Origin of the sequence: Streptomyces sp. NPDC015125, assembly GCF_043080045.1 — a bacterium.
Taxonomy (GTDB): Bacteria; Actinomycetota; Actinomycetes; order Streptomycetales; family Streptomycetaceae; genus Streptomyces.
Genome location: NZ_JBIBVF010000004.1, coordinates 402280 through 459950, shown reverse-complemented (window position 1 = coordinate 459950; position 57671 = coordinate 402280). Strand labels below are relative to the sequence as shown.

General features: G+C 70.9%; 47 protein-coding genes and 2 pseudogenes (1 of these 49 running past the window's edge). 30 read left to right on the top strand and 19 right to left on the bottom strand.

The window, feature by feature from the left end:
- Nucleotides 1–1082 precede the first annotated feature (1082 nt).
- Nucleotides 1083–1718, bottom strand: a complete 636-nt coding sequence (locus ACF088_RS14120; RefSeq protein ID WP_392375968.1) for a TetR/AcrR family transcriptional regulator — start codon at nt 1716–1718, stop codon at nt 1083–1085.
- Nucleotides 1719–1846: 128 nt separating this feature from the next.
- On the opposite strand from ACF088_RS14120, the gene ACF088_RS14115 reads away from it, so the two are divergent.
- Entirely contained in the window at nt 1847–2797 is a 951-nt protein-coding gene (locus tag ACF088_RS14115) for an alpha/beta fold hydrolase (RefSeq protein ID WP_392375967.1), read from the top strand.
- An 82-nt stretch (nt 2798–2879) separates the two neighbouring features.
- Here the strand turns inward: ACF088_RS14115 and ACF088_RS14110 are convergent.
- Together ACF088_RS14110 and ACF088_RS14105 are read right to left on the bottom strand one after the other, a co-directional pair.
- Nucleotides 2880–3356, bottom strand: a pseudogene (locus ACF088_RS14110) (transposase); the annotation flags it as partial.
- A 56-nt stretch (nt 3357–3412) separates the two neighbouring features.
- Complete coding sequence (locus ACF088_RS14105; protein WP_392375966.1) at nt 3413–3835, bottom strand: secondary thiamine-phosphate synthase enzyme YjbQ; 423 nt, start codon at nt 3833–3835, stop codon at nt 3413–3415.
- 166 nt (nt 3836–4001) lie between these two features.
- On the opposite strand from ACF088_RS14105, the gene ACF088_RS14100 reads away from it, so the two are divergent.
- From ACF088_RS14100 to ACF088_RS14075, 6 genes are all read left to right on the top strand, one after another.
- Nucleotides 4002–4091, top strand: a complete 90-nt coding sequence (locus ACF088_RS14100) for a putative leader peptide (RefSeq protein WP_355780374.1) — start codon at nt 4002–4004, stop codon at nt 4089–4091.
- 350 nt (nt 4092–4441) lie between these two features.
- Nucleotides 4442–5365: an ABC transporter permease gene (locus ACF088_RS14095; protein ID WP_392375965.1), complete on the top strand. Its 924-nt coding sequence runs from the start codon at nt 4442–4444 to the stop codon at nt 5363–5365.
- Nucleotides 5338–6261 (top strand): ABC transporter ATP-binding protein, encoded by a 924-nt coding sequence (locus tag ACF088_RS14090; RefSeq protein WP_392375964.1) that lies wholly within the window; start codon nt 5338–5340, stop codon nt 6259–6261. The genes ACF088_RS14095 and ACF088_RS14090 overlap by 28 nt, the downstream gene beginning before the upstream one ends.
- A gap of 194 nt (nt 6262–6455) precedes the next feature.
- A complete protein-coding gene (locus ACF088_RS14085; protein WP_392375963.1) occupies nt 6456–7505 on the top strand; it encodes an ABC transporter substrate-binding protein in 1050 nt (349 codons plus the stop codon).
- A gap of 1 nt (nt 7506) precedes the next feature.
- Complete coding sequence (locus ACF088_RS14080; RefSeq protein WP_392375962.1) at nt 7507–8712, top strand: LLM class flavin-dependent oxidoreductase; 1206 nt, start codon at nt 7507–7509, stop codon at nt 8710–8712.
- Between the two features lie 255 nt (nt 8713–8967).
- Complete coding sequence (locus ACF088_RS14075; protein WP_392375961.1) at nt 8968–10143, top strand: NAD(P)-binding domain-containing protein; 1176 nt, start codon at nt 8968–8970, stop codon at nt 10141–10143.
- 558 nt (nt 10144–10701) lie between these two features.
- Here ACF088_RS14075 and ACF088_RS14070 read toward each other — a convergent pair.
- A complete protein-coding gene (locus ACF088_RS14070; protein WP_392376028.1) occupies nt 10702–12006 on the bottom strand; it encodes an MFS transporter in 1305 nt (434 codons plus the stop codon).
- Nucleotides 12007–12139: 133 nt separating this feature from the next.
- Here ACF088_RS14070 and ACF088_RS14065 point away from each other — a divergent pair, with 133 nt between their 5' ends.
- From ACF088_RS14065 to ACF088_RS14045, 5 genes are all read left to right on the top strand, one after another.
- Nucleotides 12140–12892: a (Fe-S)-binding protein gene (locus ACF088_RS14065; RefSeq protein ID WP_392375960.1), complete on the top strand. Its 753-nt coding sequence runs from the start codon at nt 12140–12142 to the stop codon at nt 12890–12892.
- Complete coding sequence (locus ACF088_RS14060; RefSeq protein WP_392375959.1) at nt 12889–14541, top strand: lactate utilization protein B; 1653 nt, start codon at nt 12889–12891, stop codon at nt 14539–14541. Before ACF088_RS14065 ends, ACF088_RS14060 begins: the two co-directional genes overlap by 4 nt.
- Nucleotides 14538–15197 carry a lactate utilization protein C gene (locus ACF088_RS14055; RefSeq protein WP_392375958.1) on the top strand — a complete coding sequence of 220 codons (660 nt, stop codon included), beginning with the start codon at nt 14538–14540 and terminating at the stop codon, nt 15195–15197. The genes ACF088_RS14060 and ACF088_RS14055 overlap by 4 nt, the downstream gene beginning before the upstream one ends.
- Nucleotides 15198–15522: 325 nt before the next feature.
- Nucleotides 15523–16764, top strand: coding sequence for a hypothetical protein (locus tag ACF088_RS14050; RefSeq protein WP_392375957.1), 1242 nt, complete (start codon nt 15523–15525; stop codon nt 16762–16764).
- A 251-nt stretch (nt 16765–17015) separates the two neighbouring features.
- Complete coding sequence (locus tag ACF088_RS14045; protein ID WP_392375956.1) at nt 17016–17855, top strand: hypothetical protein; 840 nt, start codon at nt 17016–17018, stop codon at nt 17853–17855.
- Here the strand turns inward: ACF088_RS14045 and ACF088_RS14040 are convergent.
- The 4 genes from ACF088_RS14040 to ACF088_RS14025 all read right to left on the bottom strand — a co-directional run bounded on the left by ACF088_RS14040 (nt 17737) and on the right by ACF088_RS14025 (nt 21410).
- Nucleotides 17737–18333, bottom strand: coding sequence for an NUDIX domain-containing protein (locus ACF088_RS14040; RefSeq protein WP_392375954.1), 597 nt, complete (start codon nt 18331–18333; stop codon nt 17737–17739). The two genes, ACF088_RS14045 and ACF088_RS14040, sit on opposite strands and share 119 nt — an antisense overlap.
- Before the next feature lie 153 nt (nt 18334–18486).
- Nucleotides 18487–19029 carry an ASCH domain-containing protein gene (locus ACF088_RS14035; protein ID WP_392375953.1) on the bottom strand — a complete coding sequence of 181 codons (543 nt, stop codon included), beginning with the start codon at nt 19027–19029 and terminating at the stop codon, nt 18487–18489.
- A 17-nt stretch (nt 19030–19046) separates the two neighbouring features.
- Nucleotides 19047–19442 carry a hypothetical protein gene (locus ACF088_RS14030; protein ID WP_392375952.1) on the bottom strand — a complete coding sequence of 132 codons (396 nt, stop codon included), beginning with the start codon at nt 19440–19442 and terminating at the stop codon, nt 19047–19049.
- Nucleotides 19443–19592: 150 nt separating this feature from the next.
- A complete protein-coding gene (locus ACF088_RS14025) occupies nt 19593–21410 on the bottom strand; it encodes an ABC transporter ATP-binding protein (RefSeq protein WP_392375951.1) in 1818 nt (605 codons plus the stop codon).
- A gap of 184 nt (nt 21411–21594) precedes the next feature.
- Between ACF088_RS14025 and ACF088_RS14020 the strand changes: the two genes are divergently transcribed.
- Nucleotides 21595–22071, top strand: a complete 477-nt coding sequence (locus ACF088_RS14020) for a MarR family winged helix-turn-helix transcriptional regulator (protein WP_392375950.1) — start codon at nt 21595–21597, stop codon at nt 22069–22071.
- A 68-nt stretch (nt 22072–22139) separates the two neighbouring features.
- On the top strand, nt 22140–25103 hold the full coding sequence (locus ACF088_RS14015; RefSeq protein ID WP_392375948.1) for an FAD-binding and (Fe-S)-binding domain-containing protein: 2964 nt from the start codon (nt 22140–22142) through the stop codon (nt 25101–25103).
- Here the strand turns inward: ACF088_RS14015 and ACF088_RS14010 are convergent.
- Nucleotides 25093–26463, bottom strand: a complete 1371-nt coding sequence (locus tag ACF088_RS14010; RefSeq protein ID WP_392375947.1) for an alpha-amylase family protein — start codon at nt 26461–26463, stop codon at nt 25093–25095. The genes ACF088_RS14015 and ACF088_RS14010 overlap by 11 nt on opposite strands.
- A 332-nt stretch (nt 26464–26795) precedes the next feature.
- Here ACF088_RS14010 and ACF088_RS14005 point away from each other — a divergent pair, with 332 nt between their 5' ends.
- Nucleotides 26796–28262, top strand: coding sequence for a Gfo/Idh/MocA family protein (locus ACF088_RS14005; RefSeq protein ID WP_392375946.1), 1467 nt, complete (start codon nt 26796–26798; stop codon nt 28260–28262).
- Between the two features lie 62 nt (nt 28263–28324).
- On the opposite strand, the gene ACF088_RS14000 is transcribed toward ACF088_RS14005, so the two are convergent.
- Entirely contained in the window at nt 28325–29746 is a 1422-nt protein-coding gene (locus ACF088_RS14000) for a cation:dicarboxylate symporter family transporter (RefSeq protein ID WP_392375945.1), read from the bottom strand.
- A 274-nt stretch (nt 29747–30020) separates the two neighbouring features.
- Nucleotides 30021–30779, bottom strand: coding sequence for a hypothetical protein (locus ACF088_RS13995; protein ID WP_392375944.1), 759 nt, complete (start codon nt 30777–30779; stop codon nt 30021–30023).
- 286 nt (nt 30780–31065) lie between these two features.
- Between ACF088_RS13995 and ACF088_RS13990 the strand changes: the two genes are divergently transcribed.
- Together ACF088_RS13990 and ACF088_RS13985 are read left to right on the top strand one after the other, a co-directional pair.
- Nucleotides 31066–32904, top strand: coding sequence for an ABC transporter transmembrane domain-containing protein (locus tag ACF088_RS13990; protein ID WP_392375943.1), 1839 nt, complete (start codon nt 31066–31068; stop codon nt 32902–32904).
- Nucleotides 32901–34682, top strand: coding sequence for an ABC transporter ATP-binding protein (locus tag ACF088_RS13985; protein WP_392375942.1), 1782 nt, complete (start codon nt 32901–32903; stop codon nt 34680–34682). The genes ACF088_RS13990 and ACF088_RS13985 overlap by 4 nt, the downstream gene beginning before the upstream one ends.
- Nucleotides 34683–34906: 224 nt before the next feature.
- Here the strand turns inward: ACF088_RS13985 and ACF088_RS13980 are convergent, their stop codons facing one another.
- On the bottom strand, nt 34907–35698 hold the full coding sequence (locus ACF088_RS13980) for a metal-dependent hydrolase (RefSeq protein ID WP_392376027.1): 792 nt from the start codon (nt 35696–35698) through the stop codon (nt 34907–34909).
- Between the two features lie 800 nt (nt 35699–36498).
- Here ACF088_RS13980 and ACF088_RS13975 point away from each other — a divergent pair.
- The 4 genes and pseudogenes from ACF088_RS13975 to ACF088_RS13960 form a co-directional block, all read left to right on the top strand.
- Complete coding sequence (locus tag ACF088_RS13975) at nt 36499–39012, top strand: DEAD/DEAH box helicase (RefSeq protein WP_392375941.1); 2514 nt, start codon at nt 36499–36501, stop codon at nt 39010–39012.
- A 52-nt stretch (nt 39013–39064) separates the two neighbouring features.
- Nucleotides 39065–39979 (top strand): acyl-CoA thioesterase, encoded by a 915-nt coding sequence (locus tag ACF088_RS13970; protein ID WP_392375940.1) that lies wholly within the window; start codon nt 39065–39067, stop codon nt 39977–39979.
- Nucleotides 39980–40518: 539 nt separating this feature from the next.
- Nucleotides 40519–40947 (top strand): VOC family protein, encoded by a 429-nt coding sequence (locus tag ACF088_RS13965; RefSeq protein ID WP_392376026.1) that lies wholly within the window; start codon nt 40519–40521, stop codon nt 40945–40947.
- A gap of 196 nt (nt 40948–41143) precedes the next feature.
- Nucleotides 41144–41284 (top strand): annotated as a pseudogene (locus ACF088_RS13960) (ketosteroid isomerase); the annotation flags it as partial.
- Nucleotides 41285–41369: 85 nt separating this feature from the next.
- Here ACF088_RS13960 and ACF088_RS13955 read toward each other — a convergent pair.
- Nucleotides 41370–42260, bottom strand: a complete 891-nt coding sequence (locus ACF088_RS13955) for a DUF6397 family protein (protein WP_392375939.1) — start codon at nt 42258–42260, stop codon at nt 41370–41372.
- Between the two features lie 79 nt (nt 42261–42339).
- Nucleotides 42340–42747 (bottom strand): roadblock/LC7 domain-containing protein, encoded by a 408-nt coding sequence (locus ACF088_RS13950; RefSeq protein ID WP_392375938.1) that lies wholly within the window; start codon nt 42745–42747, stop codon nt 42340–42342.
- A 165-nt stretch (nt 42748–42912) separates the two neighbouring features.
- Here ACF088_RS13950 and ACF088_RS13945 point away from each other — a divergent pair, with 165 nt between their 5' ends.
- Nucleotides 42913–43341 carry a PPOX class F420-dependent oxidoreductase gene (locus tag ACF088_RS13945; protein ID WP_392375937.1) on the top strand — a complete coding sequence of 143 codons (429 nt, stop codon included), beginning with the start codon at nt 42913–42915 and terminating at the stop codon, nt 43339–43341.
- A gap of 51 nt (nt 43342–43392) precedes the next feature.
- Here ACF088_RS13945 and ACF088_RS13940 read toward each other — a convergent pair whose 3' ends face one another.
- Nucleotides 43393–44007: an ATP/GTP-binding protein gene (locus ACF088_RS13940; protein WP_392375935.1), complete on the bottom strand. Its 615-nt coding sequence runs from the start codon at nt 44005–44007 to the stop codon at nt 43393–43395.
- Between the two features lie 536 nt (nt 44008–44543).
- On the opposite strand from ACF088_RS13940, the gene ACF088_RS13935 reads away from it, so the two are divergent.
- The gene (locus ACF088_RS13935) at nt 44544–45179 is read left to right on the top strand and encodes a class I SAM-dependent methyltransferase (protein ID WP_392375934.1); all 636 of its coding nucleotides are present in this window, start codon (nt 44544–44546) and stop codon (nt 45177–45179) included.
- Nucleotides 45180–45312: 133 nt separating this feature from the next.
- Here ACF088_RS13935 and ACF088_RS13930 read toward each other — a convergent pair whose 3' ends face one another.
- Complete coding sequence (locus ACF088_RS13930; protein WP_392375932.1) at nt 45313–46206, bottom strand: oxygenase MpaB family protein; 894 nt, start codon at nt 46204–46206, stop codon at nt 45313–45315.
- 123 nt (nt 46207–46329) lie between these two features.
- Nucleotides 46330–46767, bottom strand: coding sequence for a hypothetical protein (locus ACF088_RS13925; protein WP_392375931.1), 438 nt, complete (start codon nt 46765–46767; stop codon nt 46330–46332).
- 89 nt (nt 46768–46856) lie between these two features.
- On the opposite strand from ACF088_RS13925, the gene ACF088_RS13920 reads away from it, so the two are divergent.
- Nucleotides 46857–47639 carry a hypothetical protein gene (locus tag ACF088_RS13920; protein WP_311627850.1) on the top strand — a complete coding sequence of 261 codons (783 nt, stop codon included), beginning with the start codon at nt 46857–46859 and terminating at the stop codon, nt 47637–47639.
- A 349-nt stretch (nt 47640–47988) separates the two neighbouring features.
- Here the strand turns inward: ACF088_RS13920 and ACF088_RS13915 are convergent, their stop codons facing one another.
- Nucleotides 47989–48171 carry a hypothetical protein gene (locus ACF088_RS13915; RefSeq protein WP_030077786.1) on the bottom strand — a complete coding sequence of 61 codons (183 nt, stop codon included), beginning with the start codon at nt 48169–48171 and terminating at the stop codon, nt 47989–47991.
- Nucleotides 48172–48318: 147 nt separating this feature from the next.
- On the opposite strand from ACF088_RS13915, the gene ACF088_RS13910 reads away from it, so the two are divergent.
- Both ACF088_RS13910 and ACF088_RS13905 read left to right on the top strand, forming a co-directional pair.
- Entirely contained in the window at nt 48319–51534 is a 3216-nt protein-coding gene (locus ACF088_RS13910; protein WP_392375930.1) for a DEAD/DEAH box helicase, read from the top strand.
- A complete protein-coding gene (locus ACF088_RS13905; protein WP_392375929.1) occupies nt 51531–53033 on the top strand; it encodes an SWF or SNF family helicase in 1503 nt (500 codons plus the stop codon). The genes ACF088_RS13910 and ACF088_RS13905 overlap by 4 nt, the downstream gene beginning before the upstream one ends.
- Before the next feature lie 113 nt (nt 53034–53146).
- On the opposite strand, the gene ACF088_RS13900 is transcribed toward ACF088_RS13905, so the two are convergent.
- Nucleotides 53147–54067, bottom strand: coding sequence for a LysR family transcriptional regulator (locus ACF088_RS13900; protein ID WP_392375927.1), 921 nt, complete (start codon nt 54065–54067; stop codon nt 53147–53149).
- Between the two features lie 248 nt (nt 54068–54315).
- Here ACF088_RS13900 and ACF088_RS13895 point away from each other — a divergent pair, with 248 nt between their 5' ends.
- From ACF088_RS13895 to ACF088_RS13880, 4 genes are all read left to right on the top strand, one after another.
- Nucleotides 54316–54411 carry a putative leader peptide gene (locus tag ACF088_RS13895; protein WP_392375925.1) on the top strand — a complete coding sequence of 32 codons (96 nt, stop codon included), beginning with the start codon at nt 54316–54318 and terminating at the stop codon, nt 54409–54411.
- A 290-nt stretch (nt 54412–54701) separates the two neighbouring features.
- Complete coding sequence (gene sfnG / locus ACF088_RS13890) at nt 54702–55946, top strand: dimethylsulfone monooxygenase SfnG (protein WP_392375923.1); 1245 nt, start codon at nt 54702–54704, stop codon at nt 55944–55946.
- Between the two features lie 233 nt (nt 55947–56179).
- Entirely contained in the window at nt 56180–56734 is a 555-nt protein-coding gene (gene ssuE / locus ACF088_RS13885) for an NADPH-dependent FMN reductase (protein WP_392375921.1), read from the top strand.
- 139 nt (nt 56735–56873) lie between these two features.
- Nucleotides 56874–57671: the 5' portion of an SfnB family sulfur acquisition oxidoreductase gene (locus ACF088_RS13880; RefSeq protein ID WP_392375919.1), read on the top strand. Its footprint extends 408 nt past the window's final position; 798 of the gene's 1206 nt are visible here — the first part of the coding sequence; the start codon lies at nt 56874–56876; its stop codon lies off the right edge, out of view.

Here is a 57671-nt window from a genome sequence, read left to right as displayed (position 1 = left end):
GCAGGCCGCGGCAAAAATCAGGGACGCCTTCAAGCACCGACCGGTCCGCCCGTCGACCTGACCATGGCACAGGTCGGCCGTTATGCGACCCAGGGCTCCGGCCCCGGCCACGCTGCCGTCACCGCCGTGCCGGCTGGAGGCTTCGCGGGCGCCGGCTGACCGGAGCTACGGACCAGGCCGCGCGCGTTCCACCGGAGCCTGTTTCAGTGCTGACCGGTTCCACCAGGGGTACGTGGGCTATTGGGTGGCATCGCAGCTACGGCAACGGCTTATCCCCCTGAGTTCGGTGTTGCCCTCAGACACCTTGAGCGGATTGGATTCTGAGAGTCGTCGCCACGTGCCGGAAGCGGAAGCGGTCACCCAACCAAACTTCGGGGCCTGAATCCGGCTGTCCGAGAGGTGAGCACACCCGGGGAGGTGGGCCTTGCCACTGTCGTGAACGATGATTGCCCCCTTCGGCCATCCTGCCCAGCCCGGCTTGGTCCCGTCAGGACGCTTACCAGCACGTCGTACACGGTCATCAGGCACACAATCAGCGCAGTTGTGCATTTCGTGGCGCTCGCAATACAGCATGGCGTTCCCCCTGTGCACTTGGTCAGCCCATCCAGCGTAGAAGATGGCTCGCCTGTGCCATCGCTTGTCGAGGGGCGAGCACTCCGCGCCCATCCGGCATGGCGGAGGCAGCGTCTCTCCGCTCTCGTTACGCACTGTGGCGTGCTGCTGCAAACCGACTCCGGAGGTTCTGACCGCGAATCAAGATTCTTCGCCGACCGACAAGCCGCTGCCGCTGTGCGATCAGCACCGTGGCCGGGCGTGCCCCATCCGTGCCCTTCAGTCCGGTCAACACCGGTCACGGGGGGGGCACCACGGGACACGGCGGGACGGTCCAGGAAGCGGCGTTTGCCCGGGTCAGATGCCGCCTGTTCGACCCGAGCCCCGTTGATTCCCAGTTCAGAGCGCGGGTTCGATTCCCGTCACCCGCTCCATAGTCGAGGCCCAGGGTCGGCGATCCGGGCTTTTTCGTCGCTAGAATCCCTCAGAGCCGCGTGCCATTCGCGTGCCACAAGTACCGCAACGGCACCTCAGATGGGTCCCTCCCCGACCGCCGACGTCTCGGGGGTCGCGAAAATCCGGTCCAGGTGGTGATGGAGTACCGCGACGGCCGACTCCGCACTCCGCTGGCCCACAAGGATGCTGGTGCCCAGGGTCGCCGTCATTGCGAGCAGACTGATCGCCTCCGTGCGCGCGTCGGCGCCGGGATCGGCCAGGCAGGACGCCTGGGCCTCTTCGAGCAGTCCGGTCAGGGCGTTCTCCGCGGCGTCGGGGTCGTCGATGAAGGGCTGGGCGGCCAGCGCGTCGTCGGTCACGGACAGGATCGAGTAGGAACTGTAGAGGAGGTGGAAGGTGCGGCTCTCCTCGTCGGTCGGCAGAGAGGCCAGCAGCAGCGCCCCGATGGTCGCGCGCGGGCCCGGGTTCGGACCGGCGGCGGCCAGGCGGGCGCCCACCCGTGCGGTGAAGCGGTCGGTCAGGTGCTGAAGACCGTAGAAGAGCAGCTTCGCCTTGGTTTCGAAGTAGTACTGCACAAGCCGCAGGGACACGCCGGCCTCGGCGGCCACGTCGCGCATGCCGACGGCGTGCAGTCCTCGACGCCCCGCGACCTGGATGAGCGCCTCGGCGATCTGGGTGCGCCGTTCCTCATGGTCCACAAGCTTTGGCATGTGCCGGTGTCTCCGCCCGTCGGTGGTGGGTTCGCGGTCCGGCTCCCCCGGACCCCTTTATGGTACCGCCGTACCATCGTCATGGTACGGTCGTATTACGAAGAACGGATCTCCCCGGAGGTGCCCCCGTGCCCGAGAACACGACCCGTGTGCGCCGCGATGTCGGCCGCTACGTGAACGACGAGCTGCGCGACCGCTACTTCACCGCCTGCGACGCCGTCTACGCGATGGGTGCGCCCGCCCGCTCCGAGACGGACGTCGAGACCAGCTTCGGCACCACGCACGTCTACCGGTACGGCCCCACGGACCCGGCAGCCGAGTCCCGTACGCCGGTGGTCCTGATCCACGGCGCGGGCTACTGCTCGGCGATGTGGTATCCCAACACCCCCGCGCTCAGCGCCGAACGGCCCGTCTACGCGCTCGACACCCCCGGCGACGCCGGGCGCAGCGTCCACCGCGAGCCCATGTGGCAGCCGGAGCGCGCCGCCCAGTGGCTCGACGAGGCGCTCGACGCCCTCGGCCTCGACCGGGTCCACCTGGTCGGCTCCTCGTACGGCGGCTGGCTGGTGCTCAACACGGCCCACCGCCGGCCCGGACGGCTCGCGTCGGTCACCGCCCTCGACCCCGGCGGCCTGGAGAAGGTGGGCCTGCGCTTCTTCGCCTGGGTCTTCGTCAGCCTCTTCGCCAGCTTCGCCCCCAAGTCGCTGCGCCCGCGCCTTGCCTCCTGGCTGGAGCAACCGGTCATCGCCGTTCCCGAGTTGCGGACGTGGATCCAGGCGGGCGCCCGCGCCTTCCGGATCCGCCGCCCCGCGCCGCTGCCGCTGACCGAGGACGCGCTGCGCTCCATCCGGACCCCGCTCTACCTCATCATGGGCAAGCGCAGCCTGCTGGTACACCCGCAGCGGCAGTTGGAGAGGGTGCCGCACCTGATCCCCGGAGCCCGCGCCGAGATCATCGCCGCGACGGGCCACGGCCCGCAGATCGACCACCCCGACGTGGTCAACGCCCGGATGCTGAGCTTCATGAAAGATTTCGACTCCCTCGACCCGGCCAAGGTCGACAGCGTGGTCGACGCGTAGGACCTGCGGCTGGGGACACTGGCCGGCGTGGCGGCTGCAAAACCCCTGGCTCCTTGAAGGAGCCCCAACGCGTCAACAGCCTGCCTCCGCACCAGTGAACGACGCCGGGTGCCACCGGCTCCGCGCCGTGCCTCATAGCGGACTCGATGCCCTTGCGGGCGATCCGCACTCCAATCCGCTTACCACGCAGCCATTTCCACAGGTCGGGGCGGTCATGCGCCTTGTCGGCGTGCAGGCGCTCGGGTTTGAGGTACCGGCCGCGGGGCGGGCCGTGTCTCGTTTGGTGACCCTCGACCTTCGGCTTCAGTCCTTGGCTATCGTGGGTGTTCCCCCGCCGAGACGCCGACGGCCAAGGGTAGTCCGTTCGCGCCCGACAGGATGTGCATCTTGGAACCCGGCTTGCCCCTGTCCACGGGCGACGGGCCTGTGAGTTCGCCCCCTTTTTGGCCCTGATGTGGGCTGAGTCCAAGACCACGCGGGAGACGTCGATCAAGCCGGCATCGTCGAGCCGGTGCAGGATCGCCTCGTGCAGCCGGCCCCACACGCCGGCCCGCGACCAGAACGGGCTCGGCCAGCGACCGACCGACAAGACTTGCTCCTCGGGAGGCGGGGAAGTCACCCCAGGAAGCTCAACCGGACCTGGCGGTCCGTGTTACTCGTGTTCGTGTCGACCAAGCAGACGGACTGCCAGGTACCGAGTGCCATCCTGCCCGCCACGACCGGGAGGGTGGCGTGGGGTGGGACGAGGGCGGGGAGGACGTGGTCGCGGCCGTGGCCGGGGTGGCCGTGGCGGTGGCGCCAGCGGTTGTCGGCCGGGAGGAGGTCGTGCAGGGCTGCCAGGAGGTCTTCGTCGCTGCCTGCGCCGGTTTCCAGGACGGCGATGCCGGCGGTGGCGTGCGGAACGAAGATGTTCAGCAGGCCGTCGCGGCCGTCTGCCGTCTCTCGGAGGAAGGCGGCGCAGTCGGCGGTGAGGTCGGCAACGGTCTCCGACGAGCCGGTGGTGACGTCAAGGGTGCGGGTGGTGAATGCGGTGCTCATGCGTTCATTTTGGTACGGACAGCCTGCCCGGGTCTGCAACCCCGCGAGCCTCTCCCCTCACCCCGCGGGCCTCTTCCGCAATACTGACTCAATACTCCGGCAACAAAGGTCCACCAGCCGAGATGGCGTTTGACCCCTCTCGCGGCGCACCGCTACTTTCAGCGGCATGTCTACATCAGCCCTGCTCACCACGCGCGGTCATATCGACCTGCTGCGGGTGGCCTCTGCCGCGTGTCGCCGCGGCGGCTGTTGTTGATGCCGTTGCGTTGCCCTCGCCGTTGTCGTTGCTGAGGTCGTTTTAGGTTTCGCGTTTTGCGGTGCTTTGCGGCCCGTTCGGCTCGCTACGGCTGTGCGCGGCCGTTTTGAGGCTTTCTCTTTTTCTTTCTGTCTTGGTGGGACCTGAAGGCCTTTCGGGGCTTCTCGGGCGATTGCCGCAGATCGTTGTGTTGTTGCCGGCTGCCGGTCTGGCGCGCGGTGGTATCGGCGGAGCTTTTGTTGCCGTCGGCTGGGCGCTGTGTCGTCGTGCAGTCCCGGCGGGCGGCTTCCTTTCCGCACAGCCCCTCCCTCCCCAGCTTTCTCCCTCTCCCTCCTCCTCGTGGAGTATTAATGTCTGTCGATCAGGCCGTGGCTCGTCATGCACCGCCCGATATATCCGCTGAAGCAGCAGCGCCTTCGCTTGCGAAGGGGGTGGGGGCGGGGCTGAATTCCGAGACCGGCTCCGATGGGCCCGAGCTGGTGCGCGTCGATCCGGTCTCCGGTCGCCGATGGTCGGTGCCACGGTGGCTGCGCCGTACGGTGGGGCCGGTCGGGCTGCTGGTGCTGTGGCAGGTGCTCAGCGCGAGCGGTGCCCTGGAGGCCGAGATCCTGGCGTCACCCGGGACCATCGCCGCGACTGCCGGAGATCTCATCGCGGACGGGACGCTGCCGTCGGCGATGCTGGTTTCTCTTCAACGGGTCGCGGTCGGGCTGCTGTTGGGTGGCGTGACCGGTGTGGCGCTGGCTCTGGTCTCGGGGCTTTCGCGACTCGGTGAGGATCTGGTCGACGCGACCGTGCAGATGCTGCGCTCCATTCCCTGGGTGGGCGTGATTCCGCTGTTCATCATCTGGCTGGGCATCGGCGAGGCTCCCAAGATTGCCTTGATCTCGCTGGGTGTGGCGTTCCATCTGTATCTGAATGTCTATGCCGGAATCCGTGGTGTCGATGCCCAGTTGGTGGAGGCGGGCCAGTCGCTCGGGCTGAGTCGGTGGGGCCTCATCCGGCATGTCGTACTGCCCGGCGCGCTTCCTGGCGCCATGACCGGGCTGCGTTATTCGCTGGCCACCGCGTGGCTCGCGCTGGTCTTCGGTGAGCAGGTCAACGCCGACGACGGCCTCGGCTTTCTGATGAACCAGGCCAGGGAATTCTTCCGCACCGACGTGATCGTGGTGTGCCTCGTGGTCTACGCGGTCCTCGGGCTCCTTGCCGACTTTCTCGTCCGTACCTTCGAAAGGCTGCTGCTGCAATGGCGACCGACGTTCACGGGTCAGTGACCGATACCGAGCAGGGGCGGCAGGTCACGCGTGCCGAGCTCTCCGGTTCCGCCGTACGGGTCGGCGGATTGGTGCGGTCCTTCGGTGGACGGGCCGTTATCGACGGTCTTCACCTGACCATCCAGCCGGGCGAGTTCGTGGCGTTGCTCGGACGCAGTGGCTGCGGTAAATCGACCTTGCTGCGGGTGCTGGCCGGGCTCGACCAGGAAATCGACGGCGAGGTGCTGGTGCCGCGCCGCAAGGCCGTGGCGTTCCAGGCGCCGCGGCTGATGCCCTGGAAGCGGGTCTGGCGGAATGTGCTGCTGGGGCTGCCGGGCCGCCCGGGCCGCGATGCTGCCGTAGGGGCGCTGGAGGAGGTCGGACTCGGCCACCGGGCGGACGCCTGGCCCAAGACACTCTCCGGCGGTGAGGCCCAGCGTGCGTCGCTCGCCCGTGCGCTGGTGCGGGAGCCCGACCTGCTGCTGCTCGACGAGCCGTTCGGTGCGCTCGACGCACTGACCCGGATCAAGGCCCAGCGCCTGGTGGCCGAGCTGTGGCGGGAGCGCGGTTGCGCGGTGCTGCTGGTGACCCATGACGTGGAGGAGGCCCTGTTGCTGGCGGACCGGGCGCTGGTGATGGAGGACGGCCGGATCGCGTACGAGACCACGGTGGATCTGCCGCGGCCGCGCGCTCTTTCCGATCCACGGTTCGGTGCGTTGCGCGCCCGGTTGCTCGACCGCCTCGGTGTGGAGGACAAGGACGGCGAGAGCGGCGAGAGCGGCGAGGCGGGGGCGGACCGCGTGGAAGGAGCGGGGGGAACGGACGGTGCGGAGGGCGGTGAAGGTTCTGGCGAGGTCGGGGGCGAGCCGGAGGCCGTCCGCTCCCCCACGGTCGACGCCTCCCCCGCTGCTGTCTGACCCCGCCACGGCTGGGAAGGGCCGGCGATCAACCGTCATAGCTGCACGGCCGCCGGGCCCGCACCCCACGCCCGATGCCCGACGCCGACGCCCGATGCCCGACGCCCGATGTCTCCCCCGCCGCCCACTCCCCTCGTCCACCCCACCCCACCCCACCCCGCCCCCATCTCACCCCCGAAGGAAACGGACGCCCCATGAGAGCACGCCCTATCGCCCCGGCCGCCGCCCTGCTGCTCCCGCTCACCCTGCTGCTGGCCGCCTGCGGAGGTTCATCGGGGGCCAACGGGTCCGGTGGGGGTACCGGCAGCGGGACCGACGGCAAGGGGTCGCTGACCCTCAACGTCGGCGACCAGAAAGGTGGTTCGGAGGCGTTGCTGCGGGCCGCCGGCGAGTTGGACGACCTTCCATACAAGATCAAGTGGTCGACGTTCACCTCGGGGCCGCCGCTGCTGGAGGCGGTCAACGCGGGGGCGGTGGATGTCGGTGCGGTCGGGAACACCCCGCCGGTGTTCGCCGCGGCGGCGAAGTCGAAGATCAAGGTGATCGCCGGGACGCACAGCAGGTCGGACGGTGAGTCGATCCTGGTGAAGAAGGGCTCCCCGCTCAAGCGGCCGGCGCAGCTGAAGGGCAAGTCCATCGCCGTCGCCCAGGGCAGCTCCGCGCACTACCAACTCATTGCCTCGCTGAAGAAGGCCGGGCTGACCTCGAAGGACGTCACGCTCAACTACCTTCAGCCGGCCGATGCGCTCGCCGCGTTCACCCGGGGGAAGGTGGATGCCTGGGCGGTGTGGGACCCGTACACCTCGCAGGCCCTGGATCAGGCCGATGCCCGGGTGCTGACCACCGGACAAGGCGTCGTCAACGGGCTGAGCTTCCAGGTGGCTGCGCCTGCCGCCCTGCACGACAAGAAAAAGGCGGCGGCGCTGAAGGACTACACGGACCGGTTGCGGCGGGCGCAGAACTGGGTGTTCAAGCACCCCGGAGTCTGGGCGAAGGCCTGGGCGAAGGAGACCGGGCTGCCGGACAAGGTGGCGCTGGACGCGGTCAAGCGCACCCGCGGTACGGCGGTCACGGTCGCCGTGGACAAGGCCGCCATCGCCTCCGAGCAGCAGATCGTCGACTCGTTCGCAGCGCTGAAGCTGATTCCCCGCTCCTTCGACTTCGGACAGTTCGTCGATCCCCGTTTCAACGGTGACCTGCCGCCTTCGAGCACGGCACCGCGTACCTATGGAAAGGCTCACTGAGATGTCCGTACACCTGCATTGGTTCTTGCCGACCGGCGGCGACGGGCGGACCCTTGTCGACCGCCACGCCTACACCGACGGCGGCATCCGGCGTGACCGCATCACCCCGGTCAGCGGGGTGCGGGCCCCGGACATCGAATATCTGGCGCAGATCGCCAAGGCTGCCGAGCAGTTGGGGTTCGAGGCGGTGCTCACGCCGACGGGCACATGGTGCGAGGACGCCTGGCTGACGACGGTGGCGCTCACCCAGGTCACCGAGCGGTTGAAGTTCCTGGTCGCCTTCCGGCCGGGGGTGATCTCGCCGGTGCTGGCGGCGCAGATGGCCGCGACCTATCAGCGGATCTCGCGCGGGCGGCTGCTGCTGAATGTGGTGACCGGGGGCGATTCGACCGAGCAGAAGCGGTTCGGCGATCATCTCGACCACGACCGGCGGTACTCCCGTACGGATGAGTTTTTGCAGGTCGTACGCGGTGTGTGGGGTGGGGCACCGTTCGACTTCCGGGGCGAGCACTATCAGGTCGAGGGCGGTCTGACGGCGCTGCCGCCGGATCCGCTGCCGCAGATCTTCTTCGGCGGCTCGTCCGCTGCCGCCGGGCCGGTCGCCGCCCGGAATGTGGATGTGTACCTCACCTGGGGCGAGCCGCCCGAGGAGGTCAAGCAGAAGATCGACTGGATTCGTGGGCTGGCGGAGAAGGAGGGGCGTACGGTCCGGTTCGGCATCCGGTTGCACACGATCTCCCGGGACTCCTCCAAGGAAGCCTGGGCCACCGCCGACCGACTGCTCGACGACCTCGATCCGGAAACGGTCGCGGCCGCGCAACAGGCACTGGGCAAGAGCGAGTCGGTGGGTCAGCAGCGGATGCTGGCGCTGCACGGCGGCTCGCGCGACAAGCTGGAGATCTCGCCCAATCTATGGGCGGGTGTCGGCTTGGTGCGGGGCGGTGCGGGCACCGCACTGGTCGGCAGCCATGCCGAGGTGGCCGACCGGATCGAGGAGTACCACTCCCTGGGCATCGAGCACTTTGTGCTCTCCGGCTATCCGCATCTGGAGGAGGCGTACTGGTTCGGCGAGGGCGTACGGCCGGAGCTTGCCGCCCGCGGGCTGCTGGATGCGGGCCCCTCTCCCCTGGAGGGCGTACCGGCCGCCCATGGCCGTCCGGCGTCCGCACCGGGCGGCGCGCCGCTGCTGATCGCCGGCGGCCGCTGAGTCTGCGTTGGGGCGGAGGGGGCTTGGGGCCATGTGGCCGTGGGCCGGGCACCAGGGGCCGTGCACTGTGGGCCGTGGGCCGTGGGCCGTGGGCCGTGGGCCGTGGGCCGTGGGCCGTGGGCCGTGGGCCGTGGGCCGTGGCGGGAAACGGCCCGCACCTCGCGGAGGACACCCGCGCCTTGCGGCACCCGCGCCTCACGGAGGACAGCCGCACCTAACGGGAAGACAGCCGCCCCTCACCTCGTTAGGTGAATCATGAACTACACCGGGGTGCATGGGGTCGAGGTCCAAGTCGAAGTCGAAGTCGCGGTGATCGGTGCCGGGCAGGCCGGGTTGGCCGCCGCCGTTCATCTGCGACGGGCCGGATATGTGCCGGACCGGGACTTCGTGGTGCTCGATCACTCGCCGCGCCCCGGGGGTGCCTGGCAGTTCCGGTGGCCCACGCTGACGTACGAAAAGGTGCACGGGATGCATGCGCTGCCGGGCATGGAACTCACCGGCGCCGATCCGCAACGCCCGTCCTCCGAGGTGATCGGCGCGTACTTCGACCGTTACGAGCAGACCTTCGGGCTGCGGGTGCACCGGCCGGTGAGCGTGACGGCGGTGCGCGACGACGGTGGGAGGTACCCCCGGACGGAGGCTGTCGGCGCCCTTGGGGGAGGTCGGCTGCTGGTCGAAACGTCGGAGGGGGACTATGCGGCGCGGGCGCTGATCAACGCGACCGGGACCTGGGAACGGCCGTTCTGGCCGCGGTTTCCCGGGCAGGAGACATTCGGTGGACGTCAGCTGCACAGCTCTGCGTACAAGGGGCCGGAGAGCTTCCGTGACATGCGGGTCGTGGTCGTGGGCGGCGGGACCTCTGCCGTACAGCAGCTGTTGGAGATCGCGCCGGTCGCTGCCGCCACGACCTGGGTGACCCGCCGGCCGCCGGTGTTCCGCGAGGGCCCGTTCGGTGCGGAGCAGGGCCGGGCCGCGGTCGCCCTGGTGGAGGAGCGGGTCAGGCAGGGGCTGCCGCCGCGGAGCGTGGTGAGCGTGACCGGGCTACCGATGACCGAGGCCGTCCGGCGGGCCCGGGAGAGCGGCGTACTGGAGCGGCGTCCGCTCTTCGAGCGCCTCACGCCCACGGGCGTGCGCTGGCACGACGGATGCACGGTCGAGGCCGATGTCATCCTCTATGCCACGGGCTTTCGTGCCGCCATCGACCATCTCGCCCCGCTGCACCTGCGCGAACCGGGCGGCGGCATCCGGATGGACGGCACCCGCACGCTGCGCGATCCGCGGGTCCATCTCGTCGGTTACGGGCCGTCGGCGAGCACCATCGGCGCCAACCGTGCGGGACGTGCCGCGGTCGGCGACCTCCGTCGGCTGCTCGCCGCGCCGCCTCGACCGGCCCCGGCGGAGACGGGGTTGGCCGGCAGCCTCGCCTCATAGGGCGCGGGCGAGGGCGAGGGCGCATGCGCGACGGGGCGGCAGACCCGGAGTCATGGCCGAAGCAAGGCCGACGGGTGGGCGAAGGATGGGCGAAGTCCGGGACCCGACCCGCCGGAGCGTCCATGCGGAAAAACACCACAACCGCCCTCCCCATGGACCTCTCCCCGCACACCTTCAGGCGAACGGATGATCCCGTGAGCACCTGTTCACCGGTGCACATGATCGAAAAGGGAAGGGCTTCAATTGACTCTTAGCAACGAGCGATGATGACGGGGCGCGAGCGGCGGGCTGCAGACCGTTACCACGCCTCCGGCTCAAACCCCTTGCTGATCCGGAGAGTTGAGTCCCACAACTTCAAGGAGAAGATCCCGATGGACATCCTCACCGCTCTCTTGGCCCACGTCCTCCACCTCGTGGGTTGGCTCGTCTGACAGACCTCATCCCCAAGGCGCCGCCCCTCCCCGTCCCGGGAGGGGCGGCGCTTTTCCGTGTTCCCGTTCCCCCATCCCGACCCTTTGGCCCGGCCCCTGTGATCCCCCTTCCCGCGTTCCCGCCCGGCTACTTCTCCAGCCTCTGCCGGGAAGTCTCCGGAAGCGTCAGATAGACGAGGAACGAGACGAGGCACAGCGCGGCCACATACCAGGGAAAGAGGTCGGCGTGGCCGGCCTGCTTGAACCAGGTGCCGACGTAGGGGGCCGTGCCGCCGAAGAGGGCCACGGTGAGCGAGTACGGGAAGCCGATACCGGCGGCACGCACCCGCGCGGGGAACACCTCGACGTTCACGGCCGCGGCGACCGCGGTGTAGCCGGTGAGCAGCACCATGCCCGCGCACTGCACCAGCAGCAGCGAGAAGAAGGCGTCGGTGACCAGGTGCAGCAGCGGTACCGCGAGGACGGCGAAGCCCAGCGAGAAGCCGAGCAGCAGTGGTTTGCGGCCGATGCGGTCCGAGAGCATGCCACCCAGTGGCTGGAGCAGGGCGAAGAAGGCGAGCGAGAGGGTGCCGACGGTGAGTGCATCGCCCTTGTCGAAGCCCGCGTTGACCTGCGCGTAGGTGGGCAGGTAGGTCGTCCAGGTGTAGTAGGCGATGGTGCCGCCCGCGGTGATACCGCAGATGAGCAGGGACTGGCGGGGGTGGCGGCGCAGCGCCTCGAAGAGGCCGGGCCGGTCGGCCGCCCGCTGTTCGAGGCTTCGTGTCTCCTGGGCGCCACGCCGGATCCACAGCCCCAGCAGGCTCAGCAGTGCGCCGACGAGGAACGGTACCCGCCAGCCCCACTGCCCCATCTGGCGCTCGGTGAGCAGCGCCACGAGCAGCGCCGCGGTCCCGGAGGCCAGGAGCTGGCCGAGGGTCGTGGACACGTACTGGAAGCTGGAGAACAGGCCGCGCCTGCCCGGTCCCGCCGATTCCACCAGGAAGGTCGTGGAGGCCGCGAACTCGCCGCCCACCGACAGGCCCTGCACCAGACGGGCGATGACCAGGACGAAGGGTGCCAGCAGGCCGGTGGCCGCGTAGGTGGGGGTGAGCGCGACCAGCAGGCTGCCACCGCCCATCAGCAGGATGGTCAGCGTCAGTGCGGTCCGCCGGCCGCGGCGGTCGGCGATCGCGCCCATCAGCAGTCCGCCGACCGGGCGCATGAAGAAGCCGACCGCGAAGACGGCGAAGGTGGAGAGGAGCGGCACCAGGGAATTGCCGGCGCCCTGGGGGAAGACCTGTCCCGCGAAGTAGACCGCGAGGAAGGAGTAGGCGTACCAGTCGTACCACTCGACGGCGTTGCCGATCGAGGCGGCGGCCAGTTGCCGCAGCCGTGACGGCTGGCGGGCACCGTTCGGTGCCTGATCCTTGGCTATGTGCTCGGCACTCGACATGGTCCTCCGCTCCTGGTTCTTCTCGTTGGCCTGCTGCTGGGGCAGGATGAGCCGCCAGGTGATCATGTACCGCGGAAGCGGGTGGCCGCCAGAGGCTGTGACAACCGAAAGGCAGCCGAAAGGAGAGGGCAACGTGCGCGTAGCACTGTTCGTCACCTGTATCAACGACCTGCTCCATCCGCGGACGGGGCAGGCGGTGGTGGCACTGCTGGAGCGGCTGGGGGTGGAGGTCGGCTTCCCCGTCGAGCAGAGCTGCTGTGGCCAGCCGCAGTTCAACACCGGATACCGGCATGCGACCGAGCCGCTGATGCGCCGCTTCGACCGGGCGTTCAAGGACTACGAGTACGTGGTCACCCCGTCCGGTTCGTGTGCGGCGATGGTGCGGGACAACTACCCGCGGATCGGGGCGAAGGCGGCCGCCGAGGGGCGCGGCCGGGGACTCGTCGACGCGGCGGCGGTCGCAGTGCCCAAGATGTACGAGCTGACCGAGTTTCTGGTGGATGTACTGAAGGTGGAGGATGTCGGTGCCTCTTTCCCGCATACCGTCACCTACCACCCCACTTGTCACGGTCTGCGGATGCTGGGGCTGGGCGACCGGCCGCGGCGGTTGCTGGAGCACGTCGAGGGGCTGGAGCTGCGGGAGCTGCCGGGCGCCGAGGAGTGCTGCGGGTTCGGCGGCACCTTCGCGGTGAAGAACCCGGCGGTCTCGGCGGCGATGGGCGCCGACAAGGTCCGCCACATCCTCTCCACCGGTGCCGAGGCGGTCTGCACGCTCGACAACTCCTGTCTGCTGCACATCGGCGGCACCCTCACCCGCCAGGGCGCAGCCGTCCGCCCGGTCCATATCGCCGAGATCCTGGCCAGTACGGAAGGGAGCGTGTGGTGAGCGGCACCTACCTGGGCATGCCGGCCTTCCCCCGGGCCGCTGCCACCTCCACCCGCGACACCCGGCTGCGCGCCAACCTCACCCATGCCACCCACACCATCCGCGACAAACGGGCCAAGGCCGTGGCGGAGCTGGACGACTGGGCGGAGCTGCGGGCCGCGGGCGCCGCGGTGAAGGACCGTACGCTGCGCCATCTCGACCACTATCTGGAGCAGTTGGAGGCCGCGGTCAGCGCCGCGGGCGGGCAGGTTCACTGGGCGGTCGACGCGGACGAGGCCAACCGGATCGTCACCCGGCTGGTGCGGGAGACCGGCGAGACGGAGGTCGTCAAGGTCAAGTCGATGGCGACTGCGGAGATCGGGCTCAACGAGGCCCTGGCCGGGGCCGGTATCCGCGCGTACGAGACGGATCTGGCCGAGCTGATCGTGCAGCTCGGCCATGATCTGCCCTCGCACATCCTGGTCCCGGCAATCCACCGCAACCGCTCCGAGATCCGCGACATCTTCCGCCGTGAGATGGCCTCTTGGGGCCGTCCGGCACCCGAAGGGCTGGCCGACTCCCCCGCCGAGCTCGCCGAGGCGGCGCGGCTGCATCTGCGGGAGAAGTTTCTGTCCGTGAAGGTCGGGATCTCGGGGGCCAACTTCATGGTCGCGGAGACCGGCACCCTGGTCGTCGTGGAGTCCGAGGGCAATGGCCGGATGTGTCTGACCCTCCCCGAGACACTGATCTCCGTCGTCGGCATCGAGAAGGTGGTGCCCAGCTGGCAGGACCTGGAGATCTTTCTGCAGTTGCTGCCCCGTTCCTCCACTGCCGAGCGGATGAACCCGTACACCTCCACATGGACGGGCACCACGGAAGGCGACGGGCCGCAGACCTTCCATCTGGTGCTGCTCGACAACGGGCGCACCGACACCCTCGCCGATACCGTCGGACGGCAGGCGCTGCGCTGCATCCGCTGCTCGGCGTGTCTGAACGTCTGCCCGGTGTACGAGCGGGCCGGCGGGCATGCGTACGGCTCGCCCTACCCCGGCCCGATCGGCGCCATCCTCACCCCGCAACTGCGGGGACTGGCAGGGCCCTTGGAGGCGTCGCTGCCGTATGCCTCGTCGCTGTGCGGGGCCTGCTACGAGGTGTGCCCGGTCGCCATCGACATCCCCGAGGTGCTGGTGCATCTGCGGGAACGGGTCGTGGAGGGCGGCCCGGTCACCCTGGGCGGGGGGCGCACCGTTCTCAAACCGGCCAGGGGGCATGCCGCGGAGCGGGCCGCGATGCGCGCGGCGGGCTGGGTCTTCGATCACCCGGGCGCGCTGCGTGCCGGGATGCGGCTGGCGGCTCGCACCCGCCGGCTGCATCCACGGCGGCTGCCGGGACCGGGCCGCGCCTGGTCGCAGACCCGCGATCTGCCCGAGGTGCCGGCCGAGTCCTTCCGCGACTGGTGGCAGCGCACCCGCGGTACGTCGTCGGGGCCCGGTACATCGTCGGAGCCCGGCACTTCGCCGGAACCCGATACATCGTCGGGGCCCGGCACTTCATCGGGGCCCGATACGCCATCGGGGTCCGATACGTCGTCGGGGTCCGATACGTCGTCGGGGTCCGATACGTCGTCGGGGTCCGATACGTCGTCGGAGCAGCGAGGAGACGCCAAGTGAGCAGCCGGGACGTGGTGTTGGCGCGGGTGCGGCAGGCGCTGGCGGATGTGCCGGCCGGCGAGGGACCGGGCGGTCCGCCGGTGGCACGGGACTACCACCGGGTGCACGGGTCCCGGACGCGCGCGCAGGCCGTGGATCTGCTCGCGGAGAATCTCGCGGACTACCGGGCGATCGTGCACCGCACCGATACCGAGGGGCTGCCCGGGCTGATCGGCCGGCTGCTGGCGGAGCGCGGGGCGCGGTCGGTGCTGGTGCCGCCGGGCCTGGATGTCTCATGGACGACCGGCACCGACGTCGCCCTCGTCCAGGACCTCGCATCGAGCACGGCCCGCGAACTCGACCTCGTGGACAGTGTGCTGACCGGCTGTGCGGTGGCCATCGCGGAGACCGGCACCCTGATCCTGGATGCGGGCCCCGGCCAGGGCAGGCGCCGGATCACACTGGTGCCGGACCACCACCTCTGTGTCGTCCGGGTCCCTGACCAGGTGGTCGGCTCGGTGCCGGAGGCGCTGCCGCGGGTGGCACCGGACCGCCCGCTGACCTGGATCTCCGGCCCGTCCGCGACCAGCGACATCGAACTCGACCGGGTGGAGGGGGTGCACGGGCCGCGGACGCTGGAGGTGATTCTGCTGGCGGCGGCACAGGAAGCGGACTGAGCGGGGCGACCGCGGCCACGGAGGGCTGCGACAGGTGTGCGACCCCGTTGTCAGTGGGGATTCCTACACTGATCGGGATGCCTTTCGCACACGCGGTGCGGGGTGCGCGCCCGGGGGTGGGAGGGAGCAGATGGTGCTGCGGCAGGGCTTACCACCACGGCGTTCCGGCGCGGCCGGCCGCTTACCACCACGGCGTTCCGGGACGGCCGGCCGTTTACCCGCACCGGATCCCGGACGGCCGCCTCTCCCCGCTCCGTCAAACTCCGCCCCCTCCCGGCTGCTGACGTGGCTGGGGCGGCTGGGCGTCCCGGCCGCGGCGTTCGCCGTGTTCCAGACGCTGCTGGGAATCCTGCCGCAGAACCTCGGGGGCGAGGCGGCGCGTTACTGCGTGGCGGCGACCGCCGGCGCCGGCGTCGGCGCGGTGGTGTGGCTGGCCGCGGCCCTGCTGCGGACGCGGGCGGCGGCCACGGACGCCGTCGCAGCAGCACCGACCGGCCACACACCCCTGCCCGCCGGATCACTCCCCGAGCTGAGCGACGGCACGTACCAGGCTCTGCGGCGCGGCCTCTCGGTGATCGAGGTGAGCGGGCACGGACCGCTCACCGGATGGCCGCACTCTCTCGCGGAGAACGATCCACCGGTGCATCCGACGGCGTTCGGTACGGCGTACGGGCTGCATCTGCTGCTCGACATCGCGCCGTACGACGGCCGCATACGGGCGGGGCAGGTGGCCGAGACGCTGTGGCGGCTGCGGCTTCCCGGCGGCGGATGGGCCGCCCGTTCCCAGGGCAGCGGGGCGCGGCCCGAGGTGTCCGCGATCGTGCTGGGTGCGCTGGCGCGGGCCGGCGCCGATCCGCGACTGCTGGAGGCCGAAATACGCTCCTGCGAGGTGCTGTGGAACCCCGACCATGACGCATCCGGGCTGGCCAACACCTATGTCGTGACGAATGTTCTGCGCGGACTGCTGCGGGCGGCACCCGGCGCCACCGCGCTGGACGGGCTGCGCGAGGTGCTGGTCCATGGCGCCACGGCCGACCCGGCGCGCGGCAACCACCGCTGCTGGGGCACGGCGCTGGCCACCGGCCGCGGCAACCCGGCACCGTCCGCGGCGCACACCGCGCGGGCGGTGGTGGCGCTGGACCGGGCCGCATGCGTGCTGGGCGAGGACGAGCGGCAGCGTACGGTGCGCGAGGAGGGGCTGCGCTGGCTGCTGGCCGGCCCGGCGACGCCGACGGGTGGCCTGACCGATCTGCAGAACTGCCAGGAAGAGGTAAGGCGGCCGGACCAGGAGGATCCGCTGCATCAAGAGCTGCTGTCGGTGCGGCATTTCGCCGCCGCATGGGTGGCTCGTGCGCTGATGACGGACGGAGCCCGCAAGGTCGCGGCCGAGGAAGTGGGGCTGCCGGCGTGGGAGGCGCAGCTGACCACTGCCGTGGCGCGGGTCCACGGCCTGCAGCGGGGCGGGGTGTGGCGGTGGGACGACGGGCCCATGGGACACCCGGTGTGGATGTCGTATCAGGGCCTTTCGGTGCTGCGGCGGCATGCGTTGATGGTCTACCGGCCATGAGGCGACGCCCGGGTTCCGAGAGGCGGGCCGCCCGGGGCGTGATGACGCTCAGGGCCGGTGCCGGTGCCGGTGCCGGGTCAGGAGCGGGGGGGATCGAGTCAGGGTGATCGAGCCGGAGTGGTCGAACCGGGGTGTCGAGCCGGGGTGTCGAGCCGGGATGGCCGAACCGAGGTGGTCGGGACGGCTTGAGGGGCCACGGGCGTGGTGAGCAGCGGAGCAACGGTCGGGGGCGGCGAAGAGGAGTCGGACTCATGCAGGTCGAGGAAGCCCGGAGGCTGCTGGCGGAACGGCTGAGCGGCGGGCCGGGGCCGCCGTCGCCCGAGTCGGCACGCGCAGTGACCGCCCAACTGGCACACCCGGACTCGCTCGGCCCGCTGGTGCGCCGGCTATCCGCCGGCGATCTGGACCTGGCGGAGTGCACCCGGCTCTCGTACCGCCATGTGCTGGGCTTCGACAAACTGTTGCTGCTGGCCGGGGCGCCGCGGTTCATGCTGCGGGTCCATTTCTGGCACGGCAGGACCGGCGGGGCCCCCGAGGACATCCACAACCACCGGTGCGCGATCGCCTCGGCGGTGGTGCGGGGCCGCGTCCGGATGGAGTGCTACGAAACGGCCGCGAACGGCGTGCCCGCGACCGCCTACCGGGAGACGATCGACGGCCCCGGCGGCGCCTGGCGGCTCCGGCGGGTCGGGGACGCACGCCTGCGGCTCATGTGTACGGAGCGCTACGGCCCCGGTCGGAGCTACGGCCTGGCCCCCCATACCCTGCACCGGGTGGTGAGCGAGGAGCCGACGGTGACGCTGTTCCTGGAGACCGCCCCACAGCGGTCGGTGACCGATGTCTACGTCAGGAACGGCAACCGCATCACGAGCAACGCCGCCACGGACAGCAGCTCCGCCACGGACAGCAGCTCCGTCACGGACGGCGGATCCATTACGAACGGCTCCGCCACGGACAGCGGCAACGACCGGATCAGCGCCGCCCTCCGGGCCGGTGGCGCCGAGCGGGCGGATCCGCCGCCCAAGACTCCGCTGTCACCGGCCGTCTACCTTGCCGGACTCGACTCTCTGGCAGGCTCTTTGGGCTACTGAAAGGAGGCGGCGCCAGGCGCCCGAAGCGGGCCGTCATGGCACGGATCCCCGCGGCGTCGAGCCGGCCGCCGAGCGCCTGGCGGATCACCCCGAGGTTGTAGGCGTCCACCCCGATCCCGGCCAGCTCGGCGGGCCGTGCCCACGCATAGGCCTGATCCGCGCTGGGCAGTACGACATCCAGCGTCCGGGGGCGGACGATGAAGTTCTCCTGGTGATTGTGGACCCGGCGGCCCTGATAGTCGCTCAGGAAGCCGGAGGATCCGGTGTGCTCGACGATGGTGCCGAGGATCCCGGTCTCTTCCTTCAGCTCGCGCAAGGCGCCGCTCTCGGCGGACTCCCCTCGATCGAGCTTCCCGCACGGCACGCCCCACGCGCCGGGCAGAAAACGTTCGCGGTAGCTACGGCGCACGATCAGCACACGAGCATCGTGCACCACCACCGCCGCGGCCAGATAAGTGTCTGCTGCAGTCTGGTTCATCGGACATCTCGCAATCCGAAGAGACGGGCGCAGGCCCGTGGCGGAGGTCCACCGTACCGGCGATGACTCCGCGAGGGACCGGCGCACGGCCGCGTGCGCGGGCCGTTTCCGCAGGACCGCCGACGCGCGGTGCAGCCCCTGCCTCCGTCCGTCTCACCTGTCTTGAGCGGACACGCTCCCGCTCTCCAGGCGCTCGACGACCCGGAAGCTTTCGAGCACGACCGGGGTGTCGTCGTCGACGGCGAAATCCGGTTCTCCGAGCTCCTTGCGCAGGTCCGGGCCGTGCCAGAAGGCCTCGTGGGCGGCCCGCCAGGTAGCCACCGTGGTGTGGCCCTCACCCTCGGCTTCCGCATGCGCCCGGTCGACCTCTGCCAGCCGCACCAGCCGTACCCCGCTCAGCTCGATCACGGCCACCGGCCGGCCGGCGGAGTCGGGTACGACCGACCGTTGACCGGCGGACGGCAGCGGCGCGTCGCCACGCTCGTATTCGGTCAGCAGACCGGTGGTGGCGGTCTTGGCGCCGGAGAGCACAGCGAAGACCAGCCGGTCGCGCAATGGCCCAGGGAAGCCGAGCTCGAACTGCGGGAGCTCCAGGTGGTCCTGGTGACCCAGGTGACCCAGGTGACCCCGGTAACCCCGGTGACCCCGGTAACCCCGGTGATCCTGGTGATCCTGGTGATCCTGGTGCGCGGTCATACCGCGCGGCGTAGGCGCTACGGGCGCGGTGCGGGCCCGGTCTCGCGGGCTGCGCTGGCGGTGTGCAGGGCCCAGCCGATCAGTGGGAGCTGGCCGGGCAGGCGGGCGTAGGCCACGGCCTTGAGCGGCGCCGGGCGGTGCCGCCAGTCGTGGGCCATCTTGAGATTGGCCGGGAAGACCGCGGCGAACAGGCCGGCCGCGGCCAGCGCGCCGGCCCGGCGGGTGCGCGGCAGGGCAACGGCGGCGGCGACGGCGAGTTCGGCGACGCCGCTGGCGTACGTCCAGGCGCGGGGGCTACCGGGCAGTCGCCGGGGCACGATCGCGTCGAACGGCTTCGGTGCGAGGAAGTGGAGGGTCCCCATCCCCGCCAGCAGACGGGCCAGCGTGCGGGCGGAACGGTCGTCAGCTGTCACGGAGAGCTCCCTGATCGGACGGGCGGAGGCAGCGCAGGACAGGAAGGACGGCGGGTGGGAAGCCCGCAGGCCGGCGGCCGGAGAGTGGGTGCGGCGGCCACCCCGACCAGTGAACTGGCCGCCGCGCGTTCGACCTTACCCGTGGGTCACTTACGGGGCCATCACCTGATCGTCCGCGGGGGTGAGGTGTGCGTCACGCCGTACCAACGCCGCATAGTGCCCGTCGGCGGCGAGCAGCTCGTCGTGCGTGCCGCGCTCGGCGATCCGGCCGGCGTCCAGCACGACGATCTGGTCCGCGTCGCGGACCGTGGAGAGGCGGTGGGCGATGGTGAGGGTAGTGCGGCCCGCGGACAGCTCGTCGATGGCCTGCTGTACGGCGTGTTCGGTGCGGGTGTCCAGGGCGCTGGTCGCTTCGTCCAAGACCAGGACGGGCGGGTCGCGCAGGATGGTGCGGGCGATGGCGAGGCGCTGTTTCTCGCCGCCGGAGAAGCGGTAGCCGCGCTCGCCGACGAGGGTGTCGTAGCCGTCGGGGAGGGCCGCGATGTGGTCGTGGATCTGGGCGGCCCTGGCGGCGCGGATGATCTCGTCTTCGGTGGCGTCGGGCTTGGCGAAGCGGAGGTTGTCGACGACCGAGGCGTGGAAGAGGTAGGTCTCCTGGGAGACCACGCCGACCGAGCGGGCGAGGGTGTCGAAGTCGAGGTCACGGACGTCCGTGCCGTCGAGGGTGACCCGGCCTTCGGTCACGTCGTAGAGCCGCGGTACGAGGTAGCTCAGGGTGCTCTTGCCGCTGCCGGTGGGGCCGACGACGGCGAGGCTGCCGCCGGCCGGGACGGTCAGGTCGATGCCGTCGAGGGTGGGGGCGGCCTCGGGGTCGTAGCAGAACCGGACGTTCTCGAAGCGGACCTCGCCACGCGGCGCCGGGAGGCGGACCGGCTCGGCGGGCTCGGTGATGGCGACCGGCAGATCGAGGTACTCGAAGATGCGCTGGAAGAGCGCCAGCGACGTCTGCATCTGTACGCCGGTGGTCAGCAGCGAGACGGTCGGCCGCAGCAGGCCCTGCTGGAGCGAGACGAAGGCGACCAGGGTGCCGAGCGAGAAGACCGGGCCGCCGAGCTGGAGGACCATGCCCGCCGCCCAGTAGATCAGCGCGGGCATGGCGGCCATGACGATCCCGATGGTGGCCATCCGCCAGCGGCCGGCCATATTGGCGCGGACCTCCAGGTCGACCAGGCGCTCGGACTCGTCGGCGAAGTTCTCGGTGAGGGAGTCGGCGCGGCCCATCGTGCGGCCGAGCAGAATGCCGCTGACCGAGAGGGACTCGGTGACCATCGCGGACATCACGGCCATCTGCTTCTGCCGCCGGGTGGTGATCTTCTTGCGTTCGTTGCCGACCCGGCGGCTGATCCAGACGAAGAGCGGAAGCAGCAGCAGCGAGACGACGGTCAGCCGCCAGTCGAGGGCGAGCATCGCGCAGACGGTGGCGATGACGGAGGTCAGGTTGGAGACCAGGGAGGTGGCGGTGGAGGTGACCGTCGCCTGCATGCCGCCGATGTCGTTGGCGATCCGGGACTGGACCTCGCCGGTGCGGGTGCGGGTGAAGAAGGCCAGCGGCATCTGCTGGAGTTTGGCGTAGACGGCGGTGCGCAGATCGTGCATGACGCGCTGGCCGACCGTCGTGGACAGCAGGGTCTGCAGGACGCCGAAGACGCTGGTGGTGACGGCGGTGGCGATCATGCCGAGGGCGAGCAGGGTCAGCAGTCCGGTGCGCCGGCCGGGTATCGCCACGTCCAGGATCTCGCGGAGGAGAAAGGGAGAGGCGACCGAGACCAGCGAGGAGGCGCCGACGAGCAGGCCGACGAGGGCCAGCCGGGCGCGGTAGGGGCGGAAGAGCGCGAGGATCCGCCGCAGCTGGACCGGCTTTTCGGGGTCCTTGGGCGGTGGGGTCCACTGGGGTTCGTCGCTGCGCATGGGCTCCTTCGAGGGGGCGGATTGGCGGGGCGGAAACTACGGACGGCCGGGAACTACGGACGGGTGGAAACTACGGACGGGCGGAAACTACGGACGGCAGATGCGGGACAAGCAACGTGGAGCTTAGCTCATTGTTACCTAGGCTCACAATGAATGAAGTCCTGTCATCCGCTATCCTCGCGCCATGCCCTCCCCCGAGCCGACGATCAGCACCACCAACCTCGCCGAGCAACTGGTACGGCTGACCCGCCGGATGCACCGCGCCCAGAAACATCACCTGGAACACCTGGACCTCGTCTTCACCCCCGCACAGTCCCGGCTGCTGCGGATCGTCGACCACTACCGCGACACCCCGCCGCGGATGGCCGACCTCGCCGAGCGGCTGGAGGTCGTACCGCGGGCGGTGACCACCCTGGTGGACGCACTGGAGGCGCATGGCGCGGTGCGCCGGGTACCCGATCCGGCCAACCGCCGGGTGGTACGGATCGAGCTGACCGACACCGGCCGGTCCACGCTGCGCGCGTTGCGCAGCGCGCGGCGGGCCGCGGCGGAGGAGATCCTGGCCCCACTGACCGCCGATCAGCGCGAGGTGCTCGGCGGCCTGCTGTCCACCCTGGTCGACGATCCGCATCGACCGCATCGACCGGAACGACAGGACTGACCGGACCGACCGGACCGACCGGACCGACCGGACCGAGCTGACGCGGAGTCAACCGGAGGAATGCCGCCATGCCCCTGCTGGAGCCGGACCCACAGACCCTGCGCCCCACCGCCACCGGCAGCCCCACGCACGACCGGGTGGCAGGCCGACGGGCCTTTGGCACCCCCGAGCCGCTGCGCGGCGAACTGATCGCGCTGCTCGGCCCGGACAAGGTGCTCCACAAGGTCTCCGACCTGGTCCGCTACGCCTCCGACGCCAGCCCGTACCGCTTCGTCCCGCAGGTCGTGGTGGTGGCCGAGGACCTCGACGACATCTCCGCGGTCTTCTCCTACGCCCATGGCAAGGGCCGCAACATCGTCTTCCGGGCCGCCGGGACCTCGCTCAACGGCCAGGCCCAGGGCGAGGACATCCTCGTCGACGTCCGCCGGCACTGGAGCGGGATCCAGGTGCTCGACAACGGCGCCCGCGCCCGGATCGGGCCGGGCACGACCGTGCTGCGCGCCAACACCACCCTGGCCCGCTACGGCCGGCTGCTCGGGCCCGATCCGGCCAGCGCCGTCGCCTGCACCCTGGGCGGTGTGGTCGCCAACAACGCCTCCGGGATGACGGCCGGCATCACCCGTAACTCCTACCGGACGCTGGCCTCGGTCACCCTCGTACTGCCGTCGGGCACGGTCGTGGACACCGCGCAGCCGGACGCCGACGCGGAACTGGCGCACGCCGAGCCGGCGCTGTGCGCGGGCCTGCTGGCGCTGAAGGCGGAGATCGAGGCGGATGGGGAGCTGGTGGCCCGGATCCGCGCCAAGTACCGGATCAAGAACACCAACGGTTACCGCCTGGACGCCTTCCTCGACGGCGCGACGCCGGTGGAGATCCTGCGCGGGCTGACGGTCGGCTCCGAGGGCACCCTCGGCTTCATCGCCGAGACGGTCTTCGACACCCTGCCGCTGGACCGCCGCACCTCCGGCGCGCTGCTGTTCTTCCCCACACTGAGTGCCGCGGCCGCGGCCGTACCGCGGTTCAACGAGGCGGGTGCGCGGGCCGTGGAGCTGATGGACGGCAATACGCTGCGCGCCTCGGTGCGCGTGGCGGGGGTCCCGGCCGACTGGGCGGCGCTGCCCAAGGAGACCACCGCGCTGCTGGTGGAGTTCCGGGCATCCGACGAGGCCGCCCAGGAGGCGTACGAGCGCGCCGCGGCACAGGTGCTGCCGGAGTTGGAGCTGGTCGCTCCGGTCGCGTCCGTCACCAACGCCTTCACCCGGGATCCGGCGGTCATCGGCGGCTACTGGAAGGCCCGCAAGGCGTTCGTGACCGCGGTGGGCGGGAGTCGGCCGTCCGGTACGACGCTGATCACCGAGGACTTCGCGGTACCGCCGGACCGGCTCGCCGAAGCCTGTACGGCCTTGCTGGAGCTGCAGGCGCGGCACGGCTTCGAGGCGGCGGTCGCGGGCCATGCCGCACACGGCAATCTGCATTTCCTGCTCGCCTTCGACGCGGCGAAGCCGGCCGAGGTGGCGCGCTACGCCGCCTTCATGGACGCGTTCTGCCAGCTGACCGTCCGGCGCTTCGACGGATCGCTGAAGGCGGAGCACGCCACCGGGCGGAACATCGCACCCTTCCTGGAGCTCGAATGGGGGCCGCGGGCAACGCAGTTGATGTGGCGGATCAAGCAGACCGTGGACCCGCACGGCATTCTGGCTCCGCGCATCCTGCTCGACCGCGATCCGCGGGCACACCTGCGCGGGCTGAAGACCATCCCGGAGACGGAGGCCCTCGCCGACCCCTGCATCGAGTGCGGCTTTTGCGAGCCGGCCTGCCCCAGCGGGGATCTGACCACCACGCCCCGCCAACGGATCGTGCTGCGCCGCGAGATGGCGCGGCAGCCACCGGGCTCCCCGGTCACCACCGCGCTGCTGGACTCGTACGGCCACGACGCGGTGGACACCTGCGCCGGCGACTCGCTCTGCCGGCCGGCCTGCCCGGTGGGGATCGACACCGGCGCGCTGATGAGGGACTTCCGGCACCGGCGCCACTCACCGCGCGAGGAGTGGGTTGCCGCACAGTCCGCCCGCCGGTTCAAGGCCGTCGAGCAGGCGGCTCGGCTGGCGGTGGCCGCCGCCGACCGGATCGGCGACCGGCTGACGGCGTCACTGACCCGCGCCGCCCGCAAGGCCGTACGCCCCGACCTGGTGCCCGAGTGGCTCCCGCGGATGCCCGGCGCGGCGGCCCGTACGCTGCCCGCGACACGGAGGTCCGGGGCGGCCGCGGTCTACTACCCGGCGTGCGTGAACCGGATCTTCGGCGGACCCACGGGGTACCGGGGGCCGTCGCTGCCGGAGGCGGTGGTGGCGGTGTCGCGGCGGGCGGGACGGCCGGTGTGGATCCCGCCGGACGTGGCCGGGACCTGCTGCGCCACCATCTGGCACTCCAAGGGCTACCAGCGCGGCAACGTGGTGATGGCCAACCGCATCGTCGAGGCGGCCTGGGGGTGGACGGCGGGCGGCAGGCTGCCGCTGGTGGTGGACGCGTCCTCGTGCACCCTGGGTCTCGCCCAGGAGGTGGTGCCGTATCTGACGCCGGACAATGCCGCGCTGCACGCCGGGCTGACGGTCGTCGACTCGGTCGTCTGGGCCGCCAAGGAGCTGCTGCCGCGGCTGGAGGTTCTGCGCACGGTCGGCTCCGCGGTGCTCCATCCCACCTGCTCCATGGAGCACTTGGGGGTCGAGGCACAGCTGCGCCGGGTGGCCGAGGCGTGTGCACGGGAGGTGGTGGTGCCGGACGACACGGGCTGCTGCGCGTTCGCCGGTGACCGCGGGATGCTGCACAAGGAGCTGACGGAGTCGGCCACCGCGAAGGAGGCGGCCGAGGTGATGGCGCGGCACTTCGACGCGCATCTGTCGGCGAACCGGATGTGCGAGATCGGCATGGATCAGGCAACGGAGGGCCGAGGCTATTGCTCGGCCCTCCTGGCGCTGGAGCGGGCCACGCGCCCGGCCCCTCAGCAGCCTTCGGGGGTGCGCCTCAGCGGGTGACGTGCAGCGCCACCGCTCCCTTGGCCGGGACCGCGAGCTGCGCCTTCCCGTCCTTGCCGACGGTGACCGTGTGCCCGTCGCACGAGGACGGGGCGGCCGCGACGACATTGCAGTACGTGCCGGCGGGCAGCGAGGTGGCAAAGGTCTGGTGCAGCTCGGCGTCCCCGTTGTTGAGGGCCACGAATCCCTTGCCGCCCCGGCCGAAGGCGAGGGCGCTGCCGCCGTTGTCCCACCAGTCCGTCAGCTCCGCCGAGCCCACCGCGTTGCGGAAGCCCACCATCCCGGTGATCGCCTGCTTGGCGTGTTCGTTGGTCCAGCCGCCGCTGCCGCCGGGCGGTCCGGCGTCCTTGTCGGTCCACTCGTAGCCGGAGTAGACGTTCGGTGAGCCGTAGGGCGAGGCCAGCATGAAGACATTCGCGAGGGTGTAGGCGGCGCCGTCCTTGTAGGTCAGCGTGGAGCCGTTGCGCTCGGTGTCCCAGTTGTCGACGAAGGTGCGGGCCTTGTCGCCGGGGAGCTTGCCGTCCGCGACGGACTTGAGCTGGGCGAGATTGCCGCCCTGGAAGGCGCTCTTGAGGTGACTGCCGTAGCGGAATTCGTCGACGTCGCCGGTGCCGGTGTACTCCTCGGGCCGGACCGCCTCGCCGGCGCCGTGGATGACCTCCTGCACCCAGTAACCCGGGTCGCTCATCTTGCCCTTGATGGCGGCGAGGTCGGTGGCGGAGATGTGCTTGGCGGCGTCCACCCGGAAGCCGTCCACGCCCAGCGACCGCAGGTCGTCGAGGTACTTGGCGAGGGTGGTGCGGACGTGGTCGCTGCCGGTGTCGAGGTCGGCGAGCCCGACGAGTTCGCAGTTCTGGACGTCGTCGCGGTTGGTGTAGTCGGAGATGCTCTTGCGGCAGCCGTGGAAGTCCTGGTCCTGATAGGAGCCGGGGTAGAGGTACTTGCTGTAGCGGGTGCCGCCGGTGCCCGTACCGGAGCCGGCCGCCATGTGGTTGATGACGGCGTCGGCGATGACCTTGACGCCCGCGCCGTGGCAGGCGCTGACCATCGAGGCGAACGCGCTCCGGTCGCCCAGCCGTCCGGCGATCTTGTAGCTGACGGGCTGGTACGAGGTCCACCACTGGTCGCCCTGGATGTGCTCGGAGGCGGGTGAGACCTCGACATAGCCGTAGCCGGCCGGGCCCAGCTGAGTGCGGCAGGCCTTGGCGACCTCCGCGTACTTCCACTCGAACAGCGTGGCGGTGACGGTCTTTTCACCGGGTGGGGCGGCCTGGGAGGACCACGGCGCGAAGGTGGCGAGGCCGGCCGCGGCCAGCACTCCGGCCAGCGCCCCGCCCAGCACACGGGAACGTTGCTGCATCTTGCGGCTCCTTGGTCATGGGGCACGGCAGGACGCACCGCACCCACGAGTGCAGCCACGCGCCGGGCCGCCATGGGGGGATTCCGCACCGGAGCCTGCCGTTTGCCTTGTGGACACGTCAAGGCTTTCCGCAAGACTTTTCAGCGACTTGCGAAAGGTACGGGTGACGGCACCTCCGGTGGTGCCGTAGGCCGTCCGGTATTGCGGCAAAGAGTCCAAGAGCGCCGCATCAAGAGTCCAATCGGCCCTCTTGTGCCTCGGGCCCCCGGCCGACAGGGTCCTGACCGAGGTTCACGTATGCCCCGGCACACCACCGCTCCCCTGGAGGACCGATGAACGAGGCACCATCGCAGAACCACGACCACGACCGCGACCACGACCACGACCACGACGAGGCGGGTCCGAGCCGCCGTTCGGTCCTGTGGACCGCCGGTGCGGCGGGCGCCGGACTCGGGCTCGGCGGCCTGTCGTCCGGGCCGGCCGCGGCGGCCGCGCCCTCGACGACCACGGCGGCCGCACCCGCCACGGCCGCCGCCGCGTCGCCCGACGCCAAGGGCAGAACCATGATCGGGGTGCCGTTCGAGCAGCGCAGCACCGTCCGCGTCGGCATCATCGGGCTCGGCAACCGCGGCGGCACCATGATCGACCTCTTTCTCGCGATCCCGGGCGTCCGCGTCGTCGCCCTGTGCGACCCGGTGAAGGACAAGACCGCCAAGGCCGCCAAGAAGGTCACCGCCGCGGGGCAGCCCGCGCCCGCCGTCTACACCAACGGCGACCACGACTTCGAGAACCTCTGCAAGCGCGGCGACATCGACTTCGTCTATGCGGCCACGCCGTGGGACCGGCACTTCGAGATGGCGAAGACCGCGATGCTCAACGGCAAGCACGTGGGCGTGGAATGCCCCCTTGCGCTGCGTCTGGACCAGCTGTGGGAACTGGTCCACCTCTCCGAGCGCACCCGCAGACACTGTCTGCAACTGGAGAACTGCTGCTACGGCAGGAACGAGATGCGGGTGCTGCGGATGGCGCATGCGGGCCTGTTCGGCGATCTGCTGCACGGCGCCGGTGCCTATATCCACGATCTGCGCGGCCTGATGTTCGACCCCAAGTACTACGAGGGGCCGTGGCGGCGGCTGTGGCACACCCGGCTGCGCGGCGACCTCTACCCCAACCACGGTTTCGGCCCGGTCGCCAACTACATGGACATCAACCGCGGGGACCGCGCCGTACGCATCTCCAGCGTCGGCACGCCCGCCCTCGGCCTCGCCAAGTACCGCAAGGAGCACATGCCGGCGAACGACCCCAGCTGGAAGGAGTCGTACATCGGGAGCGACCGGACGATCAGCCTCGTCCAGACCGCCAAGGGGCGGGTGATCCGGCTGGAGCACGATGTCTCCACCCCGCACCCCTACAGCCGGATCAACAGCCTCGGCGGCACCAAGGGCCTCTTCGAGGACTACCCCGAGCGGATCTACCTGGAGCCGGACCAGAGCAACGACGAGTGGGGCGACTTCACCAAGTACGCCGAGTGGGACCACTGGCTCTGGAAGGAGCACGCCAACCCGCCCGGCGGGCACGGCGGCATGGACTACATGCTGGTCTTCCGGCTGATGCAGTGCATGCGGCTCGGCCTGGTACCGGACTTCGACGTCTATGACGCGGCGACCTGGACCGCGCCGGTTCCGCTGAGCGACCTCTCGATCAAGGCGAACGGCGCCCCGCAGGAGATTCCCGACTTCACCCGGGGGCTGTGGAAGAAGGCGCGGCCGGGGATGGATTCGCCCAAGCCGGAGGGGTAAGGAGCCGCAACGGTGCGGGGCCCGGCGGGCGGCGTGCGCCGGGCGGGCCCCGGTCTGTCGCCTCAGGTGTCGCGGGTGGTGACGGAGGCGGCGCCCGGCTCGGGGGCCGCCTCCCGTGACATCGCCGGATCAGCCGTCGCCGGTTCCACCGGCCGCTCCCACTCCCTCGGCAGGCCGGTCTGCGCGGCGGCCGGCGGCTCGCCGTTCAGGACCTTCTTCGCCGTCACCCGGTCCAGTGCGCCCTCCCAGCGGGAGACCGCGAAGACCGCGACGCAGTTGCCGAGCAGATTGGTCGTCACCCGCATCGAATCCATGATCCGGTCGACGCCGAGCAGCAGGGCGACGGCGGCGGCCGGGATGACGCCCAGCGCGGAGGCCGTGGCGGACAGCGCAAGGAATGCCGAACCCGGCACGCCCGCCATGCCCTTGCTGGTCAGCATCAGGACCAGCACCACGGTGATCTGCCGGCCGAGCGACAGCTCGACACCGATGGCCTGGGCGATGAAGAGCGTGCCGATGGAGAGGTAGATCGAGGCGCCGTCGAGGTTGAAGGAGTAGCCGGTCGGCAGCACCAGCCCCACCGCATCGTCCCGGCAGCCCGCGGCTCGCAGCTTCTGCATCATCCGCGGCATCACGGTCTCGCTGGAGCCCGTGCCGAGCGCCAGCAGCAGCTCCTCACGGGTGTAGCGGACGAACTTCCACAGGCTCAGCCCGGTGACGGCCTTGAGCGCGCAGCCGAGCAGCACGAGGAAGGCCAGCGCCACCCCGTAACAGACCGCGATCAACTTTCCGTACGTGGACATCGCGCCCAGGCCGTACTCCCCCACCAGGTGGGCGGTGGCACCGAAGACCGCGAGCGGGGCGAGCTTCATGAGGAAGCCGACGATGGTGAACACGACATCCTGGGCCTGCTCGATCAGCGGCAGGATCTGCGGCGCCTTCTTCTGCCCGAGGTGCAGCAGCGCAGCGCCTACCAGGCAGGCCAGGACCAGGACTTGCAGCAGCGAGTTCTCGGCGAACGCGCCGACCGCGCTGTCCGGCAGCGACTCCAGGACGAACTGGGCGGCGGAGGGCAGTTGCCCGCCGCCCGTCTTGGCGTCCACCGCGCCCTTGTCCAGGGACGCGGGGTCGATATGCATTCCGGCGCCGGGCGCGAAGACATTGCCGGCCAGCAGGCCGACGACGAGCGCGATGCTGGTCGCCACCTCGAACCAGATCAAGGCCTTGACCCCGATCCGGCCAAAGGCCCTGAGGTCGCCCGCCTTGGTGATCCCGGCGACGACCACGCAGAACACCAGCGGGGCGATCATCGCCTTGATCAGGCGGACAAAGCCGTCACCGAGCGGCTGGAGCGAAGATCCCGCCTGCGGCCACAGGCGTCCGACGAGAACACCGAGGACCAGAGCGATGAGTACCTGCGCGAACAGGCTGGTGCGCAGAAAACGGCCTGCGCGGCGGGTGAGGCTTCCGGTGGCGTGCGGCACGGGCACTCCTCCATGGACGGATTCTGTGATGCGGAAGTGGACTTCCGCGATCCGTCACTATGGCCGCTTGTTGTTCCCCACGAAAGAGGTCGGTGTAACTTCCCGGGAAATCTTGGAGCTTGACCCAAGGAGGCACCCGGGTTCTCCGATTTCGGGCAGCGGTGACCGTTGCGCTTGCTTTCCTCCGGCTTTGCGAAGGCAGGCGGCGCCGCACCTCGTCCACGCGCCACGCGTGAGGCGCGGGGTCGTCTCACGCGCGCCGCACCCCGTGCGCTCAGGCCGCCAGGTGCGCCTTGTCCCCCATGACCACCACCGGGTGCCGCGCGGGATCGAGGGCGCGCAGCAATGCCTGCATCCCGGCCTTCGGGACGCTGACGCAGGCGGACGTCCCGCTGCCGTGGTCCAGGTGCAACCAGACCCCGCCGCCCTTCGACTCGCCCTGCGGACGGGTCTGGTCCAGCGGTGAGGTCCCCTTGACGCGGTTGTAGTTGATCGCGACGACGTAGTCGAAGTCGTGCCGGGTGTTCTTGGACCAGTACGACGGCGGGGTGAACGCCGATGAATGCGTATAGGGCAGCTTGGCGCCGGGATCCTGGAGCACCCCGCCCGCATCGGTCAGCGGGAACACCCCGACGGGGCTGCGCTTGTCCCCTTCGTGGTGATCCACCGTCCAGCCGCGCCGGCCGTTATGGGCGGCCCAACTGCCCTTGCGGTCCCAGCCCTTGGCGTCCTTGCCGTAGAGGACGACCGTGGCCTCGGCGGAGTTCACGCCCTGGCCGTAGACCGCCACGACCTGCCGGGAACCGGCCGGGATCCGCGACCGCAGGGCAGTGCCGACCTCGGGGATGTTCTTGAGGTGGGTGGTGGCCGACGCGCCGCGGGCCGGGCCGCCGGGGCGCTCCCCCTTGCCCGCACCGTCACCCTTGCCGTCCCCGTCCTTGCCGCCGCTCGCACCGCCGCCGCAGCCCGCCAGAAGGACCAGTCCCGCCGCGACCACCGTCGCCATCCGCATCGCACTGCCCGCTGTTCGCATGACGCCCATGGTCGCACCGTCGGCCTGACGCCCGGTCGGCACCCGACCGCCGCTGACAGGCCCCCGCCGACCGGCCCGGCCGGCAGACCCGACCGGCAGACCCGACCGGCAGACCCCCGCACGATTGTCCGGATCCCAGGGCCACAGCGGAAAAACCGTTTGAAATCCACCCACGTCGCGGGCCAGTCTTCCAGGACCTCCGCCGGAGACGAGACAGGCGAGAGGGCCATTCCCCTGCCGCGACGGCCTGTTGCCGCCCACCCACCACCACTTCGTCTGGGACATCATGCACATTCGCGACCTTCCGCATCCCGACCCGGGCGTCCCTGACGTCCGTACGGGCGGCGCCTTTCTCCGCTGGCTGTGCACACAACAGCTCGGCGGGCAGCTCAAGGCCCTCGCCTGGGGGCTGGTGAACTTCGGTGCCATCGCCGCCTCCCCGGTACCGGTGGGTCTTGCCGTGCAGGCCGTGGTGGACCGCGACGCCGGCCGGCTCGTCCTGGCCGGCTCCCTGACCATGGCCTTGGGCGCCCTGATCGCGATCGGTGGCACGATGCTGCACCGCGCGGCCGTCACCAACTGGATCACCACCGTCGCCCGGATGCAGCAACTGCTCGCCCGCAAGACCACGGAACTGGGCTCGGCCATGACGCGGCGGGTGGCGGCCGGCGAGATCGTCGCCGTCAGCACCGGCGACCTGGAGAAGATCGGCTGGTTCGTCGAGGCGCTCTCCCGGTTCGGTGCCGCCGCGGTCACCGCGGTCGGCGTCTGTGTCGCCCTGGCCCTCTACCGTCCGGAACTCGGCGTCCTGGTGGCCGTCGGCGTGCCCGTCATGGCGCTGGCCGTGCTGCCGTTGCTGCCGCACGCCACCCGACGCGCCGACGCCCAGCGCGAGAAGGCCGGCCAGGCCACCGAGCTGGCCTCCGACACCGTTGCCGGACTGCGTGTACTGCGCGGCATCGGCGGCGAGGAACTCTTCCTCGGCCGCTACCGCAACGCCTCCCAGGAAGTGCGCAAGGCCGCCGTCCGCAGCGCCCGGATGTGGTCGCTGATCTCGGCCGTCCAGGTACTCCTGCCGGGCCTGCTGCTCATCGCGGTGGTCTGGTACGGCACGCGGCTCGCCCTCGACGGCACACTCGCCGTCGGCGCTCTCGTCACCGTCTACAGTGCGGTCACCTTCCTGCTCCTGCCGCTCAGATACTTCGAGGAGATCGCCCAGGCGTATTCCTTCGCCAAGCCGTCGGCGAAGCGCACGGCCCGCGTCCTGGCGCAGAACCGGCCGGCCGGCGGACGGGACACGGGCCGGGAGGCGGGCCGGGACACGGGTCAGGGGACGGGCCAGAGGGCGACGCCCACCGGCGATCTGCACGACCCGGTCAGCGGCCTGACCGCCGCGGCCGGCCGGCTGACCGCGGTGGTCTGCGGCGACCCCGACAGCGCGGGCCGGCTCGCCGAACGCCTCGGCGGACACCCGCCGCAGCACGACGAAGACGGCGGTGACGGCGCCGTGCCGGTCTCGGCCGTGCTCGGCGGCACCCCGCTGGACGACCTGGCACGCGACACCGCCCGTGCTGCCGTACTCGTCCAGGACAAGGACCCGATGCTGCTCTCGGGCACGCTCGGCGAACTGCTCGACGTACCGGCATCCGGCCGGGTGGGCGCGAAGGAGGCGCTGACCGCGGCGCAGTGCGGCGATGTGCTGACCGCGCTGGCACAGGCGTCCGCCGACGACTCGGGAGACCCGATGCACACCCACATCACCGAGCGCGGCCGCTCGCTGTCCGGCGGGCAGCGCCAGCGGCTCGCCCTCGCCAGGTCGCTGGTCGCCGACCCGGAGGTGCTGGTGCTCGACGAGCCGACCAGCGCCGTCGATGCGCACACCGAGGCCCGGATCGCCGAGGGCCTGCGGGAGATCAGGACGGGGCGTACGACCGTCGTGCTCACCTCCAGCACGCTCCTGCTGGACCGGGCCGAACAGGTGGTGTTCCTCCAGGAGGGGAAGGCCGTCGCCGAGGCGACCCACCGCGAACTGCTGCACAGCCACCCCGCCTACCGCGCGATCGTCACCCGCGAACCGGACCCCGAGCCGGAGCTGCCGACCGACCGGATCGAGGAGACCGCATGATCGGCCTGGCGCCGCCGGAGCACGATCCGGACGCCCCGCAGACCCGCACCACTCTTCCCGTCGGCTCCCCGGAAACGGTGCGCAGCTACGTCGGCGGCCTGATCCGCCGTCACCGCAGAGCGTTCACCCTGCTGGTCGCCGTGAACGCGGCCGCGGTGATCGCCTCCATGGCCGGCCCGTATCTGCTCGGCGGAGTCGTCGAGAGGCTGTCCACGGGAGCCCGTGACGTCCCGCTGGAGCGCACCATCGGGCTGTTCGCCGTCGCGCTGGCCGCCCAGACGGTGTTCGTCCGCATGGTCCGGCTGCGCGGGGCGATGCTCGGTGAGCGGATGCTGGCGGATCTGCGCGAGGACTTCCTCGTACGGTCCGTGGCGCTGCCGCCGGGTGTCCTGGAGCGGGCCGGCACCGGCGACCTGCTGTCGCGGATCACCACCGACATCGACCGGCTCTCCAGCGCGATGCGCGAGGCCGTACCGCAGCTGTCCATCGGCGTGGTGTGGGTGGCGCTGCTGCTCGGCGGGCTGACGGTGACCGCACCGCCGCTCGCGCTGTCCGTACTGATCGCGCTCCCGCTGCTGATCGTCGGCTGCCGCTGGTACTTCAAACGGGCACCGAGCGCCTACCGCTCCGAGGCGGCCGGTTACGCGGCGGTGTCCGCGGTGCTCACCGAGTCCGTGGACGCGGGGCGCACGGTCGAGGCCCATCGGCTGGGCGCCCGCCGGATCGCCCTGTCGGAAGACCGGGTTCGAACCTGGACCCAATGGGAGCGCTACACGCTCTCTCTGCGCTCGGTGCTCTTCCCCGTCATCGATCTGACGCATGTGCTGCTCCTGGGCTCGGTGTTGCTGCTCGGCGGAGCCTTCGTCATCCAGGGCTGGATCACTCCGGGGCAGCTGACGACCGGGGCGCTGCTGGCGCAGCTGATGATCGAGCCGGTCGGCATGGTCCTGCGCTGGTACGACGAGCTGCAGGTGGCCCAGGTGTCCATCGCCCGGCTCGTCGGCGTCCGGGAGATCGAGCCGGAGGCCGCCGCTGCGGGGCGCCTCCCGGACGGCCGGGACGTCCGCGCCGACGGGGTCAGCTTCGGCTACCGTGCGGGCGTCGATGTGCTCCGGGAGGTCTCGTTGCGGGTCCGCCCGGGGACCCGGCTGGCGCTGGTCGGGCCCTCCGGCGCCGGCAAGTCGACGCTGGGCCGGCTCCTGGCGGGCATCTACGGCCCTCGGGTGGGCAGCGTCACGCTGGGCGGGGCCGAGCTGTCCGCGATGCCGGCCGAGCGGATCCGCGAGCAGGTGGCGCTGGTCAACCAGGAACACCATGTCTTCGTCGGCGCGCTCCGCGACAACCTCCTGCTGGCGCGCAGCGGGGCGGCCGATGCCGAACTGTGGGCGGCGCTCGGCGCGGTGGACGCCGATGACTGGGCGCGGGCCCTGGACAAGGGGCTGGACACCGAGGTGGGCTCGGGCGGCCATCCGCTGACGCCTGCCCAGGCCCAGCAGATCGCACTGGCCCGGCTGGTGCTCGCCGATCCGCACACCCTGGTGCTGGACGAGGCGACGTCCCTGCTCGACCCGCGGGCGGCCCGCCATCTGGAGCGCTCGCTGAGCAGGGTGCTGGACGGCCGTACGGTCGTGGCGATTGCGCACCGGCTGCACACCGCCCATGACGCCGATGTGATCGCGGTCGTCGAGGAGGGCCGGATCAGCGAGCTGGGCAGCCACGACGAGCTGGTTTCCGCCGGTGGCGCGTATGCGGCGCTCTGGCAGTCCTGGCACGGCTGATCCGGGGCCGCCCGCGGCGCGTGCCAGGCGCGGCGAGAAGTCGGCTGGCCCCCGTCCGGGCGCCGTCAGGGCGGCTCAGGGGCGGGCAAGGGCCGGGTCCGCGAGCGGCAAGGTGAGGGCCCGCGAGTGCGCACGCCTCGCGGGCCCCGGAAAGGACGTCCGGAAAGGATGTAGGGCCTCTCCGGGGGCCTCCGCATCAGCCTCCGGTGACCGGGCCGCGCACGTCAGAGATAACCGAGCGCGCCCAGACCACCCAGGCCGCCCAGCACCATGAACACCGGCATCAGCACCTTCAGCTCGACCCAGCTGCCGGCCTTGAAGCGCATGCCCTTGGGCGGGCCGACCGGGTACCAGCGCTTGCGGCCTATCGGGATGGGCCACAGGACGGGGCAGCCCGAGACGGTCAGGGCATCGCCGATGTCGTGGACCAGGGCGCCGAGAACGACCGGCAGGCCCAGCCAGAGGTACTGCTCGCCCGGGGCGGTGAACAGCCAGCTCGCGCCGTTGCCCGGCTGGTCGAGAATGCCGGCCAGGATCCAGGCCGAGGCGGCGCCCAGCAGCCACACCAGCACATCGCTGGAGACCCGTGCCGCCCGCCACAACAGCCCCTCGATGGCGAGCACCATATGGACGAAGAGGATGCCGAGGACGGCCCAGCGACCGCCCTTCATCGCCAGCAGCGACATCCCGGCGCCGACCAGCACGGCCCACACCCAGGTGTGGGTGAGCGTGCGGTGCCCTCCGTTGCGGTTCGAGTCACCGCGCATCTTGGTCGCCTTGTAGACCGCGTGCGAGATCGCGTCGACCACTTCGCACAGCCAGCGCGAGAGCGGCCCGAAGGCCCGCGAGATGGTCGCGGACTTGTGGTCGAGGTCCGGGGCGAGCGCCGCACCGGCGCAGATCAGAGCTCCGCAGACGAGCACCGGCCAGGGCATCGGATGTCCGGCGGCAGCGGCCGCCGCGCCCACCCCCAGCCAGGCCGCGGCCCCGGACAGTGAGTGCGCCGGTCCCATCATGGTTGTTCCCACCCCTTGTTCTCTTGCGCTCGTTCTCCGGCGCGGACGGTGTGCCTCTTGTACCGGAGTGCCTCTTGTACTGCTGAGCCGCGCCTCTGACGCCCGGTCGGCGACTCAGCGTAGCGTCAGATGATCTCCCTACGAGGAGGGGGTGAGCCCACGTCCTGCACGGGCGCACGGGCAGAACGGCCGCAGGACGGACCGGCAGGACGTACCGCAGGACGGACCGCAGGACGGACCGCAGGACCGGCACCGGCCCACGGGTCAACTGCTCGCCCCGGGCCCCTTCCTGTCTTTCGCCAGGGACGACGCCCTCGGACTGCTCCCGGCCGACTGCACCCACCACACCAACTGCGCTCATGATCACCGCCGTTGGGATACCCCTCCCGCCTGGCCCCCACCTACGGTGGTTGTCTCACGAACCTCTTCCCCGGCCGCAAATCGACGACCGACGACCGACGGAAACGGGCCGAGGCGTCCACCCCGGCGCACCCGGCGTGAGCTGCGCCACGCATCCGCCGGGGGGCGCAGAGGGTGATTAGCGACAACAACAGTGCGCCCTTGACTCCGCACGGAGGGTGACGACACCGCGCCCGGCCCTTCTCCGCGCCCGCGCCGAGACGAGGCGTGTTTCCGCAGGCCGGGGCCGCCGGAACGGCGTCCCGAGCCGATGCCGGGGCCGGGACAGCGTGGTCCGGGAGCCTTCCGGGCGGGCAGCCACGGGCTTCGTCGATCTTGAACCGGCCTCCCTCCGAGCCGCCGGTTCCCTGATCCCGGCCGAAGACAGGCAGTATGGGGGCGTGACCCTCATCGATCATCTCCCGAACGACGCCGACCCCGATGCCCTCTTCGAAGCCTTTTCGGGCTGGGCCGAGCAGCAGGGCATTTCGCTCTACCCTGCCCAGGAGGAGGCGCTGATCGAGGTGGTCTCCGGGGCGAACGTCATCCTGTCCACCCCGACCGGCTCCGGTAAGAGCCTGGTGGCGGCCGGCGCGCACTTCACCGCGCTCGCCAATGATCAGGTCACCTTCTACACCGCCCCCATCAAGGCGCTGGTCTCGGAGAAGTTCTTCGACCTGTGCAAGCTGTTCGGCACCGAGAACGTCGGCATGCTCACCGGTGACGCCTCGGTCAATGCCGATGCCCCGGTCATCTGCTGCACTGCCGAGGTCCTCGCCTCGATAGCGCTGCGGGACGGGAAAGACGCCGACATCGGCCAGGTGGTGATGGACGAGTTCCATTTCTATGCCGAGCCGGACCGTGGCTGGGCCTGGCAGATTCCGCTGCTGGAACTTCCGCAGGCGCAGTTCATTCTGATGTCGGCGACGCTCGGCGATATGTCGCGTTTCGAAGGGGATCTGACCCGGCGCACGGGGAAGCCCACGTCGATGGTGCGCTCGGCGACACGGCCGGTGCCGCTGTCGTACGAGTACCGCACGACGGCGATGACGGAGACCCTCACCGAGCTGCTGGAAACCCGCCAGTCGCCCGTGTACATCGTGCACTTCACCCAGGCCGCCGCCGTCGAGCGGGCGCAGGCCCTGATGAGCATCAATATGTGTACACGCGCCGAGAAGGACCAGATCGCCGAACTCATCGGGAATTTCCGGTTCACCACCAAGTTCGGCCGGAATCTGTCGCGGTATGTCCGTCATGGCATCGGCGTGCACCATGCCGGCATGCTGCCGAAGTACCGCAGGCTCGTCGAGAAGCTGGCACAGGCGGGTTTGCTGAAGGTCATCTGCGGCACGGACACCCTCGGCGTGGGCGTCAACGTCCCCATTCGTACGGTTTTGTTCACCGCGCTGACCAAGTACGACGGGACGCGGGTGCGGACGCTGCGAGCACGGGAGTTCCATCAGATCGCGGGCCGCGCCGGCCGGGCCGGCTTCGACACCGCGGGCTTCGTGGTCGCGCAGGCCCCCGAGCATGTCGTGGAGAACGAGAAGGCGCTGGCCAAGGCCGGTGACGACCCCAAGAAGCGCCGGAAGGTGGTGCGCAAGAAGGCGCCGGAGGGCTTCGTCAACTGGGGTGAGAACACCTTCGAGAAGCTGATCGCTTCCGATCCGGAGCCGCTGAACTCCCGCTTCCGGGTGACCCACGCGATGCTGCTGTCCGTGATCGCCCGGCCGGGCGATGCGTTCGAGGCCCTGCGCAAGCTGCTGGAGGACAACCACGAGCCCCGCAAGAATCAGCTCCGGCACATCCGGCGGGCCATCGCGATCTATCGTTCGCTGCTGGACGGCGGGATCGTGGAGCGGCTGCCGGCGCCGGACGCGGAGGGCCGGATCGTCCGGCTGACCGTGGATCTTCAGCAGGACTTCGCGCTCAACCAGCCGCTGTCGACATTCGCCCTGGCCGCGTTCGACCTGCTCGACCCGGAGTCGCCGTCCTACGCGCTGGACATGGTCTCGGTCGTGGAGTCCACCCTGGACGATCCGCGCCAGATCCTGGCCGCGCAGCAGAACAAGGCCCGGGGCGAGGCGGTCGCCCAGATGAAGGCCGACGGCGTCGAGTACGAAGACCGCATGGAACGGCTCATGGACGTCGAGTACCCCAAGCCGCTGGAGGAGCTGCTCTTCCACGCCTACGGCCTGTACCGCAAGAGCCACCCGTGGGTCGGCGACCATCCGCTGTCGCCGAAGTCGGTCATCCGCGATATGTACGAACGCGCCATGACCTTCACGGAGTTCACGTCCTTCTACGAGCTGGCCCGCACCGAGGGGATCGTGCTGCGCTACCTGGCCAGTGCGTTCAAGGCGCTGGACCACACCGTCCCGGACGATCTGAAGTCCGAGGACTTCCAGGACATCATCGCCTGGCTGGGTGAGATGGTGCGCCAGGTCGACTCCAGTCTGCTGGACGAGTGGGAACAGCTTGCCAACCCGGAGGTGGAGACGGCCGAGCAGGCCGCGGAGCGGGCCGATCAGGTCCGGCCGGTCACGGCCAACGCGCGGGCGTTCCGGGTACTGGTGCGCAATGCGATGTTCCGGCGGGTGGAGCTCGCGGCCCTGGACAAGGTCGAGGAACTCGGCGAGATGGATGCCGATTCCGGCTGGGACGTGGATGCCTGGGGCGAGGCGATGGACGCCTACTGGGACGAATACGACGAGCTGGGCACCGGTCCGGACGCGCGCGGCCCGAAGCTGCTGCAGATTCAGGAGGATGCCGAGCACGGGCTGTGGAAGGTGCGGCAGACTTTCGCCGACCCGAACGGTGATCACGACTGGGGCATCTCCGCGGAGGTGGATCTGGCCGCCTCCGACGAGGAGGGGCGCGCGGTGGTGCGGGTCACGGATGTGGGTCAGTGGTGAGGCGACGGCTTCGACCGAGGCCGCCGAAGGATCTGACGGAGGACCACCGGTCATGACCAATCCCGCCGAAAAGCTGGTCGATCTGCTGGATCTGGAGCAGATCGAGGTGAACATCTTCCGGGGCCGCAGCCCGCAGGAATCGTTGCAGCGGGTCTTCGGCGGGCAGGTCGCGGGCCAGGCGCTGGTCGCTGCCGGGCGGACCACGGAAGGGGACCGCCCGGTCCACTCGCTCCATGCGTACTTTCTGCGGCCGGGCCGGCCCGGGGTGCCGATCGTGTACCTGGTCGAGCGGGTTCGCGACGGGCGGTCCTTCACCACACGCCGGGTCGTCGCCGTCCAGCAGGGACGCACGATCTTCAATCTGACCGCCTCCTTCCACAAGCCGGAACCCGGCTTCGATCACCAGTTGCCGCTGCGGCGGGTGGTTCCCGACCCGGAGGAGCTGCCGACGGTCGCGGAAGAGGTCCGCGAGCGCCTGCACAGCCTGCCCGAGTCGCTGGAGCGCATGGCACGCCGGATGCCCTTCGAGATCCGGTATGCCGACCGGCTGCGCTGGACCCCGGAGGAGATCGAGGGTGCGGAACCCCGCAGCGCGGTGTGGATGCGCGCGGTCGGGCCACTGGGCGACGATCCGCTCGTGCACACCTGCGCGCTGACCTACGCCAGCGATATGACGCTGCTGGACGCCGTCCGCATCCCGATCGAGCCGCTCTGGGGCCCCCGCGGGTTCGACATGGCCTCGCTCGACCACGCGATGTGGTTCCACCGCCCGTTCCGCGCGGACGAGTGGTTCCTCTACGACCAGGAGTCGCCGATCGCCACCGGAGGCCGCGGCCTGGCCCGCGGGCGGATCTACGACCGCGAGGGCAGACTGCTGGTGTCGGTCGTCCAGGAAGGGCTTCTGCGTCCTCTTGTCCCGGGCCACAGCCTGGAGCAGCCGTACGAAACCCCCTCCGAACGCAGTTGACCCCGGCATCGCGCCAACGCTCCGGGCCCGGCACCGGAGCGTGAACTCCCCCGCGGATGCGGCGTGCAGCGCGTACCGCTGACGTCACGGTCCGGGGAACTGCACGGCAATGGCCCCGCCCCTGCACCACGGCGGCAAGGCACGGGGCAATGCGCGGGGCCGAAAGCTGATGGAGGCATCGTGATCCCGCGCGTACGCCCAAGCGCAGACGCCCCCTCCCGGATGCCCAGACGCCGTTGGCCCGGCATGGAGGCGGGCAAGCGGCAGCGCCCGGACGCCACGTAGGTGCTGGCCGCGGCCAGCACCCGAACCGGCTGGAGTTCGTGGTCGAGACCTTGCGGGCCGCGCTGAACGAGGGCGCCGAGGCGGCCGGGGACTGGCCGGCGGCACCGGGCGCACCGGAGTGGTGCGACCGTTATTCGGCCCGGCCGGAGGACAGCCGTTTCCCCTCCCGGTCGGCCGCCCGGGGCGAGACCCCGACCCGCGCGGCCATGACAGCCGGGGGCCCGGTGAACAGCACGCGCCACTATGGTGGATCGATGACGTCGATCAAGCAGTTCCAAGTCACCTTCGACTGCGCAGAACCTGAACGCCTCGCTCGTTTCTGGTGCGAGGTGTTGGGGTACGTCATACCGCCGCCACCGGAGGGGTTTGCCACTTGGGACGATTTCAAGCGCTCGCAGCCACCTGAGCAGCGGGATTCATCGTTCGCCTGCAGTGATCCCTCGGGTGTGGGCCCGCGACTGTACTTCCAGCGCGTCCCCGAAGGGAAGGCCGCCAAGAACCGGCTGCATCTTGATGTGCGGGTCGGCACCGGACTCGTGGGGAAAGAGCGCCTCGCCGCACTTGAGGCCGAATGCGCACGACTGGTCCCGCTCGGCGCGGTACACCTGCAAACGCTGTATGACGGCAACGATTCGTGCATCCCGATGCAGGACATCGAGGGCAACGAGTTCTGCATCGACTGAGGGGCCGCGCACCCGTCCTCGTTCTGGCTCCATGGGCCAGGACGAAGGACCGCCCCGGACCTAGGGCACGTATCAAAAGTGGATCTTGATGATGCGCTTGCCTTACTTCAGAGGTTTTCGTCTCGGTGTGCCCGCGCTGGCAGGGTTGGTGATCTCTCCGCGTCGGAGGACGCGGACCAGGACGGAGAGGTCAGCCATGCCCATAGCCGCACCTACGAACACGCGCACTGTGGTTGAGGAGTTGCTGCGCAGGATTGGCGAGGGCGACCCCGAGCGCATCGCCGAGCTGTATGCCGAGCAGGGCGATGGGAAGCTCGACCCCGGACACGACCATGGCTCCCTTCTGGGCTGCCGGGGGGCCGATGGGCGCCCGGGGCTACTCGTTCCGCTCCCCCGCCGGGGCCTCACGGCATCACGGGCTTTCAGGACGGCCCGGTAGTGCTGGACCATGAAGGGTCGTTCAGAAAGCTCGGTGACTGCCCCGGGCGGGCGGCGGAGGGCACGGCGGCCGGTGTTCGCGGGCGCCCCGGGTCCTCCCTGCGGGCCCTTTCCAGGCACCGGGAGAGGTGGACGCGGTACCACAGCACTTCGTCGAACTCATCCGCCGTCAGTACGCGCTCGAAGGATTCCCTGGCGGCCGGGGTCACCGTGATCACGGAGGCCAGGGTGGGCCTGAGCCGGCGCAGTAGGGACCGCTCCAGCGGGTTCTCGGCCACCGAGGCCAGTTCCTCCGGCGGCAGCACGGCGGCGATCACCGCTGCCGCTTCCCAGGGTTCGTCGGTCTGCCCCATGAGCTGGGCGATCCGCCGGCTGCGCCACTGGCGTGCCCGCCAGTCCTGACCGCTGTCGAGCATCACCCGCATCGCCGGCGGGGTGTTGCCCCGCATCAGGTCGGGTTCACGGTCGGCGAAGTCGGCGACCTCGGCCGCGAGATAGAGCCAGACCACCGCGCCGAAGCGGTTCACATAGAACCGGACGGGGCCGAAACAGCCTGCCCGGGTCAGACGGACCGCCCGGCCGGGCCCGATGCCCATGAGAGCGGCGGCCTCGGTCGTGCTGACTGTGTGGATCCGCTCGCGGAGCGCGTCCGGGAAGCCCGGCTCGGCCTGCAGCCGGGCGATCTCCTCCGCCGGAACCCGGCGCCGGCCGAGCGATCCGGCTCCGGCCGGCCGGCCGTCGGCCCCGGCCGCGACCGCGACCGTCCGTACTTCTCCGAGCTGGGTGGCGAGCTCGAACTCGCCCGTCCTCAGCTCCAGTTCGCGGGCCGCCCGCCCCGTCGTGAGCGTCTGCTGCCCGTCGCACACCACTGTCATGTCGCTTCCCCCGCAACTCGGTCGATCACTGACAGTGACGACGATAGCCGCAGGCGGCGACGGTGGGTCAACCCCCGCCTCAGACCTGTGGATAACTTTCCGGCTGGCGGACCGCAACGCCCAGGTGCTCCCCGACGCGATTGACCAGCAGCGTCATCTCGTAGGCGACCTGCCCCATGTCGGCGTCGGCGCCCGCCAGCACGCACAGACAGCTGCCGTCTCCCGCGGCCGTCACGAACAGCACTCCGTCGTCGAATTCGACCATGGTCTGACGCACCCGGCCGATTCCGAAGTGGAGCCCCGACCCCTTCGCGAGGCTGTGCATCCCCGAGGCGACCGCTGCTAGATGCTCGGCGTCCTCCCGCGCCAGTCCCTCGCTCGCCCCGGTCACCAGACCGTCGTTGGAGAGCACCAATACGTGCCGTACCTTCTGCACCCGCTTGGTCAGATCGTCCAGCAGCCAGTCGAGTCCGCTGCTCAATGCCATTGCTGCTTCCTCCCCGTGTCCCCGTCCGCATTCCTGGCCGGACGGCAGCCCGCGGTCCGCGAACTGCCGTGCCAGCCTGTCCCACCTCCGCCGTCTCGGCAAGCGGCCCCACAGCCCGGCGTGCCACGCGGGGCGTACGCGTGCCGCATGGATGAGGATGTCGGCATGGCACACAAGATGACGAAGGACGAGTGGCAGAGGTTCCTTTCCGAGGGCACGCATACCGGCAAGCTGGCGACCGTACGGGCCGACGGCAGCCCGCACCTCGCACCGGTGTGGTTCCTCATGGACGGTGAAGAGCTGGTGTTCAACACCGGTGCGGACACGGTCAAGGGCCGCAATCTCGCCCGCGACGGCAGAGTGGCACTGTGCGTCGACGACGAACGGCCACCGTTCGCTTTCGTGTCCGTACAGGGAACGGCGGAGATCAGCGACGATCTGACGGACGTACGCCACTGGGCGACCCGGATTGCGGCCCGCTACATGGGCGAGGACCGTGCGCAGGAGTACGGCGCCCGCAACGGCGTTCCGGGCGAGGTGGTGGTACGGGTCAGGATCGACAAGGTCGTCGCCCTCGGGGATGTCGCGAGCTGAAGGGTGCGTGGCGCGCGCCGTCCGGCATCCGCGCCACCTCCGCCCGCCGGTTCATCCCACCGAATCCAGCACCCGGGCGGAGTGCCGCCGCCCCGCGTGCTCGACGAGCCGGACCAGCACTTCCTTGCCGGAGTCCCGGTCCCTCGCGTCACAGAGCACAACCGGGGTACCACGGTCCAGGTCCAGTGCACGGGAGACCTCGTCGGCCCCGTAGGACCGGGCCTCCGCAAAGCAGTTGACGGCCACCAGGAACGGGATCGCACGGCGCTCGAAGTAGTCGACGGCCGGAAAACAGTCCTGCAGCCGCCGGGTATCGGCCAGCACCACGGCGCCCAGCGCGCCCTCCGACAGGTCGTCCCACAGGAACCAGAAGCGGTCCTGTCCGGGGGTGCCGAAGAGGTAGAGGGACAGGCCCTGCCTGATGGTGATGCGGCCGAAGTCCATCGCCACCGTGGTGGTGCCCTTGTTGTCCACTCCCCCGGTGTCGTCCACCGTCTCGCCCGCCTCGCTGAGCCGTTCCTCCGTGCGCAGCGGGTGGATCTCGCTGACCGAGCCCACCAGGGTTGTCTTGCCCACGCCGAAGCCGCCCGCGACTAAGATCTTCAGGGTCAACTCGGCGTCGGGGTCCGGGGCTGCGTCCTCCGGGGCCCCTTGTGCGGCGTTCATCGGCCGTCTCCTCCAGGATGCAGGGTCCTGCGTGTCACGGGGTATACGGATGCACGGCTCGACGAGGGGAGCCTTCGGCGGCGGAGGGCCGTCCGAAATCCATGGCGAGGACCGTACCCCCCGCTGAGGGGGATTTCCCCGGATTCGCCAAAGCCGCCACGTCTTCGGATCAAGAAACCCATCAACCGTCCCCTTCATGGTAGTTGGATCACTGTGCGGTACCGGCGGGCGAGCGTGAGGAGCGTGGGGAGCGAGTCACGTGGGGTGGGATACGGGCGCCCGGCGGCCGACCGGCTATTGCAGCCGGTACGGCGCATGCCGCTGATGCGGCCGGTGCCGCTGGTGCCGCTGGTGCCGCTGATGCGGCCGGTACCGTCGGTGCCGTCGGTGCGGAATCATGAGCGTATGACGCAGCAGCAGTCACCGGAGGGGGCCGGTCCGCGGGCGGGGCCCTCCTCGCCCGGGGCAGTCGAGCGCCACGCCCCGTACGCCTGTACCGCCTCTCTCGCCGACCGTTCCGCCCCCGGAGGAGCCCGATGACCGGCCAGCACGGCGACCACCATGCCGACCACCACGCCGACCGCCCGCACGAAGTCCGGTCATTCTTCGCGCCACGCGCCGCCGGCTGGGACGCGAAGTTCCCCGGCGACGGTCCCGCCTATGCGGCGGGCGCCGCCGAACTGGGCCTCCAGGAGGGCAACCGGGTGCTGGACGCCGGCTGCGGTACGGGACGGGCGCTGCCCGCGCTCAGGGAAGCCGTGGGACCGCGCGGGACGGTACTGGGCGCCGATCTCACGCCCGAGATGCTGGAGGCCGCTGTACGGGCCGGGCGCGACCGTTACGCGGCGCTGCTGCTCGCCGACGTGACCCGGCTGCCGCTGCCCGACGCTGCGCTGGACGCGGTCTTCGCCGCCGGGCTCATCTCCCACCTGCCGGACTCGGCGGGCGGCCTCACCGAACTCGCCAGGACCGTACGTCCCGGTGGCCGGCTGGCCCTCTTCCACCCCATCGGGCGGGCGGCCCTCGCCGCCCGCAAGGGCCGCCCGATCACCCCCGACGACCTGCGGGCGGAGCCGAATCTGCGGCCCCTCCTGGCGGCGTGCGGCTGGGACCTGATCCGGTACGAGGACCGCGACTCCCGCTACTTGGCGCTGGCGGTACGCCGGGCGTAACGGGGCCGCCCGGGGGCGCGGCCTGCCCGGGGGACGGGCTGCCCGGGGGACGGGCTGCCCGGGGGACGGGCTGCCCGGGGGAGCTGCCCGCGGGACGGCCTGCCCGGCGAACAGGCCCCCCGGGCTCCGCCGCTCAGGACGTCGCCGGGCCCTCCCCATGGGGCACCGGACAGCTGCCCGTGCGGCGGGAGGGGAAAGTCCCCAGCTCGGCCACCCGGAAGCCGTTCGGGTAGCCCTTGATCTCGGGGTTCTGACGGGCGTAGTGGGGGGTGCGGCGAGGCGGCAGCAATCGCACGGCCTTGGCGCGCAGTTTCAGAGCGGTGCGTACCGCCTTCCGGACCGCCGGTTTGGGCCGCTCGTACCGGAACGCCTCCAGCAGTGTGTCGTCCAGGAGGGCCATGCTCGCTCCGCGCACCACCGGAGCGAGCGGGCCGTACCACCCCGCCATCAGGTTCAGCGTGGCGTCCGACACCTTTCGCGCGGCCTCGTCCCAGCCGAAGTGCGCCTCCTCGTAGGCGTCGAGGCACCGCTCGAAGTCCTCGTAGGTCTCCGGGAGTCCGGTGATTCCCATATGGCGGCCCAGGGTGCGGTAGTAGACGGCGACGGCATGCCGTTCCTGCGCGGTCAGCCGTCGCCAGCCGTAGGCGTCGAGCCACCTTTTGGGCACCACCACGAACGTGCACAGGACATAGCGCATGTCCTCGTTGCTGATGTCATAGCTGCGGTGCATCTGGTTGATACGGCGGATCGCCGTTCGGCCGTCCTCCCCGTCGAAGCCGTGCTCGACGACGGCGTCCAGGAGGAGAGCGGTGTCGTCATAGCGCTTTTGCGTACGGTCCGTCAGCTCGGCGGTCTCGGCGAGCAGTCGGCCGATGCGCGGCACGGCGTAGGTGCGATAGAGCGCCAACTCCAGGGCTCTGGCGTAGTCCCAGGGGAATTCATGGGTCGCGATGATGCGGTAGATCCGCAGGAAGTCACGCTCCGGGTCGAGCCGCCGGATCTCCCGCAACCAGTCGTAGCGCCGCACCTGACATCTTCCCCTTCGTTCGCCGACGGGCCAATTTTAGGGGCGTGGTTGGTGGTTGAGGGGGCGTGACGGGCGTCAGATCGGGGCGTGCGGTGGCCGGATTCGTGGTGTTGCTGTCAGCTGTCAGGAGGTTTCGCGTGCGCGGTGGGAGACACCGGTCGCGCGCTGTGCGGTACGGGTGCCGCGCCTCGGGGTGCGCGCGTCGGCGCCATAGCGGTCCGTGCGGGTGGGATCCGCCACGGCCAGCGCCTTCGTGAGCGGCACCCCCGTGCGGCCGGCGAGCACCAGCCGTTCCCGGACCTCGCGTGGGGTGCGCGGGCGGTAGCCGGGCCCCGTACCACAGCAGCCGCCGTGGAAGGTCAGTCCCGCATGCAGGACGGCCTCCAGGGCGCGCCAGCCTGCTGCGTCGCGCCGCTTGGGGACCGCCAGGTCGGCGCCCGCGTCGATCAGCTCGGCGCGGCACTGCGGGCAGCGGCCCGGCCCCCGTGAGGTTGCCGTCTTCCTCCACGCGGCCCGGCAGGCCAGGCACACGAAGTGCATCCGGCTGCTGTAAAAACACATCTGCGCAGCGTACGGCTGGTGACAAGCCCGTACCAAGCCAATTAGGGTGCGCCGACGTACTCCGCGATGGATTGGATGGGGAGGCCCGCGTGCCCACGACCGAGAGCGCCGACAACGACCAGTTGTTCGTGCTGACGGCGGTGCTGCTGACGCCCGCGCAGTTTCCGAGCGTGCTCGGCGACGACTACCCCGAGGTGTGTGCGGGCCTCGGCCTCGAACCGTACGCGGAGGGCTACGGGCTGGTCCTCGGTCAGGACAGTGACGGCGCGCGCTGGACCGTGGCGACGGAGGATGTGTCGCTGGTGGCCTGTGCGATCGCGGCCTGGGACTGCGGGATGGAGTACGACCTCTCCCCCGGGGAGCACAGCATCGTCGGCGCACTTCCCGGCTGGCCGCTCTCGCTCGCAGTGGCGGCGCCGGGTGTGCCGCAGCCGCACGATCCGGAGCCGCAGGAAGGTGACCCGGCGCCGCTCGCGCCGCCGGATGCCGAGGAGTGGGGGCCTGCGCAACGGCGGCTCGGCGCGGACGAGATCGCCATGCAGTGGGCGGCGTGGCGCGAGCAGGTGGATGACGAGGACACCTTTGCCGAGCCCGGGGATCACGCGCACAAGGGGGTGCGGAGGGTCCTGGAGGAGGCGCGCGGCTATGTGAGCGAGCCGCCGCCACCCGGGCGGGTGCGGTCGTCGTTCGCAGCCGGCGAGGCGCGGACACTGCGGGTCGACGGCCCCGGCTGGAGCATGGTCGCGCGCACCGATGACATTGCGTTCGTGCTGCTGGACGACGAACCGGGTGAGGTGCATCCGGTGGGGCGGGGGCCTGCGCTTCCCGCACTGCTGTCGTCGCTCGACGAGTTGGCGGCGCGGCCGGTGTGAGGCGGACTGTTCCACAAAGGGGTGGACGGGACTGACGGGGAGGGCGGGGCGGACTGGACTGGCGGGGCGGACTGGACGCCGGGACGAACCAGGGCTTTCCCTCCTCCCGCCAGGGCCTTCCCCCTCCCGCCAGGGTCTTCCCCCTCTCACCGGGGCCCTTGCCCTCGCCGGCAGGGCCCTGCCCCTCCCACCGGGGCGAATGCGCCGCCCGTCCCGGCGCGGCAGGAACGGGGAGGGGCGGACCCGTACGAGGCTCAGGCCGGGCTCGGGCCGGGCGAGGCTCAGGTCGGGCTCAGGTCGGGCGAGGGCGCCGGACGGACGGCGCGGCGCGGCGCAGGAGTCCGCTCGGTCAGCGGCCGATCTGCTTGCGGCTGACGCGGCGGAGCCGGCGTCGTTGGGAGGAGTCGAGCGTCAGATAGGCGACGGCCGGGACCCCGACCATGACCAAGAGGGCCGCCCAGAAGGGCAGCAGCCACAGCAGGATCACTCCCACCGCGACCCCGCCGACCGCGACCTTCGCCTGTGTGGACATCCTTCACGCCCCTTCCGCGGCGTACGCCGCGCTCTGTGTACTCCATTGAACGCCGTTTTCGCGCAACAGGTTCCAGGTATCCACGTGGCGTCCTGTACTCTCGGGCGCTTCAGGCGTCAGTAGTCAAACTTGAGGAGCCCTGATCCAGTGGCACCACTCTCGGCGGTCACGCCCGCTCGGTTCTCCGCTCGACTCTCCGCGCTGTCCCGCTGTGCAGCGGTTTTCCTGCCGTCGGATCCGCCACGTGCCGGGCGGGTGGCCTTCTGGCGCCCCGATGGCGCAGCCGTGGAAGAGCCACGCGGCGCGGACGGTGCGACGGACGGGGCTGCGGACGAGGGCGGCGGCGCGGCGGACGGGAACGGCAGCGCGGCGGAGCGGCTGGAGGTGGTCCTGCCGGACGAGGACGGTGGGGTGTTCCTGTGCGAGGTCCCGGCGGTTGTCCTGTCGGTAGCTGAGGCGGTTCCGGTGCTCACCCGCGCGCGGGCCGCACAGGGCACCCATCCGGCGGCCGCCTTCTGGGGGGCGGCATCCGTGCTGGCGCTGCAGCTCGCGGCGCGCGGCCGGCTGCTGCCGGGGGTGAGTCCCGACGGGTACGACGCCTGGCGGCTGGGCCCGCTCGACCCGGTGGATATCGAGCGGCTGCGCGACCTCGCCGCCGCGATGCCGCCGTACGCGCACGCGGTCCCGCTGCCGGATTCCGAACCGCCGGCGCTGCCGGACCCCGAGCGGCAGGTCCGGTGCTTCCTCGACGCGGTGGCGGACGGGCTGCCGCGATCCCCCGCGGCGGCGCTGGTCACCGGAGCGCCGGCCTTCGCGGTGCCGGCCCCGCAGCACATCCCCGAACAGCGCGCGTGGGCCGCGGATGTCGCGGCGGGGCATGACGCGGGCGTACGGATCTCGCTGCGGGTGGACGTGCGGGGCACGGAGGTGGCGGGGCTCGGTGACCGGGACGCGCTGACGGGCTGCGGTGGGCGAGGCGAGGGGCGGTCGGCCGGGGCCGGTGCGCACGATCCGGGCGGTGACGCCGACGCAGAGGCCGCAGAGGCCGCGGGGACCACCGAGGCGGCGGAGGCGGCGGAGGCGGCGGAGCCCACGCAGATCATGGAGGCCGCGGAGACTACGCAGACCACGGAGGCCGCGGACCCCCCGGACGGCGATTTCACCTTCACCGCCGTGCTCCAGCTGCACAGCCTCACCGACCCGACGCTGGTCGCCGAGGCCGCCGAGGTGTGGGCCGGGGCGTCGCCCGCCGGGCAGGCCTTCGGCCCGCAGGCGCGGATGGACACGCTGCTGACGTTGCGTCGTGCGGCGGAGGTCTGGGCGCCGCTCACCCCGTTGCTGTCCGCTGCGGTACCCGGGGCACTGGATCTGGCCGAGGAAGAAGTCGCCGAGCTGCTCGGTCCGGCCGGCCGTGCGCTGGCCGCCGCCGGGGTGCAGGTGCACTGGCCGAAGGAGCTGGCGCGCAAGCTGACCAGCCGGGCCGTGGTGGGGTCGCCCGAGGCGGAGGCGGGCGACGGCAGCGGGTGGGAGGGACCGGAACCGGGGCTGCCTGCACTGTTGTCGGCGGATGCCTTGCTCTCCTTCAGCTGGCGGTTCGCGGTGGGCGGCCAGGAGGTGGACAGGAACGAGCTGGACCGGCTCGCCGAGGCGGGACGGCCGCTGGTGCGGCTGCACGACCAGTGGGTGCTGATCGACCCGGAGGCGGTGCGGGCCGCCCGGGACCGGCCGGACCGGAAGATCACGCCGCTCGATGCGCTCGGCGCCGCGCTCACCGGATCCGCCGAGACCCCGGACGGCGACCGGGTGGAAGTGGAGGCCTCCGGGTGGCCGGCCCGGCTGCGCGACCTGCTCGCCGACCCGGAGAACGGCGGTGCCGCAGCCGTCCGGCAGCCGGCCGCGCTCACCGCGACGCTGCGCGACTACCAGGTGCGCGGGCTCGGCTGGCTGCACCGGATGACGTCGCTGGGGCTGGGCGCCTGTCTCGCCGACGACATGGGGCTGGGGAAGACGATCACGCTCATCTCCCTGCATCTGCACCGGCAGACCACCCCCGCCTCGTCCGGCCCCACGCTTGTCGTCTGTCCGGCCTCCCTCATGGGCAACTGGCAGCGGGAGATCGAGAAGTTCGCGCCGGGCACGCCGGTGCGCCGCTTCCATGGCGGGCGGCGCAGCCTGGCGGAGCCGGCGGACGACGAGTTCGTGCTCACCACCTACGGAACGATGCGGCTCGACGCCGGGAAGCTGGCGCAGGTGGGCTGGGGGCTGGTCGTCGCCGACGAGGCACAGCACGTCAAGAACCCGTTCTCCGCGACCGCCAAGGCACTGCGCACCCTGCCCGCCAAGGCCCGGGTGGCACTGACCGGCACCCCGGTGGAGAACAATCTGTCGGAGCTGTGGGCGATCCTGGACTGGACGACACCCGGCCTGCTGGGGTCGCTGAACCGGTTCCGGACGCGCTATGCGCAGGCCATCGAGGGCGGTGCGGCGGCGTCCCCGGAGGCCGCCGCGGCGGCCGAGCGGCTCGCCCGGCTGGTGCGGCCTTTCCTGTTGCGCCGCCGTAAATCCGATCCGGGGATCGCGCCGGAGCTGCCGCCCAAGACGGAGACCGACCGTGTGGTGGCGCTGACCAAGGAGCAGGCCGGGCTCTACGAGGCCGTGGTGCGCGAGGGACTCGATGAGATCGCCGGGACGGACGGGTTCGCCCGCCGCGGGCTGGTGGTCAAACTGCTCACCTCGCTCAAGCAGATCTGCAACCACCCCGCGCAGTACCTGAAGGAAGGCGGCGGCCCGGCTGGCCGGGGGCAGGCGGCGGGGGCAGTGCGGATCGCGGGCCGTTCGGGGAAGGTCGAGCTGCTGGACGAGCTGCTCGACACCGTGCTGGCCGAGGGTTCGAGCGTGCTGGTGTTCACCCAGTATGTGCAGATGGCACGGCTGCTGGAGAGCCATCTGGCGGTGCGCGGGGTGCCCACGCAGTTCTTGCACGGCCAGACGCCGGTGGCCCGCCGTGAGGAGATGGTGCAGCGCTTCCAGGACGGCGCGGCGCCGGTGTTCCTGCTGTCGTTGAAGGCGGCGGGTACCGGTTTGAACCTCACCCGGGCGTCGCATGTCGTCCACTTCGACCGCTGGTGGAATCCGGCCGTCGAGGCGCAGGCCACCGACCGCGCGTACCGCATCGGGCAGACCCGGCCGGTGCAGGTCCACCGGATCATCACGGAGGGCACGATCGAGGACCGGATCGCCGAAATGCTCTCCCGTAAGCAGCAGTTGGCCGATGCGGTGCTGGGGTCCGGTGAGGCCGCGCTGACCGAACTCACCGACGCCGACCTGGCGGACCTGGTCGCGCTGCGAGGGAGTGAGCGATGACGAGGCCCGGAGAGGAAGAAGCGGTGGACCTGGCGCAGGAGAGGCATCCGGACGAGAGGGACCGGGCGCAGGAAAGGCATCCGGACCAGAGGGACCGGGCGCAGGAAAGGCATCCGGACCAGAGGGACCGGGCGCAGGAAAGGCATCCGGACCAGAGGGGCCCGGCCCAGGGGAGCTATCCGGACGACAAGGACCCGGCGGCCGGCGAGCGGACGTTCGGTGCCTTGCCCCCGGCACGCGGGCGGGCCTTTGCGCGGAGTTGGTGGGGGCAGGCGTGGCTCAAGGCGCTGGAGGACACGGCGCTGGACGGCGGGCAGCTGAAGCTGGGCCGACGGCATGCGCGGGCCGGTGCGGTCGGCGCGGTCTCGGTGCGTCCGGGCCGGATCACCGCGGTCGTCCAGGACCGCGACCATACGCGGCACCGGTCCGATGTCCTGTTGCAGCAGTTGAGCGTGGCGGACTGGGACCACTTTCTCGACCTGGTCGCGGACCGGGGCGGGCATATCGCGGCGCTGCTGGACCGTGACATGCCGCCGGTGCTCGTCGAGGACGCGTCGGCCGCCGGTATCGAACTGCTGCCGGGCATCGGCGACCTGGAGGCGGAGTGCAGCTGCGACGCGTGGGACCACTGCGCGCATACGACCGCGCTGTGCTACCAGTTGGCGCGGCTGCTCGACCGGGACCCGTTCGTCCTGCTGTTGTTGCGCGGCCGGAGTGAGCGGCAGCTGTTCGACGCCTTGCAGGCACGCAGCGCGGCGCGGGCGGAAGGGCCGGCGGGCGGGGACAGGCCTGCAGTCGGTGTCGGGGCGGCGGGCGGGGACAGGGCGGCGGAGCATCCCGGTTCGGGGGTGCCGGCGGCGGAGGCGTATGCGGCGCGCGACATCCTGCCGCCGCTGCCCGCGGCACCGTCGCCGGTCGCCGCACCGGGCGTCCCGCCGGTGCTCGGCGGTGTCACCCCGCCCGCGCCCGGGGTGGACGTGGCCGCGTTGGAGTTCCTGATCGGGGACGCGGCGGCGCGCGCCCGGCGGTTGCTGGCGGATGCGCTCTCCGCCGGGCATCCGGACGACCCGCTGCCGCCGGTGCTGACACCCGCCCAGGATGCGGTCCGGCTGGCGGCGGCCGGCCCCGGGGAGGCCATATCGGCGCGGCTGGCAGCCGGTTCGGGGCGTGCTGCGCGGGCGCTGGCGCCGGCCGTACGGGCCTGGGAACTGGGCGGCCCGGCCGGACTCGCGGTCCTGGAGGAGGACTGGACACCGGAGCCGGAGGCGCTGGCGCGGGCCACCGGGCGGCTCGCGGCCGCCTGGGAGGACGGCGAGGCCCGGCCGCGGCTGCGGGCCACCCGCAACCGGTGGACGGTGGTCGGTGGCGGAGCCCAGCTGCGCTACGGGCGGGACGGCCGCTGGTGGCCGTTTCGCAGGGAAGACGGGCAGTGGGTACCCGCGGGGCCGGCCGCGGACGATCCGGCGGGCGCCTGGGGGGCGTTGTCGGCGGAGGGGTGAGGGGAGGGACGGGACGCGAGGGGAGAGCGGCGGGAGCGGAGGGGTGAGGGGCGAGGGGCGAGGCGAAGGGAGAGCGGCGGGAGCGGGTCAGCTCCCGCCGGCGGCGGAGCGGGTCAGGACCCGCCGGCGGCCGCCGTACGGTGTGCGGCGGCCCGGCGGACGAAGAGCTCGTACAGATCGCGGGCGGCCTTGGGGACCGAGCCGGAGCGGCGGCGCTGGATCACCATCATGACGTCGGTACGGTCGGCCGCCAGGGGGCGGTAGGTGATGGTGCCGCTGCGTTCCAGCGGGTCGCCGATGATGCTGAAGTCGGGCAGGACCGTGGCGCCCAGGCCCTCGGCGACCATCAGCTTGCCCATCTCGGCGCCGTCGGTGGAGTAGGAGAAGGAGGGCGTGCGGCCCTTGAGGAGCCGGTGGACGAAACGGTGCATGACATAGCCGGACCGCATCACGATCAGCGGCTGGGCCAGCAGCTCGGTCACCGAGACCTCGCTCAGCTCCGCCAGCGGGCTGTCCGGTCGGATGCACACCACCGGCCGGCCCCGGAGGAGTTCGGTGGTGTGGACGTCCGGAGGGAGGTCGTCGCCGCGCAGGTAGTTGACGAGTCCCAGGTCGAGGCTGCCTTCCAGCAGCGCACGGTGGATCTCGGCCTGCTGGGCGCCGAGCACCTCGACCTGGGTCAGCGGATGCCCGGAGCGGAACTCGCGGATGGCCGGTACCAGCAGCGGAACCGTGGCGGCGTTGACCGTGCCCAGGCGCACCATCCGGCTGATGTGGTGCTGGTCGTCCGCGGCCCGGCGCAGTTTGTCGACCGCATCGAGCACCCCGACGATATGCGGCAGCAGCTCCCGGCCGTCGTCGCTGATCTTCGCTCCGGAGCGCTTGCGGTCAAGGATGTCCACACCGAGTTCGCGTTCCAGATTGCGGACGGTTTCGCTCAATGCGGGCTGGGACAGATGGAGTTCCTCGGCGGCTCTGCGCAGTGACCCGAGGCGGGTGACGGCCGCTATGTATTCGAGTTGCTCGATCCGCACGGAATACGCACCCCTGGCGATCCGGTACCGAGAGTGAACCTCAGTGGATTCACCCGCCTTTGAGGACTTCTCCTGGAGATCTTCCCCCTGTTCAAGGGGGACCCTATCACCACTTCACTTCTGCCGTATCGACGCTTCGCACCCCGGCCGCTAAACTCGGCGGGGAGCGGCCACATTGACCGGAAAGGGCCGCAAGGACCGTCGCCCATTGGCCGGCACGGCATTTGTTGCGAGGAAGTGACGCGTTCATGAACGGGCAACAAAAGCAACTCACGCAACGGCGTCACGTCGATCTCGCACGGATCTCCAGCGCGCTCTGTCGCGGTGCCGCCCGCGAGCACTGACGACTGAAAACACCGACGGCTGAGAACGACTGACGTCTGAGAACACTGACGTCTGAGAGTGCTACCGCACCCGTCGTTGTTTTCATTACCGAACGCATTCTGCGGTGATCGTCGCGGCGACGCGACGCCGCGTCGCCGCGACGTCCCGGCGACGCGTCGCCGGCGGATATGCGCCCTTTCGTCAGCTACCCGCGCCTTCCGTCAGCCGCCTCGCGTCTTTCCGTAAGGACTTCACGCGATTGCTGTGACGCGCCTTCTTGCACGGCTTTCTTCACCACCGGGAGATCCTGATGTCCGACCTGCCCGCCGCCGCCCCCGCACGTTTCGCCTATTGGGTGCCCAATGTCAGTGGCGGCCTGGTGACCAGCACCATCGAGCAGCGTACCGAATGGGGTTACGACTACAACCGCAAGCTGGCGGTGCTGGCCGAGAACAACGGGTTTGAGTATGCGCTGAGCCAGGTCCGCTATATGGCCAGCTATGGCGCTGAATTCCAGCACGAGTCCACGAGTTTCAGCCTCGCGCTGCTGCTCGCCACCGAACGGCTCAAGGTGATCGCGGCCGTGCATCCGGGGCTGTGGCACCCGGGTGTGCTGGCGAAGCTCGGCGCCACCGCCGATCAGCTCTCCGGCGGGCGGTTCGCGGTGAACGTCGTCAGCGGCTGGTTCAAGGGCGAGTTCAGCGCGCTCGGGGAACCGTGGCTGGAGCACGATGAGCGCTACCGGCGTGCGGAGGAGTTCATTGAGGCGTTGCGCACCATCTGGACCGAGGACCACGCCGAACTGGCCGGGGACTTCTACCGGATCCGGGACTTCTCGCTCAAGCCGAAGCCGCTCAGCACCACCGGGCGCCCACATCCGGAGATCTTCCAGGGCGGCAACTCCACCGCCGCACGGGCGATGGCCGGCCGGGTGTCCGACTGGTACTTCAGCAACGGCAAGGACTTCGCCGGCGTCACCGAGCAACTCGCGGACGTCCGGGCGTCGGCCGCCGCCGCGGTCCGGCCGGCCCCCCGCTTCGGGCTGAACGGCTTTCTGATCGCGCGGGACACCGAGGCCGAAGCCCGCGAGGTCCTGCGGGAGATCATCGCCAAGGCGGACACCGAGGCGGTGCACGGCTTCGGCGCGGCGGTCAAGCAGGCCGGGCAGTCCACGGCCGACGGCACCGGCATGTGGCAGGACTCCTCCTTCGAGGACCTGATCCAGTACAACGACGGCTTCCGTACGGGCCTGATCGGCACTCCGGAGCAGATCGCCGAGCGGATCGTGGCGTACAAGCGGCTGGGCGTGGACCTGTTCCTGCTCGGATTCCTCCACTACCTGGAGGAGGTCGAGTACTTCGGCGAGCGGGTGCTGCCGCTGGTGCGCGAGCTGGAGGCACAGGAAGAGGGACAGGCGGAGGGCCAGGAGGAAAGCCGGGAGGAGAGCCAGGAGGAGGGGCCGCAGGCACCGGCCGCGGGACCGGACGCCACACCGGCGCGGGAAGCGGTCACCGCGCGCTCGCCGGGCCCGGTGCCGTCCGCCGTAAGGCCCTGAGCGCGCCGAGCCCGGTCGGCCGGTTCGTACTCGACAGCACGCTCCCCGAGCCGACTTGGCACTCCTGGCCGGCCCCCTTCCCCGTACTCCCGACCAACGCCGCGCCCCGCACTCGGCCCGTCCCGGCTCACGGAGGCTCCCGGCTCACGGGGCTCCCAGCTCACGAGGGCTCCCGGCTCCCCCTCCCTCACACATTCCGCACTCCCGTCCCGCACTTCGAGGTGATCCCCTTCATGGCCACCGTTCTGTCCGTCTCCGGCAGCCCCTCCGCGACCTCGCGTACCGCCCGTCTGTTGCGTCATCTGGACGCCCGGCTCGCCGACGAGGGGCACCACGTCGTTCCGCTGGACGTCCGCACCCTGCCCGCCGAGGCACTGCTGGGGGCCGACTTCGGCCATCCGGCGATCGTCGAGGCCACCGAACTGTTCGCCCGCGCCGACGGTGTCGTCATCGGCACACCGGTCTACAAGGCCGCCTACTCCGGTCTGCTCAAGTCGCTGCTGGACCTGCTGCCGCAGTACGCGCTGACGGGCAAGACCGTGCTGCCGCTGGCCACCGGTGGCAGCACCGCCCATGTCCTGGCGATCGACTACGCACTGCGGCCGGTGCTCTCGTCCATGGGAGCCGCGCACATCGTCCAGGGCTGGTTCGTCCTCGACCGGCATCTGGCCGTACGGGAGGACGGCGCACTGACCGTCGAGCCGGGCGCGCAGGAGGGGCTCGACCAGGTTCTGACCCAGTTCTCCGGTGCGATCGGGCGCAGCCCGTTGCTGTCCGTCGCGAGCTGACCGCCGCTCCCCCGCTGGTCCTCCTGATCCCCTTCCCCCTTCCCCCTTTCCACTTCGCCCTTTCCCCTTCCCCCCTTTCCGCTTCTCCCTTCCCCGTGCGTGCCGCACGCCCCTTTCACACTCCCTTGGAGGCAGCACCGTGACCGCTCCCCCGCGGCCCGCCACCGCTCATGTAATCGCCGATGACGCCGAGGCCCTGGCGGTCGCGGCGGAATTGGCCGAGGAGTTCCGGGCCGGTGCCGCGGAGCGGGACGCCGCCCGCCGGCTGCCGCACGCCGAGCTGGCGCGGCTGTCGGCGAGCGGGCTGCCGGCCATCACCGTGCCGCGGTCCCACGGGGGTGCGCAGGTGCGGACCGAGACGCTGGCCGAGGTGGTGCGGCTGCTGGCGACCGGAGACGCCAGCCTGTCCCAGATCCCGCAGAGCCACTTTGTGTACCTCGAAGTGCTGCGCCGTCAGGGCACCGCTGAGCAGCAGGCGTTCTTCTTCGGCGAGGTGCTGGCAGGGCGGCGGCTGGGCAATGCGCAGTCGGAGGCGGGGACCCGCCATGTGCAGGACATCCGTACCCGGCTGATGCCCGCGGCGGACGGTTCGTATGTGCTGAGCGGGGTGAAGCACTATGCGACCGGTGCGCTGTTCGCCGACTGGATCCCGGTGCTGGCACGCGGCCGTAACGAGGCGCTCTATGTGGCGTATGTGCCCAAGGAGGCGCCGGGGGTGCGGATCGTCGACGACTGGGACGGGATGGGGCAGCGGACCACCGCCAGTGGCACGGTGCACCTGGCGGAGGTGGCGGTGCCGAACGACCGGGTCGTCCCACATCACCTCACCTTCCGGGGGCCCCAACTGCACGGCGCGGTGGCCCAGTTGCTGCATGCCGCGATCGACGCCGGGATCGCCTCCGGTGCGCTGGCCGAGGCCAGCGCCTTCGTGCGCACC

Bases quoted from the DNA above. Each gene is read 5' to 3' on its own strand.
- ACF088_RS14120 (WP_392375968.1), bottom strand. From the start codon at position 1,718: ATGCCAAAGCTTGTGGACCATGAGGAACGGCGCACCCAGATCGCCGAG.
- ACF088_RS14105 (WP_392375966.1), bottom strand. From the start codon at position 3,835: ATGAGCACCGCATTCACCACCCGCACCCTTGACGTCACCACCGGCTCG.
- ACF088_RS14100 (WP_355780374.1), top strand. From the start codon at position 4,002: ATGTCTACATCAGCCCTGCTCACCACGCGCGGTCATATCGACCTGCTG.
- ACF088_RS14095 (WP_392375965.1), top strand. From the start codon at position 4,442: ATGTCTGTCGATCAGGCCGTGGCTCGTCATGCACCGCCCGATATATCC.
- ACF088_RS14090 (WP_392375964.1), top strand. From the start codon at position 5,338: ATGGCGACCGACGTTCACGGGTCAGTGACCGATACCGAGCAGGGGCGG.
- ACF088_RS14085 (WP_392375963.1), top strand. From the start codon at position 6,456: ATGAGAGCACGCCCTATCGCCCCGGCCGCCGCCCTGCTGCTCCCGCTC.
- ACF088_RS14080 (WP_392375962.1), top strand. From the start codon at position 7,507: ATGTCCGTACACCTGCATTGGTTCTTGCCGACCGGCGGCGACGGGCGG.
- ACF088_RS14075 (WP_392375961.1), top strand. From the start codon at position 8,968: ATGAACTACACCGGGGTGCATGGGGTCGAGGTCCAAGTCGAAGTCGAA.
- ACF088_RS14070 (WP_392376028.1), bottom strand. From the start codon at position 12,006: ATGTCGAGTGCCGAGCACATAGCCAAGGATCAGGCACCGAACGGTGCC.
- ACF088_RS14045 (WP_392375956.1), top strand. From the start codon at position 17,016: ATGCAGGTCGAGGAAGCCCGGAGGCTGCTGGCGGAACGGCTGAGCGGC.
- ACF088_RS14040 (WP_392375954.1), bottom strand. From the start codon at position 18,333: ATGAACCAGACTGCAGCAGACACTTATCTGGCCGCGGCGGTGGTGGTG.
- ACF088_RS14035 (WP_392375953.1), bottom strand. From the start codon at position 19,029: ATGACCGCGCACCAGGATCACCAGGATCACCAGGATCACCGGGGTTAC.
- ACF088_RS14025 (WP_392375951.1), bottom strand. From the start codon at position 21,410: ATGCGCAGCGACGAACCCCAGTGGACCCCACCGCCCAAGGACCCCGAA.
- ACF088_RS14020 (WP_392375950.1), top strand. From the start codon at position 21,595: ATGCCCTCCCCCGAGCCGACGATCAGCACCACCAACCTCGCCGAGCAA.
- ACF088_RS14015 (WP_392375948.1), top strand. From the start codon at position 22,140: ATGCCCCTGCTGGAGCCGGACCCACAGACCCTGCGCCCCACCGCCACC.
- ACF088_RS14010 (WP_392375947.1), bottom strand. From the start codon at position 26,463: ATGCAGCAACGTTCCCGTGTGCTGGGCGGGGCGCTGGCCGGAGTGCTG.
- ACF088_RS14005 (WP_392375946.1), top strand. From the start codon at position 26,796: ATGAACGAGGCACCATCGCAGAACCACGACCACGACCGCGACCACGAC.
- ACF088_RS13995 (WP_392375944.1), bottom strand. From the start codon at position 30,779: ATGCGAACAGCGGGCAGTGCGATGCGGATGGCGACGGTGGTCGCGGCG.
- ACF088_RS13990 (WP_392375943.1), top strand. From the start codon at position 31,066: ATGCACATTCGCGACCTTCCGCATCCCGACCCGGGCGTCCCTGACGTC.
- ACF088_RS13985 (WP_392375942.1), top strand. From the start codon at position 32,901: ATGATCGGCCTGGCGCCGCCGGAGCACGATCCGGACGCCCCGCAGACC.
- ACF088_RS13980 (WP_392376027.1), bottom strand. From the start codon at position 35,698: ATGATGGGACCGGCGCACTCACTGTCCGGGGCCGCGGCCTGGCTGGGG.
- ACF088_RS13970 (WP_392375940.1), top strand. From the start codon at position 39,065: ATGACCAATCCCGCCGAAAAGCTGGTCGATCTGCTGGATCTGGAGCAG.
- ACF088_RS13965 (WP_392376026.1), top strand. From the start codon at position 40,519: ATGACGTCGATCAAGCAGTTCCAAGTCACCTTCGACTGCGCAGAACCT.
- ACF088_RS13955 (WP_392375939.1), bottom strand. From the start codon at position 42,260: ATGACAGTGGTGTGCGACGGGCAGCAGACGCTCACGACGGGGCGGGCG.
- ACF088_RS13950 (WP_392375938.1), bottom strand. From the start codon at position 42,747: ATGGCATTGAGCAGCGGACTCGACTGGCTGCTGGACGATCTGACCAAG.
- ACF088_RS13945 (WP_392375937.1), top strand. From the start codon at position 42,913: ATGGCACACAAGATGACGAAGGACGAGTGGCAGAGGTTCCTTTCCGAG.
- ACF088_RS13940 (WP_392375935.1), bottom strand. From the start codon at position 44,007: ATGAACGCCGCACAAGGGGCCCCGGAGGACGCAGCCCCGGACCCCGAC.
- ACF088_RS13935 (WP_392375934.1), top strand. From the start codon at position 44,544: ATGACCGGCCAGCACGGCGACCACCATGCCGACCACCACGCCGACCGC.
- ACF088_RS13925 (WP_392375931.1), bottom strand. From the start codon at position 46,767: ATGTGTTTTTACAGCAGCCGGATGCACTTCGTGTGCCTGGCCTGCCGG.
- ACF088_RS13915 (WP_030077786.1), bottom strand. From the start codon at position 48,171: ATGTCCACACAGGCGAAGGTCGCGGTCGGCGGGGTCGCGGTGGGAGTG.
- ACF088_RS13905 (WP_392375929.1), top strand. From the start codon at position 51,531: ATGACGAGGCCCGGAGAGGAAGAAGCGGTGGACCTGGCGCAGGAGAGG.
- ACF088_RS13895 (WP_392375925.1), top strand. From the start codon at position 54,316: ATGAACGGGCAACAAAAGCAACTCACGCAACGGCGTCACGTCGATCTC.
- sfnG (WP_392375923.1), top strand. From the start codon at position 54,702: ATGTCCGACCTGCCCGCCGCCGCCCCCGCACGTTTCGCCTATTGGGTG.
- ssuE (WP_392375921.1), top strand. From the start codon at position 56,180: ATGGCCACCGTTCTGTCCGTCTCCGGCAGCCCCTCCGCGACCTCGCGT.